We start from the raw sequence: 57,671 nt of genomic DNA, 5'->3' as shown, positions 1-57,671 counted from the left end.
TCTCACCTGGAACCAAGTTGGCATCGGGCCGCGGAACAATGTAAGCCACGCCCACTTCGCCCATCCGCTCGTCAGGCGCCCCAACCACGGCGACCATACCGACCCCCGGATGCGCAGCCAGGATCTTCTCCACTTCTGCCGGATAGACGTTGAATCCGCCGGAAATGAACATGTCCTTCTTGCGATCGGTAATCCGAACATAGCCATTGGCATCCATCGTCCCGACATCGCCAGTGTGCAACCAACCTTCGGCGTCGATCGCATCAGCTGTTGCAGCTGGATCATCAAGGTAACCCAGCATCACCCCGGTGCCGCGGACCAGGATCTCACCAGTCTGCCCCCGAGCGACCTCGCGCCCCGCTTCATCGGCGATAATCACTTCGTTGCCGGGGATTGCCGCGCCGCAAGTCTGCGCAATGAGATCAACAGGATCCCCAGGCCGACACGAGGTAATGTTAACACATTCGGTCATGCCATAGGCGGTAATGATATCTGCCATGCCCAGTTCGCTGCGGATCCGTTCGATCAGCACCGGGGGAACAGTGGCCGCCCCCGTAGTACCTCCACGCAGCGATGAGCAATCAAACGGTCGCTGCTCACGCTCCGCCAGCAGCATTTGGAAGATCGTTGGCGGACCGGGTAGAAAGGCAATGCGCTCCTGCTCAATCAGACGGATCGCCTCGGCCACGTCAAACTGGGGCATCGGCACCATCACGGCCCCGGCCAGCAGGCAGGCTACCCAGCCCACCTTCATCCCGAAGGAATGGAAGAACGGGTTGGCAATCAGATAGCGCTCGCCCTGACCTAACCCGGTGTTGCCGATCCACACACTAACCTGCGGCAGGATCCGACCGTGCGTCATCAGCACGCCTTTGGGCACACCGGTCGTACCGCTGGTGAACATGATATCGGATACGTGGTCAGGCGTTAGTCCAGCTAGCGCCTGATCCACCCGGGGATCGGTCGGCCCGCTGCCGCTTGAAACAAAGGCGGCGAAATCGCGATCGAGCATTACGGTTTCGGCCAAGGCCGGCAGGTCTTCAGCCTCCAGTAAGGCTGGATAATCAATACCCAGGAAGCCGGTCACAGTGAACAGCATCCTCGCACCGGTCCGGCGCAAGATATCGCCCGCCTCGCGCCCTTTGAGCCGGGTGTTGAGTGGCACGATCGCCGCACCGCAGGTCTGTGCCGCAATCGCCGCGATCACCCACTGCCGGCAATTCGGAGCCCAAATGGCAATCCGGTCACCATCACCAACCCCGCGCGCAATCAGCGCGGAAGCCACCGCGCGACAATCGTCCCACAGGGCAGCAAAGGTCCAGGTATCTGCACCTTCGATCAGGGCCACCGCAGCGGGCCAACGTCGCGCGGCGGCGGCAGCCACATGGGGGATCGTGAGGGGCAGCGCGTCAGCCATGCATGTTGCCAGGGCCGAAATAGGCCTGCATCAGCTTGACCTTGCCTGCCTCGTCGAATGCAAAGGTATCTATCACGTCGATGACCATATCCTTGCCATCCCAGTGCAGGTGGACCTGCATGGCAAAGGCGGCGTGAGCGGCAGCCAGCCGGACCGGGCCTTGCAGATGCAGCGTAGCCCCGGTTGCCATCGACTGGGTGTAGAATTCCAGGATCGCGGCATGGCCGATACGCGGGGCAGCGCCGATCGGATCTTCAACCACGGCATCCTCGGCAAAAATCGCCGCAGCCATCGCCGGGTCGCCTTTGGCAAAGGCCGCGACATAGGTGTGAACGGCAGCTTCCATCTGTTCAGGTGTGGGCACGGCATTCACTCCGGGAAATAACGGCTGATCGTATCGACCACACAGGCCGGCTTGTCGCTGCCTTCGATCTCTACCGTGACACGCACGACCGACTGGATCGCACCCTTGATCTCTTCAACCCCGACAATCTCACCCCGGCCGCGGATCCGGCTCCCAACCTTGACCGGAGCCAGGAACCGTAGCCGATCAGCGCCCACGTTCACCGCATGGGTAAATCCGCGCACCTCAATCAGATCGGGCAGGAAAAAGTTAACCAGACTCATCGTCAGATAGCCATGGGCGATGGTCCCGCCAAACGGCCCTGCCTGGGCCCGCTCCACATCGACATGGATCCACTGGTTATCGCCGGTAACCGCGGCAAAGCCGTTGACCCGATCCTGATCGATGGCCAGCCACCCGGTCGGACCCAGCGGTGCGCCTTCCTGACCGATCAGATCGCGGGGATTGGCATAAATCTTTGCCATGGTCAGGCCCGCTGGCTGGAGACCGAGAGTACTTCCCCGGTCATGTAAGAGGACAGATCAGAGGCCAGAAACATCATCACATTGGCCACTTCCCAGACTTCAGCCGGGCGCCCGAATGCTTCCTTAGCCGAAAGTTCAGCCAGCAGTTCATCGCTGGTCACCTTGGCCAGAAAGGCGTGCATTGCAATTGAGGGGGCAACAGCGTTGATCCGAACGTTGTGTTCGGCCGCTTCCACCGCCGCGCACCGGGTAAAGGCCATGACCCCGGCCTTGGCCGCGGCATAATGGGCCTGCCCGTGCTGCGCGCGCCAACCCAGCACCGAAGCATTGTTGACCACCACCCCGGCCTTGCGGGCATACATGGCCGGCAAGAAGGCCCGGCTCATCCGGAATACGCTGTTGAGCGTGACATCGAGCACGCGAAACCATTGGTCATCGGTCATATCAACAACCGCAACTTCGCCGCCCAGGCCGGCATTGTTGATCAGCACGTCCACCTGCCCCAGCTGTGCCAACGCGGCAGCGTGCAGGGCATCAACCTGTTCCTGGTTGGTCACATCGCAAACAAAGGTGGCGGGGCGCTGGCCGCATTCTGCTGCGATCCGATCCGCCGCTTCACCCAGCCGGCGCTCGTGAAAATCGCTCATCAAGACACTTGCGCCTTCTTCAACCGCGCGCTTGGCGGCGGAAAAGCCAATGCCAGTGCCCGCCGCTGCCGTAACCACCACGGTCTTTCCTGCCAACAGATTGCGGCCCTGCGGATAGGGGGGAATCGGCGGCGCCATCAGACGTCTCCCCGCGGTTCTCGCGGCATGCCCAGCCCTCGTTCGGCAATCAGGTTGCGCTGGATCTGGTTGGTCCCGCCGTAGATCGTATCGGCGCGCGAATAGAGGAACAGATTGGGCAACGTATCCCATTCATATTCGCTGCCATCCGCCACTTCGCCATTCTGGCCAAGGACGTCCATCGCCAATTCGCCAAGGCCGCGGCGCCAGGTGGCCCACTGGATCTTGTAAGTAAGCGCTGCCCCGTCAATCTTGGAATGATCGGTCTGCGACAGCATTCGCAGCGCCCCATAGCGCATCAGATTAAGGCCAATCTCCGCCTTGGCGATCCGCTGGCGGATCAACGGATCACGCGCCGCGCCGTTGACCTTTGCCGCAGCGATGATTTCGTCCAGCTCGTTGCGGAAGCCCATCTGCTGGCCCAAGGTGGAAACGCCGCGTTCAAAGGCCAGCAGACCCATGGCGATCTTCCACCCATCTCCCGGTGCGCCGATCAGGCTGTCAGCCGGGCAGCGCGCATCGGTAAAGAAGGTTTCGTTGAATTCGGCATCGCCGTTGATCTGCTTGATCCCGCGGATTTCGATCCCCGGCTGATCGATTTCCATCATCAGGAAGGTCAGCCCCTTGGGCCCCTTCGATCCTTCCTCTGACCGCGAAACGACAAAGATCCAGTCTGAGATATGGGCCAGGCTGGTCCAGATCTTCTGGCCGTTGACCACCCATTCGCCGCCGTCCAGCTTCGCCTTGGTCCGAACCGAAGCAAGGTCTGATCCCGCCCCCGGCTCAGAAAAGCCCTGACAAAAGATCGTTTTGCCCGCCGCAATATCGGGCAGGAACCGCTGCTTCTGCGCTTCGGTGCCAAAGGCGAGCAAGGTCGGCCCGGCCAACTCGACCCCGATATGGTTCACCCGGCCCGGCACCCCGGCACGAGCATATTCCTCGGCAAAGATCACCTGATGGGCCAGGCTGGCATTTCGGCCACCCCATTCCTCCGGCCAGCCAATGCACGACCATTTGTGGGCCGCGAGCTGCTGTTCCCATTCCTTGCGCCGCTCGGGGCTGGCGGTGAGCTTGGTGATGCCCTTGATGTCGCGAAATTCGCCAGCCATCTGGTCATTCAGCCAGTCGGCGCATTCCTGACGGAACAGTTCATCCGCCGGTGAGAAACCAAGCTTCATGCTGCTTCTCCTAGGATCATCGTGGCGATCTTTTCGCGGTGCCAGTTACCGCTGCCCAGCATGGACTGGATCGCCCGCGCGCGCTTGAAATAGAGATGCGCATCGTGCTCCCAGGTAAAGCCGATCCCGCCGTGCAGCTGGATCATGTTACCCGCGCACATGAAATAGGTGTCGGCGGCAAAACTTTTCGCGGAATGGACTGCAAGCTCGGCCTCGTCGGATCCTTCGTCGACCGCACAAGCCGCCCAATAGACAGCCGAACGGGCCTGTTCGATCTCGATCATCATGTCGGCCAACCGGTGCTTGTAGGCCTGGAACGAGCCGATTGGCCGCCCGAACTGCACCCGTTCCCGGGCGTAGGATACAGTCCGGTCAAGAGCAGCCTGCGCCCCGCCCAAGGCCTCGGCCGCAACGGTCACAAACCCCGCACGGAGTGCTGCCTGAATTGCAGCGGGGCCATTAGCCAACGGCTCGCCCTTGGCGCCAGCCAACGCGACCCGGGCATAGGGTCGCGTCTGGTCCATCGTCGTCTGGGCGGTGACGCAAACGCCGGCGCCATCGGCCGGGACGATCCAAGCCCCGGTGTTGCTGGTTACCACAAATAACCGGGCAGCAGCGCCATGGGCAACAAACCGATCCGAACCACTCAAGATATCTCCATCGGCGGTCAATTCGTTATCGTGGACATAGCCGGCGATCAGCTCACCCGACAGTAGGGCCGGCAACCATTCAGCCTGCTGAGCAGCGCTTCCGCCCGCGGCGATCGCCTGGGCTGCCAGAGCCAGCGAACCCAGCATTGGCAGCGCGGCAACCTGCGCGCCGGCCGCCTCGGCGATGATCGCCAGTTCAACCAGCCCCAGCCCGGCCCCGCCGGCGCTCTCGGCGATGCCAATTCCCGACAATCCCAGTTCCTGACAGAAGGCAGTCCACAGCCCCCAGTCGATCCCGTCGGCTGCCATGGCTGCGCGAGTCCGTTCGCTGGTGGCATTTTCGGTGAAGAAGGCACGGGCCGTCTCGCCAATCATTGCCTGTTCTTCGGTGAACACGAATTCCATTATGCGGTCCCCCAGACCTTGCGCGGCGGCACCCGGCCAGCCAGCAGCTTGTCAACTGCAGCACCGACTTCTGCCGGTTCCCACTTAGCGCCCTTGTCGACGGCAGGCCCTTCACGCCAACCGTCTTCCAGCATGATCTTGCCACCTTCGAGTTCGAACACGCAGCCGGTCACCTCGGCGCTATCACTGCTGCCAAGCCAAACCACGGTCGGGGCAATGTTCGCCGGGTCCATCACATCAAACGCCATGTCAGCGGTCGCCATCTTGTCGGCAAAAGCCTGTTCGGTCATCCGGGTGCGGGCGGAGGGGGCCAGAGCATTGGCGGTGATACCATAGCGCCCGAGTTCGGCCGCCTGCACCAGCGTCAGCGCTGCGATTCCGCCCTTGGCGGTTGAATAGGCCGCCTGGGCGATTGAGCCCTGCAGCCCGGCGCCAGACGAAGTGTTGATGATCCGCGCATCGGGATTGCCGCCAGCCTTCTGCTTGGCGCGCCAGTAATCCACAGCGTGGCGCGATAGGCAGAAATGCCCGCGCAGGTGGACGTGCATGGTCGCATCCCATTCCTCCAGCGTGGCAGAAACGAACATCCGGTCGCGCACGATCCCAGCGTTATTTACCACAACGTGCAGGTCGCCGAACGCAGCCACAGCAGCATCAACGATGCGCTTGGCGGCGTCCCAGTCGGTTATATCCTCATAGTTCGCAATGGCCTTTCCACCAGCGGCAATGATTTCAGCCACAACGCCGTCAGCGGCGCTGGTATCGCGCCCCTCGCCGTTCAGCGACGTTCCGATGTCGTTGACTACTACATTTGCACCTTCGCTGGCGAAGGCCAGCGCATAGGCCCGCCCCAACCCTCGTGCAGCACCAGTGATGATAACCGTGCGGCTTTCGCAGATTCCCATTATAGCCTCTCGATGATTGTAACGTTAGCCTGACCGCCGCCTTCGCACATGGTTTGCAAGCCATAGCGGCCGCCGGTTGCTTCAAGTGCGTTGAGCAAGGTGGTCATCAGCCGCGCGCCGGTGCCACCCAGCGGGTGCCCCAGAGCGATCGCCCCACCGCGTACATTCACCTTCTCATGTGGGATGCCGAGTTCTTTCATCCAGGCCATCGGCACCGATGCAAAAGCTTCGTTGCATTCAAATAGATCGATGTCGTTTACGCTCATCCCGGCTTTCTTCAGCGCGTGCTGGGTGGCCGGGATCGGCGCTGTCAGCATCCAGACCGGATCGTCGGCGCGGACCGAGATATGGTGAATGCGAGCGCGCGGTTTGAGACCGTGATCCTTGACTGCCTGCTCGCTCGCGATCAGCAGCGCGGCTGCCCCGTCGCAGTTCTGGCTGGCAACTCCTGCAGTGATCACGCCCCCCTCTTGCACCGTCTTTAGGCTTGCAAGCCCTTCCAACGTTGTACCGGCCCGGATCGTTTCGTCCGTCTCCAAACCGGCAATTGGCGCGATCTCTGGTTTAAACAGTCCACCTTCGCTTGCCAGATTGGCGCGTTGATGGCTGGTCAGGGCAAACTGCTCCATCTCTTCGCGACTGATTTGCCACTTCTGTGCGATCATTTCGGCTGAATTGATCTGGTTGAGAATTCCATCGCCAAACCGTTCAACCCAGCCCTTCGACGTATTGAATGGATTATCGAAGCCATAGGGCTGACCAGCAAACATAGCCGCAGAGATTGGGATAGCGTTCATGGCCTGGCTTCCGCCCGCCACCACCAGATCCTGCGTCCCGCTCATGACACCCTGGGCCGCAAAGTGAATCGCCTGCTGGCTTGATCCGCACTGCCGATCGATCGTCGTGCCCGGCACGTGCAGCGGCAGGCCGGCCACCAGCCAGACGGTCCGGCCGATATCCCCCGCCTGCGGCCCAATCGTATCGCAGCAGCCCCAGACTACATCGTCGACCGCATTAGCATCGATCCCGGTGCGCTGGACCAGCGCCTTAATGGGATGCGCACCCAGATCGGCCGGATGGAGGTGGGCCAGGCTGCCCTTCTTGCGTCCGATCGGCGTACGGACGGCATCAATGATATAGGCTTCAGCCATGGTGTTCCTCAGGCAAAGGTGTGTTCAGGGCCGATGGCGAGCCCGCCATCGAGAACGGCGGCATCGATCCGCTTAACGTGGAACGATCGGTCACCCCACGCGCCAGCCAGCGCCCAGGACCGTTTCATCCAGAAATGGAGATCGACTTCATAGGTATAGCCCATCGCCCCGTGGACCTGGATCGCGGTTTCGGCGGTCTGGATCGCTGCATCGGTCGCAGCCAGTTTAGCGTGGCTGACATGGACCGGTGCCGAAGCGAGGCCATCTTGCAAGGCTTGCGCCGCCCGCCACACCACCGGTTTGGCAAATTCAATTGCAACCGCACAAGAGGCAAGCTGATGTTTGAGCCCCTGAAAGGCACCGATCGGTTGGCCGAATTGGTTGCGGATTTTGGCATATTCGACCGCCTGAAGTAGCATCGCATCGGCAATACCCAGCAGCTGGGCCGCACTCATCAGTGCGCCAAGATCGAGCAGATAGGGATCGGAACTACCGGCAGCCGGGAACATCGCCAAGTTGCGCAGCGGATCGACGCTGTGCAGCGGCTGGCCTTGCCCGTCGGCAACCCAAGGATTGAGCACGTGCGGGAGTATCACCTTGTGGTCACCCGCGGCGATCGCGGCAAGATTGCCTTCCTCGCCATTACGGACCAGCCAGGGCACCGCAACAAGCGCGGTATCAACCAGTGGTTCAGCCACGCAAGCACGCCCGCATTCCGCGGCGATCAATACCGCTTCGACCAGTCCCAAACCCAAACCGCCGTGTGCTTCAGGCACAAGTAGACCAGTCAGACCCATCTCTGCCAACCCTTGCCAGATAGCAGGATCACGGTTGCCTTCGGCATCGAGCCGGCGCAGCACTTCGGCGCCGTGCGTCCCGGCCAGGTAAACGCGAACGCTTTCGGCCAAAGTCAGTTGGTCATCGGTGAAACGGAAATCCATCAGCCTGCTCCCACGCGCGGAAGGCCCAGAAGACGCTCGGCAATGATGTTGCGTTGCACTTCGTTCGAGCCGGCATAGATCGGCCCCGAAAGTGAGAAGATATAACCTTCAAGCCACTGGTTAATCTGTCCGTTGCCGAACCGCTTCAGTTCCGCATGGGCCCCCAAAATCTGCATCGCGGTGCGATGCATCATCCGGTCAAGCTCAGACCAAAAGACCTTGTTCAGACTCGCTTCGGCCCCGATTTTACCACCGGCCATTATCTTCGACGCCACGGCATAGGTATTATAGGCATAGGCTTGCGCTGCCCCCCAGGCCTGGATCACCGCCTCGCGCGCGGCGGGCGATGCTTCAGCTTCATGCACGCGGTACAGATCGACCAAACGCTTTGCAGTGGCCTGGAACCGGCCGGGTGAACGCAGCATCAATCCGCGTTCAAACCCAGCGGTTGCCATGGCCACATTCCAGCCCTCGCCCTCTCCGGCCAAACAATTCTCAACTGGCACGCGGACTTCATCAAAGAACAACTCGGCAAAGCCGGTATCACCGTGAAGCTGCCGGATCGGCCGACGGGTGATGCCCGGGCTGTTCAGATCAAACAGGATGAAGGTCAGCCCCTTGTGACGTTTGCTGTCAGGGTCGGTCCGAAACATCCCAAAGCCCCAATCGGCAAAGGCCGCGCGGCTGGACCAGGTCTTCTGCCCGGTAATCACATAGTGATCGCCATCGCGTACCGCCTTCGACTGAATCGCAGCCATATCGCTGCCGGCGCCAGGTTCCGACCAGGCTTGTGCCCAAATCACCTCACCACGTGCCATCGGCGGCAGGAATCGGGCCTTCTGCTCCGCAGTGCCGAATTCCATAATAGTGGGACCAAGCAGGAAAATACCGTTCTGGTTAGCCCGGTTTGGGCCGCCTGCACGGAAATACTCTTCCTCGAAGATCAGCCACTGGATCAAGTCCAAGCCGCGCCCACCAAACGCCTCGGGCCAAGTGACCATGCCCCAGTTCCCGCTGGCAAGGGTCCGTTCCCAAGCAACGTGCTGGTCATAGCCTTCTCGACATTCCAAAGTGACAAGCGGCTCTTTTGGCACGTGGGCTTCCATCCACGCCCGCACTTCGGCCCGGAACTCTTGTTGTTCGGAGGTATAGGACAGGTTCATCAGAATTTCGCCGCCTTGCCGGTTTCGACGAAGGCATCGCGGCTCTTTTGGCTGTCTTCGTGCATATACATTTCGAGCGTGAAGCCCTGTTCCCAGCGGTAGCCCCGATCGACATCGCGCGGTTCAAGACCGTTGAGGGCTTCTTTAGCGATCACCAGCGCTTTGCGGCTCTTGCCGGCAATAACCGCACAAAAAGCCCGCGCCTCGGCGACTAGGTCAGCGCGGGCCACCACCTTTTCGACCGCACCAAGGCGGTAGGCCTCTGCGACCGGGATATTGCCGCCCGTAAAGAAGGCGGCTCGTACCTTGTGCAGCGGTAGCATCCGCGAGAGGTGGCTCGCCCCGCCCATTGCCCCGCGATCGACCTCGGGTAAGCTGAAGAAGGCATCATCAGCGGCGATAATGGTATCGCTGGCACCGCAGATCCCGATCCCACCACCTATAACAAACTTGTGAACCGCAACCACCACTGGCACCTCGGCATCGCGGATTGCCTTGAAAGTCAGGTAATTTCCGCGATTGAGTATGGTGATCCGTTCCGGGTGGGCTTGCATTTCCTTGATATCAACCCCGCCGCAAAAGCCGCGCGCGTCCTCGGCGGCGCGGATCAGCACGCAGTTGACTTCGGGATTGCTTGCTGCGGCCGTGATGATCGCGGGAAGCGCCATCCAGGTCTCGCTGTCAAAGGCGTTGACCGGCGGCACGTCGAACACGATTTCGGCAATGCGATCCTGGATCGTGGTAGTGATCGGCATGGCGTTCAGTCCTTCGCGCAGAGCGCGGCAATACGGGCCCGCGCCTCGGTTTCGATCGATTGGAGCAAATCGGCACAGGTGGGCAGATCGTGCAGACGGCCGGCTACCGCGCCGGTGGCCATCAGCCCCTGATCGGCATCGCCACATACCACCGCGCGCTGGATCATGATCGGCGCAGCAGCCGCCATCATTGCAGCGCTGAGCGGCATTTCGCCGTGGCTGGTCATCCCCCGCGCCGCGCCGATAACTTCGCCCCAGTTCATGCCGGTTTGGCGTTTCATTTCCAATCCGGCCTCGATCGCGCGCAGCCACATGGCGATCCGGCCCGATCCTTCGATCCGGCGTAGCAGCGGATTCAGGATCATACGCTGCGGTATCCCGTCCACCTTGGTAGAGACGATGATGTCGCCGCTGGCAGCCTTGACATAGGCAGCCTTTGGCCCGGCCGGAACGGGGCTCTCAGCAGTCATCATAAAACGGGTCCCCATCGCGATCCCGCAGGCGCCATAGGCCAGAGCCGCGGCCAGCCCACGCCCATCGCCAAAACCGCCGGCTGCGACCACCGGCACGTCAACCGCATCGAGCACCTGAGGCAGCAGCACCGTGGTTGGCACCGATCCGGTGTGCCCACCGCCCTCGCCACCCTGCACCGTGATCATCTCGCAGCCCAGCTGGACCATCTTCACGGCATGCTTAACTGCGCCGACCGTGGGGATGCACAGGATCCCTGCATCGCGAAACCGACCGATCATTTTCGCGTCCGGTCCGCGGCCAAAACTGACCGCGCGAACCCGGTCCGCATTGGCCAGGATAATCTCAACGATCTCTGGCGCCCCGGCTTGGAACGAGTGGAAATTCACCCCGAAAGCATGGGGGGTCAGATCTCTCAGCCGAGCGATGGAATCGGCGAGCTCGGCCGGATTCATCACCGCCCCGGCCAGAAAGCCGAAGGCGCCGGAATTGCTGGTTGCGGCAACCAACTGCGGGGTCGCAATCCACCCCATCGCGGTCTGGATCACGGGAACGCGGCACCCAAGGCGCCGCGTTAAGGCCGTGGCAAGCGGATCAGGCAAGGTTTACTCCCCTTCGTCCCGCTGCTTGTTGCTGGCTGCGGCCGACTTGCCCGAAACGCCGGCAATCGAGTTGCCATAGACCAGGTCGTTCTGGGCGTGGGCAAAGTGATGCATGTGGAACACCGCATCCATCGCGCTGCGCTTGCCGCGCAATTCCTCAACGTGATTGACCGCTTGCTTGGTCAACCAGTTGCCAAGACGCGGTGCTGCAGCCAACTTGGCAGCCCAAGCCGCAGTGGCTTCGCGCAGTTCGGCGCGTGGGACCACCTTGTTGACCATACCGAACCGCTCGGCTCGCGCTGCTGACATGCGTTCGCCCAGAAGCAGAAATTCCTTCGCAACGCGCGGGGGCAGCTCATATGCATGAGCAAAGTATTCCACCCCCGGGATGCCCATCATCGGTACCACCGGATCCTGGAAGAACGCATCTTCGCTCGCGACGATCAAGTCACAGACCCAGGCAAGCATCAGGCCACCGGCAATGCAGGCCCCTTGAACCATGGCGATGGTCGGTTTGGGAATGTCGCGCCACCGCCGGCACATGCCCAGATACTGTTCCTGTTCGCGGGTGTAGAGCAGCTCGGCCGCCGGCTTATTGGTGTGCGGCGGCAGCATCAGCCGCTTATCGAATTCGTGATGCAGATCGCGCCCCGGCGTACCGATGTCATGCCCGGCCGAGAAATGCTTGCCCTCGCCGGCAAGTACGATGCAGCCCACCGCATCGTCCTGCACCGCCCGGTTAAAGCAATCGTCCAACGCGTAGGTCATCTGCCCGTTCTGGGCGTTGTTAAATCCGGGACGGTTCATGGTGATCCATGCCACCCCATCGACAACCTGATAGAGAACCGGCTCGGCGGTCTCGTAATCGGGGTTGACCTGCTGCGGTTCAACCAGCTCGCGGCCCTTGCTCATGCAGTCCTCCTGGCGGACGGATTGTCCTTGATCACGCTGGCGCGGATGTTGTGCGGATCGAGCCTGGCGATAATCTCCAGCGCGGCAGCATCAGGCAGCGGCGTTTCACCGGAGACGGCATCGATTAGACCAAAACCGGTGGATTCCTGCACTTCGGCAAAGGTTACACCCGGATGCAGCGAAACCACGCGGACTGCGTGATCAGGCCCGCCAAAATCCATCACACACAGGTTGGTGACGATGGTTCGTAGATCGACGGCAGAGTAATTGCCGCCCGGCACGCGTTTGGCCGGATTATAGCCGACGCCGGATACCATATCGACTTCGCCGGCCACGAAGACCCGTGCCGTGTGGCTGGGGAAGAAGAAGCTATTGGGGTGGTAGATCGTATTCCCCGGAAAGCCGCGCACGCCTAGCATCTGCGTCTTGGGCTGGCGGTGCGTTCCGCCCAACTGCGACAGGTTGATCTGCCCGAACTGGTCAATCTGGGTTGGTGTGACCATCGCATGGCGACGCCCGGTCCAGACCGCCGCATCGAAAAAACGGCTGAACGGGAGATACCCGGCAGGCTTGCGATCATCATAGCCGCGCGGACCCAAAGGCACCGGCTGCTCGACCAGATAGGCTTCTCCATCGGTCATCATCAATTCGGGGGTATGGGTCAACTTGGCCAGGCTTGCGGCAAGCCGCGGGACAGGACCAACTCCGGTGGCGATAATCTCGCCATTGTTCCGAAACGCTTCCGAACAGGCAAAGATGCAGAGTTCGGCCAGGGAGATGTCGGTCATCAGAATATTGGCAGCGGCAGCGCCGCCACTCCCTCTTTGCCGCCAAAGCCAGCGAGGTAGTCTTCCTCGCTCGCTCCAACGAAACGGTCACGCACCGCCGCCCAGTCACCCGGGTCTTTCGCGGCATCGGCATAGGCCTTGAAGGCCTTCATGTCCCAGCCATAGGCCGGGGGCATAGAACTGGGGTGCGCCCCGCCGGCTATCTCGGTCACGCCGCTGATGAAGGCGCGCTCAACGATATTGGCCTGGGCTTGATCCGGATAGTGATCCTCCATCCGGTCAACCAGTTCCTCGCACGAGACATAGGTCTTGGTCGCAGCCCGGGCGAACCATTCGTCATAATAGACATCCGGGCCAAAGGCCTGGATATTGCCGCGCCAATCGCTGCGGTTGACGTGAAGCAGCGCGGCATCAAGCTTCAGCGCCGGCATGGCGATCAGCGTCTCGCCATCAGCATAAGGCGATTGCACGGTCTTCAGGCCGCCCAGTGCGGCGAGGTCAGTTCCCAACCCGACGCGAGTAGGCAGGAACGGCAGGCCAAATGCCGCTGCCTTGAGCCCCCACTGGAACATCCCTTCGTCGAGTTCGAGTACCTCGATCTGACCTGCCTCGCGCGCTTTGCGGAACCAGGGTTCAAGTGGGATCGAATCCAGGCTGACGAAGGCAAAGACCAACTTTTTGATCTTACCCGCTGCGCACAGCATGCCGACATCGGCACCGCCATAGGCCACCACGGTCAGGTCCTTCAGGTCGGACCGCAAGATCTCGCGGATGAGCGCCATCGGCTTGCGCCGCGGTCCCCAGCCACCGATTCCAAGCGTCATTCCGTCGCTCAGCCTCCCGACGATCTCAGCCGGGGTCAACCGTTTATCCAACATGGTCATTCTGCGGCCGCCTGCTCTTCTTTCATCGCCTTCTGCCAGGCCCATTCGTGCCCCCAGATGCTGATGCCCTTGTGACGGGTCACTTCCCAGTTGGCCGGATCGATCACCAAACTGTCGCAGCCGATCTCAAGATCAAAGTCACCTGGCGTCTGGACATAGAATCCAACCGTTTCATCATTGTAATGCTGGCCAAGTGACGCACTCTCCGTATAGCCCAGTGCCTTCATCCGGTCATAGGCCTTGCCCACCTCGACGAGGCTGGGCAATTCAAGCATCAAATGGACGCAGCCTGAGGGTGAAACCGGCCCTTCACCCAGCGCAATTGAATGGTGACGGCCGTTGTCGGCATGCATGAAGGCAAAACCCATGCCCGGATCATCCGGCCCACCGCCACCGAAGAAGAAGCGCGGCATGTCCGTTTCGTGGAAGCCCACCACGTCACGATAAAACGCAACGCATTCATCAAAATTGGGCGCAGAAAACACCGCATGGCCCATCCCCATAGCCCCAGTAACAAAACCAGGCACGTCCAATGGCGAGGCAAACGGTTCTGCCGAAACACTATCGCCGCAATAGAATTCAAGCCCATTGCCGGCTGGGTCGCTGGTGGCAAAGAAGCGATCCACTCCGCGCAGCGCCGCACCCGCATCCGAGCCTGGCGTAACCGGACGGCCACTCTGCGCCACGGCAACAGCCAGCGCATCAAGTGCCGCTACGTTATCAACCTCATAGGCCGCCGCAACAAAGCGATCCTGCGGCCCAGTTTCGATCCGAAACCGGAACGGCCGCTGATCGATGCGATAGAGTTGCCCCCCATCGCTGGCATCGGGCGCGCGCATTACGCCCGCCATTTGCGTCAAAAAATGGTCCCACCGTTGTGGCTGTGTTGCCTGGATGACGACATAGCCAAGCGCCTTGATGCCCATGGCCATCAATGTCCTTTCACGAGATCGAGGAAATAGGGGCGCTCGCCCCCGCCATCGACGTTAATTCTTGCGCCACTGACCCAGCTGGCGAGCGAAGAGCAAAGCCACAGAACTGCCCCGGCGAGATCTTCGCCAGTACCCATCCTCTGCAACGGCATTGATCGGCCGACAGCGGCCTGCGCCGCAGCATCGCCGTAAGTGATTTCGGCGCTTTCGGTCTGCATAAGGCCGGCAATGATTGCGTTGACCCGGATACCTGCCGGCCCCCATTCTTGGGCCAGGCTCTGCGTCAAATTCAGAAGGCCCGCCTTGGCCGCCCCATAAACCGCCGTACCTGGCGACGGACGAATGCCCGAGACGCTTGCGATGTTAACAATCGAGCCACCGCCCGCCGCAACCATGTGCGGATGCGCAGCCTGCGCGAGGAAGAGCGGTGCCAGCAAGTTTAGCCGGGTAATCGCCTCAACGAACCGCGGACCAGCCTGTTCCGCCGCCACTGCTGGCGAACCACCAGCATTATTGACCAGGATATCGATTCGACCGTGCTTGGCAGCAATGTCATCGACGAGTGATTTTGCAGCCTCGGGATCGCGAATATCAGCGGCAGCAAACGTGACACCAGCAGGCAGACTTTGCGGCGCATTGCGAGCGCAAGCCACAACCGCACAACCAGCCGCCGCCAGCCGTCCAGATATAACCCACCCAAGCCCGCGGGTACCGCCGGTCACCAGGGCCACTTTCCCTGAAAGGTCAATCATGGCTCCCTGCGTCAAGCCGGTAAATCTCCCAAATGGTCCACTTCAATGAATCGCGGCACCAACCCTGTCTTCAAACCGCAATATCGGAAGTCAAACGCCTTTTCAATTGACGATTTGCGTATCAAACGTTACAAAATTTTACGAAGCCACTCGCTCGTGGCAGCTGAGTCGAAGCAAGCAAGAGGAAACTGGGAGATGGCCACCGCAGCCCTACAGACCGAGTATGCGAACTCGATCCCGACCAGCGATGAACTGGTCGACCGTGCACGGGCTATGATCCCTGCACTCAAGGCCCGCGCACGCCAATGCGTGCGTGACCGCAATGTTCCGCGCGAAACCATCGCCGAGATGCAGGCAGCCGGCTTCTTCAAGATCGTCCAGCCCAAGCGCTGGGGCGGGTACGAAATGCATCCCAATGTATTCTTCGAGGTGCAGAAGGCCTTGGCCGAGGGCTGCATGTCGACAGGCTGGATGTTTGGCGTTGTTGGCTGCCACCCTTATGAATTGGCCCTTTTTCACGACAAGGCGCAGGAAGAAGTTTGGGGTGACAACCCGGACATGCTGGTCTCCTCAACCTATCAGCCGGTTGGCAAGGTTACCCATGTAGAGGGTGGCTTCCGCCTGTCAGGCCGATGGGGCTTTTCGACGGGATCGGCGCACTCTGGCTGGGTGCTGCTTGGCGCGTTCTGCCCGCCCAAGGACGATGGCACGCCGGCCGAAATGCGCACCTTCCTGTTGCCGCGCAGCGACTATGCGATCGACGAGGACGCTTGGCACGTGTTTGGCCTGCAGGGCACTGGTAGCCACGACATTATCGTCGATGACGTGTTCGTGCCGGATTATCGCACCCACCGGTCGATCGACGGTTTCCTCTGCAAGAACCCGGGCCAGGAAGTGAACACCGGCCCGCTTTATCGCCTTCCCTGGGCGCAGGTCTTTGTCCGCTCGGTCTCCACCGCCGCATTTGGCGGAGCGCAGGCGGCGATCAACGCGGCGCTCGACATCATGCAGAGCCGGATTTCGACCAATACCGGTAAGGCTTCGAAGGACGATCCCATTCTCCACGCGGCCATAGCCCGCGCGATTGCCGAAAAGGGCGAAATGGAAACCACCCTGCGGCTTACCTTTGAAGACCTGATGGGCTATGCCGAGCGGGGTGAGGATATCCCGATGGAAAAGCGGGCCTTCTATACCTATCAATCCGCCACCGTGGTGCGCCGCCTCGCCAGCCTGGTCGACGATATTGTCCAACTGTTTGGTGGCCGCGCGATCTATACCAGCAGCGAGATCATCCAGCCTTGGCTCGATCTCCACGCTGGTCGTGCACACGTTGCCAACGATCCCGGCAACCGTACCAGCGATGCAATCAACGCCATGCTGGGCCAGGCCCCGCTGAACCCCTTCCTGTAAGGACCTCGGCATGACGGCCCTTTCGGAAGCGACTTACGACGTCGCTGGCGGTTATCAGGTTCACCTTAAGTCGGCTGGCCAAGGACCGGTTGTCGTGTTCATCCACGGCAGCGGTCCGGGCGCATCAGGGGCATCAAATTTTCGCCAGAACTGGCCCGCCTTCGTGGCCGCCGGATATCAGGTGATCCTGCCCGATCTCATCGGCTATGGTGCCTCATCGCAGCCAGAGGGTATCGATTACACACTGCAGCTGTTCACCGACACGCTCTACGAAGCACTGCGGCAACACGGGATTGAGCGCGCGACGCTGGTCGGCAATTCGCTTGGAGGCGGCGTGGCGATCCAGCTGACACTTGACCATCCCGAATTCACCGAGCGGCTGATCCTGATGGCGCCAGGCTGCATCGAAGAGCAAGCCGACTACTTCAAGATGCCCGGGATCACCAAGATGGTGTCGAATTTTGGCGGGCCGGACTTCAACCTGGCTGAACAGCGCCGCTTGATCTGCAATCTGGTTCACCCCGACTTTGCCGCCCACATTCCAGACGCCCTGGTTGAAGAGCGGTTCGCCGTGGCCCGCAACCAGCCCAAGGACGTGCTGATGCGGATGCGCACCCCCAATCTGGGGCCGCGGGTGGGCGAATTGCAGGTGCCGATCTTTGTGCTGTGGGGGCTGAACGACGAGTTTTGCCCCGAAAGCGGCGCCCGGCATTTTCTGGATCGCTGCGCCGATGCCCGTTGCATGACCTTCACCCGCACCGGTCATTGGGTTCAGGTTGAGCGGGCAGAAGAGTTCAATCGCTATAGCCTGGAATTCCTGCGTGGCTGATGGCTATCCGCTGATCCCCGAAGAACTGCCGCAACAGTTTCGCGCAGCCATGCGGCGTCTGGCCGCATCGGTGGCGATTGTGGCAGCCCGGGGCGAAGCAGGGCCGATTGGCATGGCAGCCACTTCGGTCACCTCGCTGACGGCGGACCCGCCCGCAGTGCTGGTTTGCGTTAATCGCGCGACGGCGCTGCACGGGTTGCTGGTGCCGACCGCGCCGCTTTCGGTGAACCTGCTGTCGCGTGATCAACAGGATGTCTCGGCCGCCTTTGGCGGAGGCGTTTCGCAGAATGAGCGGTTCCGGATCGGCGAATGGCGCGATGGCCCTGATGGCTTGCCGGAACTGGCCCGAGCCCAGGCCAATCTCGGCTGCGTGATCGACGCGATGCTGGCCTATGGTACGCATTCGATTGTCATCGCTCGGGTGCTGCGCGCCACGGTCAGCGATGGCATCGCCCCCTTGATCTATCAGGACGGAACCTATCTGTGAGCGAAGAACGCACCGCGAGTCTGGCGGGTGAACTCTATGCTGCCCTGCGCGAGTGCCGGGTGGTCGCCCCATTGATCGAACGTCACCCCGATCTGACCATCGACGATGCCTATGCCATTTCGCTTGGCTTCTTGGCCCGCCGCCGCGCCGATGGTGAACGCGTGGTTGGCAAGAAGATCGGCGTTACCAGCAAGGCCGTGCAGGACATGCTTGGTGTCCACCAGCCCGACTTCGGCTTCTTGACCGACTGGATGCAGACCGGCGACGTAATCGATGTCGATGCCAAGGCCCTGATCGCGCCGCGCGCCGAGGCCGAGATCGCCTTCGTGCTGAAAGACAGTCTGGCCGGACCCGGCGTAACCGCAGGGGACGTTATTGCCGCAACCGACTATATCGCCCCCTGTTTCGAGATCGTCGACAGCCGCATCCGCGACTGGAAAATCGGGATTGTTGATACGGTTGCGGACAATGCCTCATGTGGAGTCTTCGTTCTTGGCGAAGCCAGGGCCAATCCACGCGATCACAATTTACCCGCGCTGCACGTGACCGTCACCAAAAACGGCGCGGCGTTATCGGAAGGATATGGTCACGCCGTCCAGGGCGACCCAGCCCAGGCGGTTGCCTGGCTGGCCAACACGCTGGGCACCTATGGCGTCACGCTTGATGCAGGCGACGTGATCCTTTCAGGCAGCCTGGTCCCGCTTGAGCCGGCGGCAAAGGGCGATGTCTTTGCGATGACCCTGCACGGTGTTGGCACTTGCACGGCTCGTTTTGTCTAAGGAAACAGTAATGGCACGCGTGAAGGCCGCAATCATCGGTTCAGGCAATATCGGCACCGACCTGATGATGAAGATGATCAAGTATCCGCAGAACATGGAACTGGCGGCGGTTGTGGGGATCGACCCGGCTTCGGAAGGGCTGGCCATGGCCCGCGAGCATGGCATTGCCACGACCCACGAGGGGATCGAAGGGCTGAAGCAGCTAGCCTGCTATGCCGAAATCGGCATCGCGTTTGATGCAACCTCTGCATATGCCCACAAGGCGCACGACGAGGCCCTGCGGGCCGACGGTATCCAGGTGGTCGACCTGACCCCGGCCGCGATCGGGCCCTTCACGGTCCCACCAGTCAACATGAGCCAGCACCTTGATCAGCCGAACGTAAACATGGTGACCTGCGGCGGTCAGGCGACGATCCCGATGGTGGCCGCGGTCGCCCGGGTTTCGGACAAGGTCCATTACGCCGAAATCGTTGCCTCGGTTTCATCCCGTTCTGCCGGGCCAGGAACCCGCGCCAACATCGACGAATTTACCCGCACCACCGCGCGGGCGATTGAGGTGGTGGGCGGCGCAACCAAGGGCAAGGCGATCATCATCCTAAACCCCGCCGAACCGCCGATGATCATGCGCGATACGGTCTTCACCCTGTCCGAAGGCGGCAGTGAGGATGCGATCCGTCAATCCGTGGCAGAGATGGTGGCGGAAGTGCAGAAGTACGTTCCCGGCTATCGCCTCAAGCAAGAGGTGCAGTTTGAACGGTTCGGCGACAACAATCGCCTCAAGATCCCCGGCATGGGCGACTTCACTGGGATCAAGTCGATGATCATGCTCGAAGTCGAAGGGGCCGGGGATTATCTGCCCTCATATTCGGGCAACCTCGACATCATGACCGCCGCTGCCAAGGCCACCGGCGAGCTTCTGGCCGCGCGGAGGATGAGCGCATGAGCAAGTTCGATGTCACTGCAGGCGACAAGGTTTACATCCAGGATGTGACCCTGCGCGATGGTATGCACGCCATCCGTCACATGTACGGCATCGACCACGTCCGCGCGATCGCGCAAGCGATCGAGGCTTCCGGCGTGGATGCGATCGAAGTGGCGCATGGCGATGGTCTGTCGGGTGCCAGCTTTAACTATGGCTTTGGCGCTCATACCGACTGGGAATGGCTGGAAGCCGTGGCCGATGTGCTGGATAAATGCGTGTTGACCACCTTGATCTTGCCTGGCGTTGGCACGGTTGAGGAACTGCGCCGCGCTTATGATATCGGTGTGCGTTCGGTCCGGGTCGCCACGCACTGCACCGAAGCCGACGTATCAAAGCAGCACATCGGTATTGCCCGCGACCTAGGCATGGACGTTTCGGGCTTTCTGATGATGAGCCATATGATCGAGCCGGACCATCTGGCCAGCCAGGCGCTGTTGATGGAAAGCTATGGCGCGCAGTGCGTCTATGTGACCGACAGCGGTGGCGCTCTTGACATGGATGGCGTGCGCGCCCGGTTCGAAGCCTATGATCGCGTGCTTAAGCCTGAAACCCAGCGCGGGATGCACGCCCACCATAACCTCTCGCTTGGCGTGGCCAATTCGATCGTCGCCGCGCAGTGCGGCGCGGTGCGGATTGATGCCAGCCTGACGGGCATGGGTGCGGGCGCAGGCAATGCACCGCTTGAGGTCTTCGTGGCCGCCGCAGACCGTAAGGGTTGGAACCATGGCTGCGACGTCAGTCTGCTGATGGACGCGGCCGAAGATCTGGTTCGCCCCCTGCAGGACCGCCCGGTGCGGGTTGATCGCGAGACCCTTAGCCTTGGCTATGCCGGAGTCTATTCCAGCTTTCTTCGCCATGCCGAGAAGGCCAGCGAGACTTACGGAATCGACACCCGCGAAATCCTGCTCGAACTGGGCCGCCGCAAGATGGTCGGCGGGCAAGAGGACATGATTGTCGATGTGGCGCTCGACATGCTGAAGGCGCAGGAAGGTTAAACCCATGGCCGAAATTTCGCTGCACCGCCCCTACCCGGCCAGCGCGGTCGAGTCCTGGGATTTTGAAACTGACGTTGCCATCATCGGCTTTGGCGCGACCGGTGCCTGCGCCGCAATCGAAGCCGCCGATGCAGGCGCCAAGGTGATGCTGTTCGAACGCAATTCAGGCAGCGGCGGGGCTTCGGGTCTGTCGGGCGGCGAGATCTACATCGGCGGCAGCGGCGGTACTGATGCTCAACGCGCTGCGGGGTTCGAGGATACCACCGCAGATTTTACCGCCTATCTTAAATTGGCCGGCGGCCCCTGCGTCGACGAAGCCAAGTGCGAACTCTATGGTCGTGAAGCTGTGAACCACTATGCCTGGCTCAAGGCCCAGGGCGTGCCTTATCGCGGCAACTATCTGCCCGGTAAACACATCGAACCGACCGATGACTCAACCCTGATCTGGTCAGGCAGCGAGGCTGCGGCGCCATTTTGCGACCAGGCCAAGCCGGCCCCGCGTGGACACGTGATCCAGCACATGGGCTGGGGCGGCGGGCGGCCATTGGTCGACGTGCTGGAAGCCAGCGCCCGCGCCAAGGGCGTGGAAGTGATTACCGACGCCCGCGCCCTAGCGCTGATCCAGGATCGTGAGCAGATAGTGGGCCTGGTGGTGCGGATCGATAACCAGCCCCGCTTTGTGAAGGCGGCGAAGGGCGTGGTGTTGGCCACCGGCGGTTTCGTGTTCAACCAGGCTATGCGGCGCAAGCACTGCCCCGATACCTTCAAGCTCAACGATCCAATCGGCGACAAGGACGATGGTTCAGGCATCGAACTGGGCATAGGCGCGGGCGGCGAAGCAATCCACATGGACCAGTTCTTTACCACCTGTCCGTGGACCATGCCCGAAAGCCACGCCTATGGCGTGTTCGTTAACACCAAGGGGCAGCGCTTCATCAACGAGGACTGCTATCACGGCCGGGTCAGCCGCTGCGCGGTCGATCAGCCGGACGGCAAGGTCTATTTGCTTCTGGATAATGCCCACTTCGTCCAGCCTATGGACTTTGCGCGGATGCGGATTGCTGGCACAGGCGAGACCTGGGATGAGGTTGAGGCCGAGCTGGAAATGCCTGCCGGCACGCTCAGTGCCACCATGGCGGTTTACAACGAGCACGCCCGCGCAGGCCGCGACCCATTGTTCGACAAGCGACCGCCAATCTTGGTGGCACTCGACCAAGGCCCCTTCATCGCACTCGAGCTGGATTTCCATGACAGCTACTTCAGCTTCTTCACGCTCGGCGGGCTGAAGACTTCGACCGATGGCGAAGTGCTGGACCGGTCCGGGTCACCGATTGCTGGTCTCTTTGCTGCGGGACGCTGCACCTCTGGCCTGCCGGCTTGGGGGCATGGTTATTCGTCAGGCATGAGCCTGGCCGATTGCACCTTCTTTGGGCGGCAGGCAGGTCGTAAGGCGTCGAGCCAGTTTAGCTGACCAGCTGACCACCGTCGACCACCAGCACAGTACCGGTGGCCTTGCGCGCCTGATCAGAAGCAAGAAAGGCCACGGCTGCGGCAATATCCTCGGGATCGCAGCTCCCATCCTCCAATTTTGGCATGCCGCGCATGACCATCGACCAGTCTATTTCACCCGCTGGTGGCTGCTGCTTGGTCATTGGCGTGTTAACGTGGCCCGGGCAGACCGCGTTGATCCGCACACCCTTGGGCGCATATTCGGCCGCCAACGCCGTCGTCATGCCAACCACTGCGTGTTTCGATGCGCAATAAGCAGCGGTATAGATCATGCCGCGCAGGCCCGATGTCGAGCCAATGTTGACGATATTGCCCTTTGACCGGACCAGATGCGGCAGGGCGGCCTGGCTCAACACGAAAACGCTGGTCGTATTGATCCGCAAGATCCGCTCGAAATCCTCAACCGCATAGGCTTCGGTCGGCCCCCATTTCAGCATTCCAGCCACATTGCACAGAACGTCCAGACCGCCCTCTGCCGCTGTGGCGATCAATGTGCGACACGATGCATGATCTTCCGCATCATAGGGCACGGCCGTGGCTGCATCGCCGATCATGGCGGCAGTTTCTGCCAGCCCGGCAGCATTGATATCGGCCAGGGTCACCTGTGCTCCTTCGGCCGCGAACAGCTGCGCGGTTGCCCGACCGATCCCCGATGCGGCGCCTGTCACCAAAACTCGCTTGCCTGCAAACCGCACAGCTGTTCTCCTTAACCGAATGTTTCGGGCGCATCGCCCATGACGGTGACCACCGGCTGCCCGGCCGCATCAACGCTGTGAATTAAGCACGACAAGCGACGCGAGCGGGTTTCCGCAATCCACCAGCGGCCATCCTGCCGAACATAGAGGTCATCATATTCAACCCCCATTTGCGTCAGCGTGCGGCTGGTCAGATTGATGTTGTGGAACAGCAAGGACCATTGCCCGGTCGCTCGATCTTCGCCCACAAAACGGATTACGCCGTTGGCACCGTGGTGGATATCAAAGATGCCGGGCGCGCAGCCCAATTGGGCATAGACAGCGACAAAGGCCTCTCGATCGGCAAAGGCCGGAAAGCCATCGTAAGCAATCACGGCCCCCACCGGCAGCAGACAATCGCGCACGGCTTCGGGATCCTTGGCATCGCAGGCGCGCAGATAACGCGCCTTGAGATCACGGATCGCCCGATCATCCTCTAGCCGCTGCAGCCGCTGCTCCAGCGTCACGACCGCTTCGCCCATCGAGCCAACAGTACCGTTATGGACATCGGGAAAGCCCCCCAAACGCAAGAACCCGTCCGAACGGCCCACACAATTGCGTAACCCAATTTGAGCGCTATTACGCGATTCATAATTGCTGGGCAACGCTAAAGCCAATACCATATTAACAACCGCAATAAGATTACGCGTTTGGAGGGAAGATGCTGTCGCTTGTCATGGCACTTGCCACTGCCGGCCTGCCGGATGAAACCCAGTGCGCCGCGCTGGCCAGCGATCCAGTCGCCGCACTGGCCTTTGCCACGGGCTTACAGGGCTTCACCTATGGCTATCCGCTGGTTGACCTGCTTAAGCAGCAACACAATGAAACGCACCGGATCGCGCCCGACCAACCGGTGGCTGCCCCGGTCAATACGATTGCCGTCTATCCCCATCTGCTGACGCCAGAGACCCAGGGCCAGCTGCGCGCGGCCAATGCCGATACACTTTATCTGAACGCCTGGATCGACCTTTCACGCGGTCCTGTGCTCTTGGATGTGCCCGCGTTCGGATCGCGCTACTATACCCTCGCTTTCATGGATCTTTATGGGCGCCCCTATCACCTGGGTACGCGCACCAACCGCGGGGCGGAGCGGCGTTACGCCCTGGTCGGCCCGGCGGGCGGAACCGTGCCCACTGGCTATGAAGCCTTCCGACTGCCCACCGACACGGCCTGGATGCTGGGCCGGATTCTGGCGGCTGACCAGGCCGATCTGGCCGATGCCAAGGCGCTGGCAGCCAAAATCCGCATCCAAGGCACGCCAGGTGCGCCGGTTAGCGCCGCGGCCCCGCTGCAACCGTTCGCCAGCCTAGAGTACTTCGTGCTGCTGAACCGAGCACTGCGCCAGGTACCGGCCAAGCCAGGTGAGACCGCGCTGATGGCGCAGTTCGATCAGGCTGGGTTCGGCCCGCGCCAACAGTTTGATCCGGCCGCGCTTAAGCCGGCCGAAGCACTGGGCCTTGGCTGCGCGGTGCGACAGGGACCAAAGATCCTGGCCCAGCGCGGTTTCCGCCCCTCGCGCATTCAGAATGGTTGGATGTGGTCAGGCGCAATGGCCGATCCGGGTGATGATTTCCTGCTGCGGGCCGAAGTGGCCCGCGGGGGTTATGTCAACGCGCCGGAGGAATCGATCTATCCCGCGGCAATCACCGATCACCATGGCGAAAGGCTGGACGGCAGCCGGACCTATCGGATCCGTTTCGCCAAGGACGCACTGCCTCCGGTCGATGCCTTTTGGTCGCTGACCGCCTATGATCGCACCACGTCGCAGCTCGTGCCCAATCCGCTGCGGCGCTATACCATCGGCGATCGCACCAAAGGTTTGCGGCGGGATCGCGATGGCGGGCTGTCGCTCTATCTTTCGGCGCGCCAGCCCGCTGTTGGCCGGACGAACTGGTTGCCGGTGCCTTCCGGGCCATACCATGTGGTGATGCGGCTCTACCTGCCCCGCGCCGAAGCGCTTGACGGCCGATATGCCTTGCCCGCGATCGAAAGGATTGCCCAGTGACCCGCCCGACCAGCACGATCGATGCCTTTTCGCCCGAAGCCTATGCCGATGAGGCCGGCATTGCCGCACGGTTTGCCGCCATGCGCGCCCAGGGGGACGTGCTGTGGATCGAGCAGGAGCCCTATCGACCGTTCTGGGCCGTGCTGCGTCACAAGGACATCATGGAGATCGAGCGGAACAGCAAGGTCTGGCTCAACGCCCCGCGGCTGACCTTGCTGCCGGCCTGGTTCGAGGATCGCACGATTGCCCAGTTCGGCAGCCGGACAGGGCCGGTGCGGACCCTGCTCGATATGGACGAGCCCGACCATCGCAAGCACCGCCAGCTAACCCAGTCCTGGTTCAACTCCCGGTTCCTCGACACCTTGCGGGAACGGATGAAGCTGCTGGCCCGCGAATATGTCGACAAGATCGCGCGGCTAGCTCCGCTGGGGCCCTTCGACTTCGTCGAGGAGATCGCGGTTCCCTATCCATTGATCATGATAACCTCGATCCTTGGCCTGCCCGAGAGCGACGCACCGCTGGTGCTGCGACTGACCCAGGAACTGTTCGGGGCAAGCGACCCCGATCGCAACGCCAATGGTGATTTCGGTCTGGCGACTGCGATGGAGTTTTTCGGCTACCTAGGCGGCGTGGTACAGCAACGGCGGCAGGCGCCGCAGGACGATCTGATGTCGGTGATCGCCACCGCCACGATTGATGGCGCACCCGTATCGGACATGGACACCCTGTCCTATGGAATGCTGCTGGCAGCGGCGGGGCACGATACCACCAGTTCCAGCGTTGGCGTGGGCATGATGCAACTGGCCCGCAACCCGGATCAATTCGCCAAATTGCAAGCCGATCCAGCGCTGGTCGCGCCCGCCGCGCAAGAGATTTTTCGCTGGGCCACACCGGTGCGGCACTTCATGCGCACCGCCGCCGTGGACACCGAGATTGCGGGTCAGCCGATCGCGGCCGGGGAACAGGTTGCGATCCTCTATCTTTCGGGCAACCGCGACGAACGTGCCTTTGACGAGCCGGATGCATTCCGAATCGACCGCACCCCCAATCGCCATCTGGGCTTTGGCTATGGCGCGCACCATTGCCTGGGCCGGATCCTGGCGGAGATGGAGCTGGAAGCCCTGTTTGCCGAAATCGCGGCGCGCGTGGCAACGATCACGCTTGCCGGGGAACCCGAATGGGTCAAAACCAACCACACGGGCGGGCTAAAGCGCCTGCCGGTGCGCGTGACGATGAAATAACTCAACGAAAGCAATCGGAATGACCACTATCGAAGCCCGGATCGATCGCCTTGAATCGCTGGATGCGATCCGTCAGCTGCCCGCAAAATATGCCCTGGCGCTCGACATGCGCGATATGGATGCGATGGTTTCGTTGTTCCCCGCCGATGTCCGGGTGGGCAAGGATGCCAGCGGTCGCCAGGCGCTGCGTGCCTATATGGACCGCACCTTGCGTTCGCCCTTTACCGGCACATCGCACCATATTGGCGGTCACGTGATCGAATTTGACGATCCCGATCATGCCCACGGCGTGGTCTATTCCAAGAACGAGCACGAAACCGGCGATGAATGGGTCATCATGCAAATGATGTATGTCGACGATTACGTACGCCAGGATGGCTGCTGGCACTTCGCCCGGCGCCTACCGCTTTACTGGTATGCCACCGATCTCAACAAGCCGCCGATTGGCGAAAACAAGATGCGTTGGCCAGGCACCGCATGGGCCGAAGGGACCTTCCACAAGCTGTTTCCAAGTTATGCCGAATTCTGGTCGCGTGATGGTGACCACGGCGGTCCGGTCCCCGAACCAGCCCCGCTCGACAAGTTCCTGGAAACCATGCGGCGCGGGGCGGCCGCTCCCAAGGTCAAGGTGCGCGCTGATTGATCAGCCAGCGATCAATCCTGATTGCTTCCGGTAAGGTGGTTGGCGGCAATATAGCCAAAGGTCAGCGCGGGGCCGATTGTTACCCCGGCTCCTGGATAGGATTCGCCCATGGCTGAGGCTGCGCTGTTGCCGATGGCATAGAGCCCGCCAATCGGCTTGCCCTTCGCATCGAGCACTCGAGCGAGGTCATCAGTCTTTAGGCCGCCATTGGTGCCGATATCGCCGGGATAGATCGGCATGGCATAGAACGGCCCCTTGCTGAGCGGTCGAAGGCAGGGATTGGGGCTGACGCGCGGATCGCCATACATCTTGTCATAGGCTGCCTCGCCGCGGTGGAAATCGGGATCTTCACCCCGGGCGGCATTGACGTTGAACCGGCCAACAGTCGCTTCTAGCCGGGCCGGATCGACACCCATCTGGACGGCCAGTTCGGCAATGGTCCCACCCTTCTTCAGGATCGTCTTGACCATGCCGTTCTGCAGCCAGTCTGGTACCAGCGGATAGACCGGACCAACCGGATAGGAATGGCGATAAGTGTGATCGAACACGAACCAACTGGGGCTGGCATCGCCATGTTCACGCTGGCGGCGGGCCATCTGCTGGCCAACGATGTGGTATGATGCCGCCTCGTTCAAATAGCGTTCGCCCTGCTGGTTAACCATCATGCAGCCCGGCAGCGCCCGTTCGATGGTGCAAAGCCGCCCGCGATCCTCGCCCGGCACATGGAATACCGGCGCGGCCCAGGTCGATTGCAGGTTCATTGTCTCTGCACCCATTGCCTGACCGGCGCGGATCGCATCGCCGGTGTTGCCGCTGGTCCCACCCGAATAGAGCGCATTGGGATAAAGTGGCGCATGGGCATCGCGCATCGCCTGGTTCTTGTCGAACCCACCAGCGGCCAGGACCACGCCCTTGCGGGCCCGGATCCGGATCGCCCGGCCATCGCGGCGCACCACCGCGCCAATGACCTTACCCTTTTCGTTGATAAGTTCTTCCAGCCCGCTGTTCAGCCAAAGCGGCACCTTGGCCTCGTTCAGCGCCAGCCGCAGCCCGCCGGCCAGGGCATTGCCAAGAGTTAGGCGGCGATCCTTACGCGAAGTGAAGCGAAACGGCCAGTCCAGCCAATATCGCGCCAGGCTCTTGGCCAGATGCAGCCACCAGCCCTTGGCCCGGAACAGCAGGATATAGGTCTCATCGAAATGCCAGTTGAGATAACCAAACAACGAAGCTGCCGGCGAGGCGAAGCGCAGGGTCCGCACGTCCTTGCCGAGGCGGCGCCCATCAAGCGGCAGCGGCATATGGGTGCGATAGCCACTTGGCGATCCACCAGGATTTTCGGCGTGGTAATCAGGATAGGGGAAAGCGTGGTACTCAATCTCGGTATTGGCCCCCATCCAACGCAGCATCTTGGCCGCGTTGCCGACATAAGCCCGGATATTGGCATCAGGGACATTATCTGCCGAGAGCGCGCGGACATATTTGAAGGCATCGTCGACATTATCGTGAAAGCCGGCAGACGCGGCCTGATCGCTAGCCGGAATCCAGATCCCCGCGCCCGAGGTGGCAGACGTGCCGCCCCACAGCTTTTCCTTTTCGACAATCAGCACCTCGGCATGGTTCTTGGCCGCGACCAGGGCCGAAAGCATACCCCCCGCACCCGATCCCACCACCAGAATGTCGATCTCCTGATCCCAGTTTGCGCTCATTGCCTGCCTCCTTCCGCTCAGGACGGAATGTAGAGCTGTGCCGCCTTGCCGCCATCAACCGGCAGGGCAACACCCGTGATGTAGCTCGCCGCGTCCGACAGCATGAAGACAATCGCCTCGGCCAGCTCTTCGGGCTGGCCGCCCCGCCCCAGCGGGATCGCATCGGCGGTCTTGGCAGCCAGTTCGGGCGCTTTGGTCGCAAAATCAAGCGTCGCCGCCGTGTTAACCTGGCCGGGCACAATCGCATTCACCCGGATGCCCTGGCGCGCGCCTTCCATAGCAGCCACAGCGGTGAACTGGATCAGCGCTGCCTTAGACGCCGAATAGCTTGAATAATTGGCCATCGCCCGGACCGCTGTCGTCGATGAGATATTGACGATCGAGCCCTTGCCCTGAGCGGCCATCACTTTCATCGCCGCCTTGGTCCCGACAAAGACCGCATCGGCATTGACCGCAAAATCCTTGCGCCAATGTTCCAACTTCAGGCGGCTGATCGGTGCATAATGGGTCGACATGGCATTGTTGACAAGCATGTCTAGCCGGCCGTGGCGGGCTGCAACATCCTCAATCAGTGCCTCGAACGCCGGGAAATCAGTCACGTCGAGTTGGACCGCCTCGATCTTGCCGCCTTCACCCGCAATCTGGGCCCGGGCCGCGTCGAGCAGTTCCTGGCGTCGGCCGCAAATCACCACCTGGGCTCCGCGTCGCGTTAGCAGGGCGGCAGTGGCCAGGCCAATCCCGTCGCTGCCACCGGTTACAATGGCCACCTTACCGGTCAGATCTTGGCTCATGCCCTCTCCTGTACGCCTTATTGCACGCCTCAGCGGCGCGATGGAATCTTTAGAAACGCAATTGACGCAGCCACGCGGTTTCTGTCAACCTAATGCGTAATCAAACAAGCGATGATTTACGAATCTTTCGGATTAGGAACAAACATGACCAAACTCTCCGGCAAAGTGGCATTGGTGACGGGTGCCGGGCAAGGGGTTGGTCAGGGAATTGCCCTAGCGCTCGCCGCCGCAGGCGCAAAAGTTGCCGTTACCGGCCGGACCATTACGAAGCTGGAGGCAACCTGCGCCATGATCGCCGAACGCGGCGGGTCTGCCCTACCGATTGCCGGAAACGTGAAGGATCCCGCAAACCTGGAGGATATGGTTGCGCAAACCGTCGCCCGGTTTGATGGCCTGGATATCCTGGTCAACAATGCGCAAGAGGTTCCCAATGGCCAGTTGCTTGACGTCAGCGATGAAGCCTTCGTGGCCGGATTTGAATCTGGCCCCCTAGCCAGTTTTCGACTGATGAAGCTGGCTCACCCGCACATGGTGGCCCGTGGCGGCGGGGTGATCATCAATCTCGCTTCCTCGGCCGGAATCCGCTGGGACATGGCCGGCTATGGCGCCTATGGCGCGGTCAAGCAGGCCACCCGGGTGCTGACCCGCGCGGCCGCGGCGGAATGGGGGCGACAGGGCATCCGCGTGCTGACCATTGCCCCCCATGCCGAAAGCCCTGGTCTGAAATGGTGGATCGCCAACAACCCGGTTGAAGCTGAAGCCTTCTTCAGCACCATTCCGCTGGGCCGGATCGGCAAGCTGGAGGAAGACATCGGTCGCGCCGTCGCAGCGCTGTGCGGGCCCGAAATGGCCTATCTGACCGGTGCGACGATCCCGCTGGATGGCGGGCAGGCCAATTTTGACTGACCCGGTGATGGGCAAGGTCATCGCATTGCTATGGGCCCCTGCGGGCACAGCGACTGAAGCCTTCGCCGCCCAAATCAAGGCCACGCTACCTCCATTGCTCAAATTAGCCGGGGCCCAGCACATTCGCCTCAACCTTGAAGATGCCATTAGCGGCAGGGGCGCAAATTTGCGCCAATCGCGCGGTCCGCGTCAGCATGACGCCTTGGTCCAGTTCGAATATTCCGGACTGGGTGAAGCCTTACCCGAACCGATCTGTGCAGCGCTAGCCAGGGCTTCGGAACAATGGCACGCCTGGCAGGTGACGGCGTCACTCATCATCGCCAACACCCGCCATCCCGCCCAAGCCGGCGAACGGACCGTCGGCTGGGCGCAAATGGCCTTCCTCACCTTGCCGGAGCGCCTGACCCACACAGAATGGTGCGGCCTGTGGCAGAACCGGCATACGGCCGTGGCGATCGAGACCCAGGCCAATTTCGAATATGTGCAGAACCTGATCGAGCGCCCACTAAGCCCCGGCGCACCACCCTATGTCGCGATTGTCGAGGAGTGCTTCCCCGAAGCAGCCCTGACCGATCCCTTCGTGTTTTTCGATGCTGTCGGCGATCCCGAGAAGTTCAAGGCCAATCTTGATCGGATGATGGAAAGCTGCGACCGGTTTATCGACCGCGGTACGATCGACGTGATCCCGACCGGACAATACAACTTTTAAGGCTTTTTTTCACGCGAAATCCAGTTGATTTGCCGGAACCGTCGCAATTTGCGTAGCTAAATAATCTTTGAAATCCGCAAAACCACGCTATAGGCAATGGCAAACGCGGCACTGCGTCGAATCATGGGAGAAAGTGGGATGACGGCAAAGGTAGCACTCGTCACCGGGGCAAGCCGCGGCGCAGGGCGCGGGATCGCGCGGGGCTTTGGCGAGCTTGGCTATACCGTCTATGTCACTGGCCGGACTACGGCCCCCGGCGATGCGAAGGGATGGGACGGAACAGTGCTGCCCGGGACTGTGGCCGAGACCGCGGCCGAGGTTAGCGCCGCCGGCGGCCGGGGCATTGCCGTGATGTGCGATCATGCCGACGACGCCCAAGTTGCCGCGCTGTTCGCGCAAATTGAACGCGATCAAGGTCGGTTGGATGTGTTGGTCAACAATGCCACCTATATTCACCACCAACTGATCGAGAAGCTGCCCTTCTGGGAGAAAGAGCTGGATGCAGCAAAGATCCTCGATGTCGGCCTGCGCTCGGCCTATGTGGCCAGCTGGCACGCCGCGCGGATGATGGTGGAACAGGGTTCCGGTACGATTGCCTTCGGCTCATCGTTCGGCGGTTCGTGCTATATGCATGGCCCGGCCTATGGCGCACAAAAGGCCGGGATCGACAAATTTGCCCACGACATGGAGCATGACCTGCGCGGCACCGGCGTAATCGCAGTCTCAATCTGGATGGGCCCGCTGGTGACCGAACGCTCGCTGATCGCTCAGAAGACCAATCCCGAGCAGTACGAGGGCTTTATTGAGGCAGCCGAGAACCCGGAGTTCACCGCCCATATCATTGATGCCATCGCCCAGGCCCCCAACCGCGACGAGCTGTCGGGCCAGACCCTGATCGGGGCGGAGATTGCCAAGGAACTGGGTGTGTCCGATCGCGGTAAAGACAAGCCGTCCTACCGTGACATGTTGGGCAGCCCGCGGCCAAAGAACCCGGCTGCGGTTTACTGATATGGCGCGCCAGTTTCACCTGGCCGATCTGTTCGAAACCGTCGCACAGGCGGTCCCCGAGCGGCTGGCGGTCATCAGTCAGAGCCAGAACCTGACCTTTGCCGAATTGAATGCACGGTGCGATCGGCTGGCTGCCGGCCTGGCCGCCCATGGCGTTCAGCGCGGTGCCTCGGTCGGGCTCTATCTTTATAACGGTCCCGCCTACCTTGAGGCCTTCATTGCCGCCTGCAAGCTGGGAGCCGTGCCTTACAACGTCAATTACCGTTACCGCGCGGACGAGTTGCGTTACCTGTTCGTCAATGCTGATAGCGCAGCCATCATCCATGGCGCTGAGTTTTCCCCCATCATCCGCGAGGTGCGCGATGCCGTACCGACACTGAAGCTGACGGTTGCGGTCGAAGACGGATCAAACGCCGATATCGCCGGATCAGTCCCCTATAACGAGCTGCTGGCCCATGAGCCTGGCGGTCCTTGGGATCGCAGCGCCGAGGACTATCTCCTTTGCTATACCGGCGGAACCACCGGCATGCCCAAGGGCGTTATGTGGCCCCACCGGGCCTTTGTCTTCGCCTGTGCCGGCGGGGCAGGCTATTTCAATCCGCACGGACCGATCCAGCATCCGCGGGACATCGAAAGCCGGGCCCGCGACGGCTATCCGCTGAAGATGTTCCCGCTGGCGCCCTTGATGCACATGGCGGCCATGTGGACCGTGTGGAGCGCACTGCTGAACGGTGTCACCATCGTGCTAGACGAAGGGCGGATCTTTGATCCCGAACGGGTGTTCGATATCGCCGAGCGCGAAGGAGCGAACATGATCCAGTTCGTGGGCGATGCTATGGCCACGCCGCTACGCGATGCCCTGCGCGCCAATCCCGGGCGCTGGAACCTGCCCGCGCTGGTCAACCTCGGCTCTGGCGGAGCGGTGTTTTCGCAGCACCTTAAAGATGACCTCAAAGCGCTGGTGCCAAGCGCGAGCATCACCGATGGCATGGGCTCGTCCGAGACCGGCATGTCAGGCATGGCCGAAAAGTCGGCAGAAGGCGTCATGCGTCTGCCGGCCAATGCTTTGCAGCAGGTGGTGGTGGATGCACGAATTGCCGCCCCTGGCGAAACCGGCTTTGTCGCCCGCACTGGCAACACACCGATTGGCTATTACAATGATCCGGCGAAGACTGCCGAAACCTTCGTGACCATTGATGGCCAGCTGTGGGCCGTATCGGGCGATGCGGCGCGGTTGGATGAAGACGGCATGATCACGGTGTTCGGTCGAGGATCGACTTGCATCAACACCGGCGGCGAAAAGGTATTCCCGGAAGAGGTTGAAGAAGCACTGCGCGCGCATCCCGCAATTTTCGACGCAGTCGTTGCCGGCCAGCCCGATGAACGCTGGGGCCAGCGCGTGATCGGTGTGGTTTCCGGCCGCCCCGGCATTACGGAGCCCAGCTATGACGAGGTGAAAGCCTTTCTCGCTGAACGACTAGCAGGCTACAAAGTGCCCAAGGCGCTGATCTGGGTTGACGAGGTGAAACGCTCTCCCGCCGGCAAGCAGGACTATCGCTGGGCCGGAGAAATCGCGGCAGACGCACGATGAGCCAAGTCGATCCCGTCTTTGCCGCAGTTACCGCCCCGGGCACACCGTTTGAATTGACCGAACGCGACGGGCTGCTCCAATTTGCCAATGCTGCCCCGGACCTGGGGCTGATGATCGATCATGCACGCCGTCATGGCGACAAGACGTTCCTGGTAGACTTTTCGTCAGCCGGGGCCGAACGGCGCCTGACTTTCGAACAGGTTTTTGCCTGGCGCGACCAGCTGGTGCCACTGCTGCAGATCCGGCGCGGAGACCGGGTGGCGATCTGCATGCGCAATCGCGCCGAATGGATCGTGGCCTTTATGGCCGTGATCAAGGCCGGCGGGATTGCCGCGCTCCTCAATAGCCGCGGCTCGCCGGCCGAGCTGGTGGCGATGATCGATGATGTTACCCCAGCGCTGGTGCTCGCCGACAGCCGCCGGGCCGCGCTGATCCGCGAGGGCGGCTATGGCGGGCGCATGGTCGATCTCACCAGCCCGATTGACCTTCAGGACAACGCCCAGCGATCGCCCGATGCCCTGCCCGATCCCGGTCTGGCTCAGCCGCTCGATCCGGCGACGATCCTGTTCACCTCAGGCACTACCGGCCGGGTCAAGGGCGCAGTGCTGACCCACAGAAGTCTGATCACCGGGCTGATGCTGATGCAGCTCTCAGGCGTGATGGTGCTGCACAACATGGCCAAGGCCCACGGCATCGCACCCGAAACGCTGATGGCTAATTTGCCTCAACAATCGGTGCTGCTGGTCTATCCGCTGTTCCATATTTCAGGCCTTGGCGCAGCTTTCCTTTCGCCGCTGTTCGCCGGATCGAAAGTGGTGATCATGCGTCGATGGGATGCCCAGGAGGCAGTGCGACTGATCGGGACGGAACAGATCACGATGTTTTCGGCGGTACCTACGATGCTATGGGACCTCCTCAACCGGGCTCGGCTGGGCGATGCAGACCTCTCGTCCTTGCGCAACATTGCCTCGGGCGGACAAGCTCTCCCCGTCAACTTACTTGATGAAATCCGTGCCGTCTGTCCGCAGGCGGTCATGGGGACCGGTTATGGAATGACCGAGGCATCCGGCTCGTTGGCTCAGGCAGTGGGTGAGGATTTTATCCGCAATCGCTCGTCTGCCGGCCGGGTCTTGCCCATGGCCGAGGTGCGGATCGTTGCGCCGGACGGCACAGTCATGCCAGCCGGACAAAGCGGTGAAATCCAGCTCAAAGGCGCAATGGTCATGGCCGGATATTGGAACCGGCCCGAAGAAACTGCCGCCGCCTTCACTGCAGATGGTTGGCTGCGAACGGGTGATGTCGGTTACATCGATGCAGAAGGCTATATCTTCATCGTCGATCGCGTGAAGGACATGGTCATTTCCGGCGGTGAGAACATCTATTGCGCCGAGGTAGAGCGGGTGATGGGCGAAATGCCCGGCGTGGACGAATGCGCCGCTTTCGGCATTCCTGATGAGCGTCTGGGCGAACTGCTGGTCGCCGTGGTCAAGGGCGCTGCCCTGGACGAACGCGCCGTAAAGGAATGGGTTGGAGAACGCTTGGCCCGCTACAAGGCGCCGGGCCGCGTTGCCTTTGTTTCAGAGCCCCTGCCCCGCAACGATGTGGGCAAGATCAACAAGGTGGCGCTGCGCGCGACCTGGCCTGCTTTATCCGGAGAACAATGACATGGGCATGCCCAAGGACATCGGCATTATCGACTGCATGCTTGGCATTCCTGAAGCCGAAGATCGGTCTGACTGGTTCACTGCCTTTCGCCCGCTGATCAAGGATGCGCAGACTCTGCAACAGTTCTCCATGCCAGCGCAGTACATGTTTAAGGACGTGCCGCAGACCGGCCATGCCGACGACTATGTTAAATGGACCGTCGAGCAGATGGACCAGCACGGCATTGCCAAGGCACTGATCGGCTGGAACGAGAATGAAACCTCGCGTAGGGCCAAGGAGCTTTATAGCGATCGCTTCTTCTTCGACCTACCCTGCGATCCCAACAAGGGAATGGAGGAAGTTCGGCGGATCAAGCGAATCCATGCCGAAGTCGGCCTCTCGGCGATCAGCGTCTTTCCGGCCGGCACGCTTCCCCAGGTGGCGATCAACCACAAATACATGTTCCCGCTTTATGCCTGCGCGGTGGAACTGGACATTCCAATCTGCCTCAACGTCGGGATCCCTGGGCCGCGCATTCCGATGGAAACCCAGAAGGTTGAGCACCTTGACGAAGTCTGCTGGTTCTTCCCGGATCTGAAGATCGTGATGCGTCACGGCGCAGAGCCCTGGCAAGATCTGGCAGTTAAGCTGATGCTGAAGTGGCCAAATCTGTATTATTCGACCAGCGCCTTTGCCCCCAAGCACTACCCGAAGGCGATCATTGACTATGCCAACACCCGGGGCGCGGAAAAGATTATTTATGCCGGTTACTTCCCGATGGGACTGAGCCTGGAGCGGATTATGTCCGATATGGCCAATGTACCGTTGAAGGATGAAGTCTGGCCAAAGTTCCTGCGCGAGAACGCCGAACGCGTATTCAAGCTCTAACCCTGTTTAAACCCACCAGTCCGGCATCTCCGGGGAGAATGAAATGACCGACGCCACAACCGACGCCCGCACTGCCCCGGTGGCCGTGTGGCAGGTGCTGGAAAAGATGACCAAGGAAGAGCGTGAGGCTTGGCGCGTCGCACCGATTGCCAACCGCCCAACCGCGGCCCAGCGCAACCTGGACATCGGCTTCCCGTTTGGCTGGTACCCGTTCATGATGGGCAAGGACCTGGCCGTGGGCGAGGTCAAGCCGGCCCGCTACTTTGCGCGCGACCTTGCGGTCTGGCGCGGTGAAGATGGCCAGGTGCGGATGATCGATGCCTATTGCAAACACCTGGGCGCCCACCTGGGCCATGGCGGCAAGGTGGCCGGAAACCTGCTGGAATGCCCGTTTCACGCTTGGCGCTATGATGGTGAGGAAGGCGTGGTCAAAGAGATTCCCTATGCCAAGGCCATTCCTCCGCAGGTCAAGCGCAAGTGCACACGCACCTGGCACATCCGCGAAGCCAACCAGTGGCTGTGGGTTTGGTATCACCCAGAAGACGTAGCCCCGTTGTATGAGGTAGTACATCTTCCCGAAGCCAGCGACCCCGATTGGACGCCTTATGATGCCGTCGAATGGCGGGTGTTCGGATCGTTGCAGAACATGGCTGAAAACGGTGTCGATTTTGCCCATTTCAAATACATTCACGGCACGGCCGAACTGCCCAGTTCCGAATTGTCATGGGGCGAATGGGACCGCTGCGGGATCGTCCGTGCCAAGATGGGCACGCCCAAGGGGATCGTCGATGGCACGATCACGAGCAATTCGATGGGCCCCGGTCAGGCCTGGGTGCGATTTACCGGGATCTGCGAAACGCTGCTCGTGGCCTGCATCATTCCGGTTGAGCTGGACGAATTGCAGGTGATCTATTGCTATACCCAGCCCAAAGAACAGGCTGAAGGACCCATGGCCGGCCTGGCTCGTGCTATCATTAAGGACGTTAACAAGCAGCTGGATCAGGACAAGGTGGTTTGGGATCGGATGCGCTATGAGCCGAATCCGATCATCTGTGATGGCGATGGCCCGATTCCCCATTTCCGCAAATTCTATGCGCGCTTTTACGCGGCGGGCGATGGTGTCCCATCGGTCCAGCGGGCGGCTGGCTGAAGTGCCAACCCGGCGGCAGGTGATGGCAGGCGGGGCCGCGGCAATCGCGGTCAGTGCGGCTGAAGGAGCCAGGGCAATGAGTAGCGGCGGGATTGAAAGCTTGTTGTCCAGCCACGATGCATTGGGCCTGGCTGGGCTGGTGCGCCAGCGCGAGGTCAGCCCGACTGAACTGCTTGAGGCCGCAATTGCCCGCACAGAAGCGCTGAATCCGCGCTTCAACTTCATAGCCCAACGGCACTATGATCACGCCCATAAGGCGCTGGCTGCCGGACTACCGAGGGGGCCATTTACCGGCGTTCCCTGGCTACTGAAAGACCTGAACACTCATATCGCCGGCGAAGTCACCGAAGGCGGCAGCCGGTTCTACAAGGGCTTTCGCGCGCCGGTAACCTCAGAACTTGTCAACCGGATCGAACGGGCCGGCTTTGTGGTCTTTGGCAAGACCACCACCCCCGAACTAGGGCTAACCGGCACCACCGAAAACAAGCTGACTGGCGATACCCGCAATCCCTGGAACCCGGCGCGGATCGCCGGCGGCTCGTCGGGCGGAGCGGCTGCGGCCGTGGCCGCCGGCGTGTTGCCCGCCGCCCATGCCACCGATGGCGGTGGATCGATCCGCATCCCTGCGTCCTGCTGCGGCCTGTTCGGGCTTAAGCCGAGCCGCGGGCGCGTGCCCATGGGACCACTACGGACTGAAGGCTGGGGCGGGCTTTCCACCCACCATGCGGTGAGCTGGACCGTGCGTGACAGCGCAGCTATCCTGGATGCAACCCACGGCACGGAACCGGGTTCCCGCTATGGCGCGCCGGCCCCGGCTGAGGGGTTCCTGGCCCAAGTTGGCAAGCAACCCGGCAAGCTGCGGATTGCGCTGATGCTGGATGCGCCCTCCGGTAGCCCCGTCGATCCTGATTGCCGAGCCGCGGTCCAGTCTGCCGCCGCCCTATGTGAAAGTCTTGGCCACCAAGTCGAGATTGCCCAGCCAAAGTGGGATGTCGGCGTGATCGGCCTGGCAGCCTTTCAAGTGATGGCGGCCGCCATTGCCGCTGACCTGATCGATCGCGGCAAGGCCACCGGCATGGCCCCAGGGCCAGAGGTACTGGAACCGATCACGCTGGCGTTCATGGGATTTGGCCAAAGCGTGACCGGGATGGATTATGCTCGGGCCAACAACACTCTGCAAAGCTTGGCCGTGACCATTGGTCAATTCATGAAGCGGTTTGATGTGATCCTGGCCCCCACCCTGGCCAACCCGCCGCTGCCGCTGGGGCGAATAAATCTAACTCCCGATTGCGATTTCCAGCAATGGGGCCAACGAGTAGCGGCCTTCTCGCCGTTCGCACAGATGGCCAATCTGACTGGGCAACCCAGCATGTCGGTGCCGCTGGGCCAATCGCCCACGGGTCTGCCCATCGGGGTAATGTTCACCGGCCGATACGGCGAGGAAGCCCTGCTCTATCGCTTGGCCGGCCAGTTGGAACAGGCAGCACCCTGGTTCAACCGCAGGCCGAGCCTGTGATCGCGGTGGATCTGGCCGCTCTGGCCGCTCCGGCGGGGCTGCTCGGGCTGATCGGCCTGGCCGGTCTGGCGGGCCTGCGCCAGCCCTGCGATCCGCAGCGGCCCGGTCAGCCAATCCGCCTGCTCGGCCTGCTGGGGCTGGCCGGTTTGGCTGGCCTGTGGATTGACGGCGCCGGCGCATTGGGCGCTGCCGGTGCGCTGGGCCTGTGGAACCACCAAAACCTCCGACTGGCACGTTGGGGGCGGCTAGGCTGGCTGTTCGTACTGGGCTTACCGTTCCTGATCGCGCACCTCGCCTGACAGCGGAGCCCCACGCTGGCGCGCCACGCGCACCGGGCCGGCGACCCCAGGGATGAACACGTCCCCATCGGGCAATAGCTGCAACACCCCCCAGGCCCCGTTGAACTGCTGGCTGCGGCCCAGCACCATGCGGGTTTCGGTGGTGCCCTTGTCGAAATCAAGGCCCGAAACATTCCAGCCATCGCTATCCCAGCCCAGCACATAGGCCTGGCGGCTGATTGTGCTGAGCACCGGAATGATGGCGGCAGGCGTGCTGATATCGGGCCGGGCCCACAGGCTGTCCCAGCGGTTAGCGCGATGATCCCAACGAAACATCTCTATGCCGCGCGGCGGCGTCTTAAACGGCCCCTGGACCAGCAGGTTATCAAGGTCGGGCTTGATGTTCTCTGGAGCCATCCCGTTCAGCACGAAAGCGTAGGGCCCGGCGACGCCGATCGAAGCCTCGGTTTGGATAAAGGGCGCCACCACTCCACCCATTCGGACCGCCATTTGGCCAGCGACGCGTGGCGAAGCAGAGCCAGGCTGGCGCTTAGCATCATGCGGAATCTCATCGCGCCAGAAGGCTACAATATTCATCTTCGGCTGCCCATCGGCGATCACCACCAGTCGGTCCTCTCCCGGCCCGAAGCCCATCAAGGTCGCCGTCGTGCCTGAACCGGTGCCGCCGCCGCGCACCCCGGGCAATGGTGTTTCGGTCAATTCATAAGCGGCCGACCAAGCGCCATCCCGCGCGCGGTCGGACAATCGCCCATTTCGCCAAACGAGCTTATGCATACGCCGGTCGCCAACAGCATATATTCCACCATCCGGATCTACTGACAGCGAATTGGTGAACAACTCGCCGGGCATCGAGACCACCTGCGGTTGCGTGATAAACTCTCGATCAATCACAACAACGCTGCCACCGACCATCGAAAAAACGACATGCCCATCGTAGGTCATATTGATGCCCAGAGGCATGTCGCGCATCAGGCCGATCCCACGTCGCGCCTCGGCATTCTCGCCCTGCCCTGCCCGCACTAGTCGCTTCAACAGCAGTTCACGTGCTGCCGCATCGCGCTTCAAAGTCGCAGGTATCGCCCACTTGCGTAACAGCACGACAGCCGAATAGGGATCGCGATCATCAGCCTGGCCAAAAACCAGGATCGCACTGCGTGTCAGGACATAGAACTGACCACGCTCATCGGTCATTGAGTAGATCCCCGCCTCACGCGCCTGCGTCTCTGCATAAAAAGGCAAAGTCCGGGCAAGATAGTCCCGCAATTCGGCCTCACTTCGCGCCATATCGAAAGCCGCCAGGTGGGCGTTTACGTCGGAATCCCGCAACAGGGTCATGCCATCGATCGGCAAAGCGGCAAGCTCCTCCCACTTCCCCTGGTCGATCCGGATCTTGGTCACTCGGTTGTTATTAGTGTTCCAGGTGGCTTGGGTCCCATCCGGATAGCGCAGCAGACCGGCATAATTGATTGTTAGCAGCCCGGTTGGAATCCGCTGGATCCGGGATGCTGGCACCACACCTTGCTCGCGCGGACCTTCAATCGGCATGGCATCCGATGCACCGGAATCGTTGTGCGTGACTGCTGGCGCACCTTGTGAAAGAAAGGGATTTGGCGGTGGCAGTGTCATGGTGCTTGCAGCCGCAGCCAGACTAAAAAGGATCATATAACGACTCCAACGGTATTCCCGCCTAGGCAAGCGAACGATTCCGCAAAAGACAAGACTCAATTGGCGTTTGACAGTTATTTGCGTATAAAATAGCCGTGCCGGCGACGCAAAATGTGAGGGAGTGCGCGATGCGCGGTTTAAAGGACAAGGTAGGCGTGATTGCAGGCGGAGGCCGCGGGATCGGTGCGGCGACAGCGCGCCGCCTGGCCGAAGAAGGTGCCGCAGTCGTGATTGGCGACATTACCGAGGACTGGGCAAAGGAAACTGCCGCGACAATCTGCAGCGCCGGCGGACGCGCTATTGGCGTTCACCTTGATGGCACAAAGGCCAGCTCCCAGCAGGCGATCGTGCAGGCCGCACTCGCCGAGTTTGGCGCCCTCGATTTTTATCATTCCAACCTTGCGGGCGGAACTGACGGTGACATCGATGCGCTCAACTGTCCGGAAGAAGTGCTCGACAGGTCATTCGCAATCAACACCAAGAGCCACATGTTCGCGACCCAAGCTGCACTGCCAGTGATGATTGAGCGCGGTGGCGGAGCAATGATTTACACCTCGTCCGGGGCAGCGATCGGCGGCAATGCCTTTCAGGTCGCCTATCCTATGACCAAGAACGCGATCCATGCGCTGGTCCGTCACGTTGCGACGAAGTACGGCAAGAAGGGCATTCGCTCCAACGGGATCTGCCCTGGCGTAGTGCTGACCGAAGCTGTCAAGCAGCACCTGACCGATGATTATGTCGCAAGCGCACTTAAGACCGTGCCTCACACCCGCCTCGGCGAGCCCGAGGATATTGCTGCAGCCGTGGCCTTCCTAGCCTCGGACGACGGCGCCTGGGTCAATGGGCAGGTCTGGCATGTCAATGGTGGGCTGATCAAACGTGACTGATACAACCGGCCAACGCCTTTCCAACCCTTGGGTGGTGCTGGCCACCCTGTTGGTGATCTATATCTTCAACTTTGCCGACCGATATCTGCTGACTGGGTTAATTGGCCCGATCAAGGCCGAATTCGATATTGGCGACAACCTGATCGGCCTGCTGATGGGGCCGGCCTTTGTCGTGCTTTACGTGGTCATGGGCGTGCCATTTGCCCGCTTGGCCGATCGTGGCTCCCGGATTCGTGTGATCGCCGCGGGCTGCGTGATGTGGAGCCTAGCAACAGCAGCCACAGGCCTTGCCACCGGCCCGGTTTCGCTGGGGCTGGCCCGCATCGGGGTGGGAGTTGGCGAAGCGGCGTTTGTTGCGCCGGCCTATTCCCTGTTAACCGATTACTTCAAGCCTGAACGCCGCGGCCTGGCGTTCGCGATCCTTGGGTTCGCCACCTACATCGGCCAGATCGCCGGGCAGGCGGGCGGCCCCGCACTCGCGGCAGAACATGGCTGGCGGATGACCTTTTTGCTTGTCGGCTTGCCTGGTGGAGCTGTCGGCGCCCTGGCGCTTTTATTGGTTCGGGAACCTCCACGCAGTCTTCCAAACGACGGATCCGCTTTGGCAGTCGTTCCGATCGGACGGCTAATTGGCTTGCTGGTTCGTTGTCCCGGCTATGTACTCATGGCGCTCGGGTTTGGTTTCGGAACCTTGTCAGGGGTAACCTTCGGCTATTGGGGACCGGAGCTTTTTGCGCGCAGCTTTATCCTCGACCCCGTCACAATAAAGACGGCATTTGCGCTAAACTTCGGGCTTGCCGGACTTTGCGGAATGCTGGCCTTCGGCGCTTTGTCCGACAAGCTTTCTCAGCGCGGTCGCGTCTGGCCGGTGCAACTTTCCGGGTTGGCCCTGCTTTCTGCAACGACACTGATCCTGACTGCGGTTTGGGCTCCCAGCTTCGATCTCGCGATGCTGGCCGCCATTCCATGCGGGTTGCTGGGTGGTGGCTGGTCAGTTGGACTGTACGCCGGGCTCCAACATATGTTGCCAGCCAGCTACCGCGCCAGCGCAACGGCGCTGTTTATCGCCTTCATCACGCTGCTAGGTTATTTCGTCGGCCCTTGGGCAACTGGCGCGCTTAGCCAGGCCCTGGGTGACGATGCGCACTCACTGCGACTGGCAATTAGCATGGTAATCCCCACGGGCTTCCTCGCCGGCCTATTTGCATTGCTGGCCGCTGGACGGGTAGAGCAAGATCGCATGCAACTGGCCGAGGCAAGTTAACGGCCATGACCCAAACGCTTTTGCTTAATGGGCAGACCTTCGATGATCGCGACGTGGTGACGCTAGAATCACGCGGTACGCGCGAAGGCAACATCCGAGGCTATGGTCAGCAGCCTGTTCAGTACCCATGCCAAGCAGCCCGGTCGACAATGATTGCAGAGGTCAGCGCCAGCCTCGGCAGGACCATACACAACACCTTCAAACAAACTTTCGAAATTGCCCAAATGGAACTGTTTTTGACGTGACTACCGGGGTTGCCAGCCAAATTCTGAGAAGCGGAGGGGATGCTGCTGGGGACCCCTTACTCGATTTTGCCATACGCTATCACAACCGCTATGTATTATTGTAAGATGTCTGGACGTTCGACTAGCGGGCACTAGAAGTCTGTTGGATTAAAGGCCAATGGGTCAGGCGTTTCAGCCCAACTATATTGGGTCGGGAAATGCAGCGCTTCGCAGCGGTGGATTGATCGAACGCGGTTCAGTCCTGACAGTTGACCTGGATTGGAAATGGGGGTTGTGCCGGCACCATGAGTGATGATTTCTCAATCGACGATATGGACCGCGCAATTGTTGAGCAATTGCGCCTGAATGGCCGGGCGACAAACCAGCAGATTGCGAATGTCCTGGGATTGACGGCGGCAACTGTTTCGGCCCGGATCCGCCGTATGGAAGACGCCAACAAACTTCGGGTCGTCGCGGTGTCGGACTTTTCCGCGCATGGCTACAACGTTCTGATGGAAGTGGCGATCGAGGTTGATGGCCGTCCTGCTTCAGACGTTGCTGCAGAGCTGGCCGGCTACCCTGAAGTATTCGCCGCACATCTAGTTACCGGGCGGTATGATATCGACATGCTCGTGGTTTTGCGTGAATTTGATGATCTGCCTGGCCTCCTGCTCGAGAAGTTCTCCAAGGTGCGCGGCATCCGCTCGATGGTTCCAGCGATCGCTGTCGATGTGATCAAGTATAAGTTCGATGTAGCGCCAATTGAGGCGCGGGGGGACCTATGAGCGCGCCGCAGCTAGACGATCTCGACCGCCAGCTTATTGATGTGCTGGCGCACGATGCCCGCGTTTCCAACCGCAAGATCGCAGTCGATCTGGGTGTGACTGAAGGCACCGTACGCGGTCGCATTAAGCGGCTACAGCAGGACGGGCTGATTTCCTTCACTGCAATCACCAGCTTCGGCCTTGCCGATTCCGCGCGGATGGCCTTCATTGGCGTCCAAGCCGAGGTCAGCGATGTGCGAGAGGTCGCTCGCAAAATCGCTGACTTGTCGCAGGTCAATGCCGTCATGCTGACCATGGGGCGTTTTAATATCCTTGCGATTTGCCTGTTCAATTCGCTGGATCACTTGCACGAAGTTGCCTCTGACAGAATCCTCGCAATCCCCGGGGTCCATCACGTCGAAACCTCGATCGCAGTGAAGACCCTGAAGTACAACGCACGAGTAGTGCGCATCACCGAAGTCCAATCCGGGGGCGATGAGGACCAGTTCGCGTAATCCAGAAAGAGATACCTTACGCATATTGATTGCCACAGCCAAAAGTTGGCTTTGTTCACGCATCAAGCTTGCCAATTCCCTGCGCTTTGAGGTATTGACGACTCAAACCAGAGGGGAACGACAATGGCAACCACTGCAGATTACGGCCTCGGCGAATTCACTTACCCGCGTGGCTGGTTCATGGTCGCTCGCTCCGATGAAATCGGCACGACCCCAGTAGCGGTCCGCTATTTTGGCGAAGATATGGTGCTCTATCGCGGTGGCCAGAGTGGTAAGGTCTTCATGCTGGAGGCCTACTGCCCGCATATGGGCACGCACCTGGCACGCAATACCACCTCCTATGTGGTCAAAGATGGCGAGCATGTTGAAGGCGACAACATTCGCTGCCCCTATCACGGCTGGCGCTTTGGCCCGGACGGTCGGGTTAACCAGATCCCGTACTCGCCCTCACCCATCCCCAAGTCGGCCTGCGTCAAAAGCCGGAAGATCGTGGAACGGGCCGGCTGCCTATGGACCTGGTACGATCCCGAAGGGCAAGAACCCGATTACGAACTTCCGCCGTTTGAAGGCTATGATGCTCCGCACTGGGTGAACTGGGAAGTGCGCGAGCTCGGCGAGCTCAAGTGCCACCCCCAAGAAGTCGTGGACAATATGGCCGACAAAGCTCACCTCGAACCGGTCCACGGATCGATCGACATGGTGTCGTTTGAGAATGCCTTCGATGGCCATGTCTGTCGCCAAATTCTATCGGCCGGCCACAAGACGTTGGCATCTGATGGCGGCGAGCCGATGACTAATGATACCTGGTACACTGGTCCTGGCATCCTGCAGTCGGTCATGGTTGGTGCCAATCCGTCGCATATGCTGATCGCGCACACGCCCATCGACGATGGAGTGATCAAGGTCTGGTATGGCCTGCTGGTTAAGGTCGACAACCGCGAGCCTTCCACCGACGATGTGGCGTTAGCGCGAGCCTATGAGGAGGCCGGGGTCGATGCTTTTGCTCAGGACTTTGAAATCTGGTCGAACAAAAGGCCTTGCGTAAACCCCATGATGGTTCGCGGCGACGGGCCGTTTGACAAGGTGCGTATTTGGTACCGCCAGTTCTACAACCCGCGCGCGCAGGCTGAAGCCTTCCAAAAGCGCGTTAACGGTCGCTACACCACAAAGGGGACCAAGACCGCCCCGTGGGAAAGCGCTGCCTAAGTAAGCAGCTCTCCATTTAAAAGGCCCGCTTCGACAAGCCGAAGCGGGCCTTTTTTGATCCAGTTAATCCGCTTGCTCAGGCAGCGGTTGCCCCACCATCAACGACCAGTGGGTGCCCCGTCACAAAACTTGATTGATCTGAACAAAGCCACAGCACCGCTGCAGCAATCTCTTCGGCCTGCCCCATACGCCCCATCGGCGTCATGCCATCGAGCACCTTCTTCATATCGGGATTAGCGGTCAAAGGAGCGGTCATTGGCGTTTCGATAACGCCTGGACAGACGGCGTTGACACGGATGCCCGCTTTGGCCCAGCGCAACGCGCCATGCCGGGTTAAGCCAATGACCCCATGTTTAGTCGCAGTGTAACCCGGCTGCGCACCATTGCCGACCAGACCATTAATCGAGGACGTGTTTACGATGGCCCCTTTGCCTTGGGCCAGCATTACTTCCGCTTCCTCACGCATGCACACCATCACACCGGTCAGGTTAATGGCGATTGCCCGGTCCCACACGGCATCGTCGTATTCGTTGGCACCCAGATTGTTGATCCCGGCATTATTGTGCGCAAAGTCGAGCCGACCAAATTCACTGACGGCACGGGCAACGAGCGCCTTAACTTCGGCTGCTTCGGCAACATTACACCGCTGGTAGACTGCCTTCCCCCCCGTGGCTGTGATCAACGCGACGGTCTCCTCTCCCCCGGCATCGTTGACATCGGAGACGACGACGGATGCTCCCGACGCGGCGAACCCAAGCGCGGTTGCCCGACCAATCCCTCCGCTGGCACCTGTGATCAATGCCACCTTGCCATCAAACCCGTAATTCATCCCGCCTCTCCTTGATATGCGTAGCAAATTGCTTAGAGGATAACGCAAATAGCGGTCAATCGCCGAGTATCGGAGATAAACTCGAATGCCCAGCAGCCTCACTTCACCCGTAACCTTGGGGGACATCGCACTGGCGAACCGCGTCGTTATGGCGCCGATGACACGCGACCGCGCAGGCCCTGGCGATGCACCAACCGAGTTGATGGTAGAGTACTATGCCCAGCGAGCAAGTGCCGGCATGATCGTAACTGAAGGTGTCCAGCCGAGCTTGGTTGGCAAAGGCTACTGGCGGACCCCCGGGATCCACAGCGCTGATCAGATCGATGGCTGGAGCGCGGTTACCAATGCGGTACATGCGCGCGGCGGACGGATTGTCATGCAGCTAATGCATTGCGGGCGAGTAGTGGTGCCCGCCAATCGCGGTTACCTTGCCGATGTAATTGCCCCCTCACCGCTCCCCTGCCCGACCCCAGTTCCCGGACCGAACGGCACGCCGGTGGAATGCGCAATGCCTCGTGCAATCAAGAGCGAAGAGATACCAGCCCTCGTTGAGGAATTCGTCCAAGCCGCGCGCAATGCGATGAAAGCCGGATTGGACGGGGTCGAGCTGCATTGTGCCAGCGGCTATCTGATCAATCAGTTCCTGAACCCTGCCAGCAATCATCGCGACGATGCCTTTGGCGGCAGCGTGGAGAACCGGATCCGGTTCCCGATCATGGTGCTCAAGGCTATGGCTGAGGCGATCGGCCCCGGCCGGGTCGGCTTTCGCATTTCGCCCGGAAACCCATACAACGGGATGGACCCGGCTACCCCCGAAGCAACCTTTGGACCGTTCGTAAAGGCCGCAGATGCCATTGGGTTAGCCTACCTCCACGTGGTCGACATGGGCCTAAACGATCTCGATACACTTGACCTTCTGCGCGCAAACTTCAGTGGTCCGATCGTCGCCAACAACAACTTGAAGGCCGATAGCGCCGCCGCCTTGCTTGAAGCTGGGCGGGCTGAAGCAGTCAGCTTCGGCCGCGCCTTTATTGCCAATCCCGATCTGGTTGAACGTATTGCTATCGGCGCGCCGCTGGCCAAACCGGACTATGCCCTGCTCTACACCGGTGAGGATCGCGGTTACACCGACTATCCGGCCTGGGCCGACTAACCAGGAACGGGCTCCGCTGCCTTACCGGAGCCCCTCCCTGCCGCAGTCCAGAGAGAGTTCATCCGACTGCCCGAAGGCCGGGCTTATCTCCCAAGCTTTCCGGGTTGGCGTAATACCGGCTGTACCATTTCCGAAACTGGGGAATTGGCCCGTCGCCATCGCAGATGATCGGGTTAGGCTCATAGCGCATTCGATCCCAGATCACCTTGTCTTGGTCGAGTTGCTTGCAGATGTCGCGGATCAACGCTTTTGCCAAACCGGCCCCCGAACCATCCGCCTGACTTTTGGGTTGCATAAAGCCATAGCGTACCCGCAACACGTCTTCCTCAATGGGAACTAAGCTTGCGACCAGCAGGGTCTCCGAAATTCCACGAAAGCGCACCCAACTCTGCCCGGGCCCCATAGTGTCATAGCGGATCAAGCCATCAACAATGCCACTGGGTGTGCCCATCTGCGCCCTCACATCGGCACCGCGCCCCCACTCGCCCCAACGCAACTCTGCCTCCGGGACGTCGGCGGTGCCGTGGATGTACTTGAAATGGGCTACATCAACACCGTTCTCAGCCATGTTCTGGATTGAACCATAAACGATCCATTCGTGCATGTCGTAACCGGTCCATTCTGGATCGCCGAATTCTTCGTGGACGACAACATCCCACATTGGCGCAACGTTCTGTTCGGGATGATACCAAACCCAAATCCAGCCATTGGCCTCGGTTACCGGCCAGGTTCGCATGCACTTGCGCTTGACCTGCGGCGGGATCGCCTTGGCATAGGGAATGTCCTTAACCACACCCTCATCACCATCATAGCGCCAGGCGTGAAATGGGCATTCCAACAAATTGCCATGGACCTTGCCGCCATGACCGAGATGCGCGCCCAGATGCTTGCACCAGGCATCAGTCACCCGAGCCTGGCCGTCTTCGCCCCGCCAAATCGCAAGGTCTCGAGAGAAATAGCGCAATGGCTTGACCTGACCGACCGCAACAAAGTCCCCTTGTTCAATGGCATACCATCCAAACGGGAAGCCAATGTTCAATCCGCGCTCTGCCGAGCTCGGTCGATAGTCCAAAGGAGCCACCCGCCATTCAGTGAGTTCGGGTCCCCGCAATCTCTCAAGGATCTGCCAAACCGCCACTGGAGGCGTACGGGCATCCGCCGTGTCTAACGCATTGTTCATCATCATCGGTCCCTCCTCCTCCACCTTGGGCGCGAGTGATGCGAGCAAACATTGATCATGATCAACTTTTACCCAATTGCGTAAATATAGAAGCCATTAATGACGCAATTGGCACCTCAAGTGCCACAAATGCATCTCAATGCGAATTTATGGCTGCTTTCCAAGGGTGAAACACGTTGACCAAATTGCTGCCCTACGACAAGGCAGTGCCAAGGATCGAGGAGTTTAAAAGCATGGCAGGCACCGCCCACTTGCTGTCCGCAGGACGCATTGGCTCAATGGATCTGCGCAATCGCATCATCGTCACGGCCATGGGCGTCAGCTTGTCCGAAGCAGATGGACATGTTGGTGAGCGCCTATTGGCCTATCATGAGGCACAGGCCAAGGGCGGCGCCGGACTGATTATCACTGGGGTCGCCGGGGTTGCCTGGCCAGTCGGTGCAGTTCAGCCAAATCAAACCGCGATATCCGACGATCGTTTCCTACCCGGTCTCAAGACCCTAACCGACCGGATTCACAGCCATGGCGCAAAAGTGGCAGTGCAGTTGCACCATGGCGGACTGGTCGCAGGCTACTCATCAGACGCCTTTGACCAGGAACTGTGGGCCCCCTACTACCCCCCGCCCATGCAGGGGGATTTTATCGATTATTTCCTCCCGGAAGAGATGGCCGGCTTTTCAGGCAAAATGCCGCGACTGAAGCTGCTCGAACAGGCGGACCTCGATTTGGTCGTCAGTCAGTTCGGTTCTGCCGCAACCCGGGCCAAGGCCGCAGGCTTTGATGCGATCGAGATCCATGGCGGACATGGCTACCTCCTCTCATCGTTCATGTCGCCCAAAACGAACTCCCGCAGCGACAGTTATGGCGGCTCGCTAGAGAATCGCGCCAAACTACTTCTCCGGGTTATTGGCGCTGTTCGCGATGCAGTCGGCCCCGACTTCCCGGTCTGGGTTAAGCTGGATTCGGTCGAACACGGCAAAGATGGCGGCATCACATTGGAATTGGCAATCGAAGCCGCGCGACTGGTCGAGGCCGCGGGTGTCGATGCGATCACGGTGTCTGCCTATCATGACACTGGCAAAGGCAAACTCCACTCCGCTTCGAACATTCCGCACGAGCCGGAAACCAACATTCCTGCGGCCGCGGCGATAAAGGCCGCAGTCCGCGTGCCAGTGATCGCCTCAGGCCGAGTAGAGGTTGAGGCTGCCGATGCGCACATCGCCGCTGGCAAATACGATTTTCTGGCAATGGGTCGGAAACTTCTGGCCGACCCGGATCTGCCCGCAAAGCTGGCTGGCAATGCTCCGGAAATGATCCGCCCATGCATTTACTGCTACACCTGCGTATCCACGGCTTATGTACGCCAGCCGCTGCGCTGCGCGGTAAATCCGGAAACCGGGTTCGAATGCGAGCAGGTAGAGCCACAGCGTTCTGGCCAGCACTTTGTGGTAATCGGAGGTGGTCCAGGCGGCATGGAGGCGGCTTGCCGGCTCTCGGATGCAGGACATCGTGTAACCTTGCTTGAGAAAAGTGCGCGATTGGGTGGCACCTTACGCATTGCCTCACTCGCTTATCCCGCCAACGAACGACTGCTAGACTGGCTGGTTGAGCGCGTTGCCCGCTCAAACATTACTGTGCGACTTGAAACCGAGGCCAACGAGGAATTGTTGCGCAGCCTGGCACCTGACGCTGTGATCGTAGCCACCGGCGCAAGGCGCGATATGCCAGACCTGCCCGGCAACGACCTGCCCCATGTCTTCAGCGGTGAAGATATGCGACGGATGCTGCTGGGGGAGAATTCAAACGCACTGAAGCGAAAAACAGGACTACTGACACGTATTGCAACCAAAGTTGGTGCCGCGACGGGTCTAACGGCCAATCTTGATTTCGTTCGCAACGCGACCAAAGCTTGGATGCCGCTTGGCGAGCAGATCGTGATCATCGGCGGAGAGCTAGTTGGGATCGAGCTGGCCGAATTCCTGAGTGAGCGCGGGCGCAACGTAACCGTGATCGAGCCTGCATCTCGGCTCGGCAAAGGCCTGCTATTGGTTCGACGGATGCGGATCCTGTCAGAACTTAAGGAGCACGGCGTAGCGCTGCATGGAGGGGTCCAAGGCATGGCCATTCGAGCAGGTGCGGTAGAATTCACCGATAGTGCCGGAGAAGCCCATACCATTCGCGCAGACCATGTGATCGTCGCGATGGGTGCAGAGGCAGATACTGACCTGGCGGAGCGGCTCCGGAGCGCAGGATTCACGGTCGAAACCGTGGGAGACTGCAATGGTGTTGGTTACATCGAAGGTGCAATCCGCGGCGGCGCAGAAGTGGCCCGGCGCCTGACCGCCTGATACACCGCAAAAACTCTGGCCAAATAGCGCTCATCGCGCTGTGATTGCGCATGTTCAATTGCGCAACAGCCTGCGCCTTCCATTTAAGCAAACAAAAGCGGGGATGCCATCCGGTCTGCTTCGAACCGGCTGACACCCCCGCCTTGTTTACCCTTCAAGCGGGCTGGCTTCAGTCCATCAGAACTTCAGGCCCAAGGTCATGCCATAGGTGCGCGGATCAGCGAAGTATCCGCCCGCATAGCCAAGCGCACCGAAATCGATACCCCGCGCAAATTCGTGACGGTTGGTCAGGTTCTTGCCCCAAACCATGATCTGCGCTTCGCCGCCGGCAACCTGGATCCCATCGATCGAGATCTGGGCATCAACCTGCTTCTTCGGATCTGACTTCAGCTGTTCGTTGAACGGCGTCGAGATCGTGTTCGAGAAGCTATACTTCGGCGATTCATAGGTATAGCCGACCCGCGCATTCAGGGTCGTACCATTGTCGCTCATCGGTACGCGCAGATTGGCAGCCACGTTGCCCGTATAGCGCGAGGTATAAGCCTCACGCGCGATCGAGGCGATATCCACGATCGCCGCACCAGCGGCCCCTGAGGTCGGAACCTTGAACTCCTTGTAGTTCACGTCGACGTAGCCAAAAGTTCCATCGATCGAAAAGTAATCGTTGATCACTGCACGAGCTTCAACTTCCAAGCCGGTATAGTCGACCTTCCCGACATTCACGATCCGCGAACCGAACACGCCAGGCGTTGAAGTTACAACTGGAATGTTCGCGGCCAGGTTCTTGAACCGGTTGCGATATCCGGCCAAGTTAAGGCGCAGATGGCGATCAAGCAGCTCTGCCTTGATCCCGGCTTCATACGACACGATCGTTTCCGAATCGAACGGCACCATCGTGTTGGTGCCGGCCTGGCTGGTGTCCGGGGCGTTGAAACCGCCCGAACGATAGCCGCTGGCCGCCCGCAGATACATCGACACATCGTCGGTGAATTCATAGCGGGCCATAGCGTTCCAGGTCAGGCGGCTGAAGCTGCCCTTGCCCTGGTCAGGCACAGTCAAGGCCGTTGCACCGGTCTGCAGACGGATGATCGACTTGTTATCCCAAGTATAGCGCAGGCCGCCTGTCAGGCTCAGCTTGCCGTCACGGCCGCCGACGTAATATGTGCCCTGGCCGTACAGCGCAGTCGATTCCGCACTGGTGGTGTAACGAAGCACGCCATTCGTCACGACCATGCGGAAGCGAGCCGGGTTGGCGGCGACAAACGAGGGGCCAAGGCCGCCGAAATTGGCGGTGAAGACCGTGTTGGTATCGAGGATGAAGCCCGAGTTCTGGGGGTTGTTCTCACTACCCTTTTCCCAGAAATAGAAACCACCCACAACCCAGTCGAGCAGATCGCTGTCACCGGAGACTTCGAGCTCCTGGCTGAACTGTTGGTGCTTACGAACATTGTTCGTGTCAAAAAGCCCCTGCGTCGTCGTCGGCACCGGGGTGGCGGCGATGAACGGCGCGAAGGCCGACGGGATCGACGGAATGTAAGCCAACAGCGAAGCGGGCATGCCGTTGAACAGGCTCGCATTGCTGAATAGTGGACCACGGAACTGGCCCAGCCCATCAAGGTCAGAGCTCTTAGAGGTGCTGTCCCACTTGCGATAACCTGCGGTCACCTTGACTTGGAAACCACCGAAGTCATTCTTGAGCTGCAGATTGTGGCCCTGCACTTCATCGATAGCGTCCTGATCAGCGTCAAGGCAGATGGTTTCGCGATAGATGCGGGTCGGTGCAGACAGCGCTGCGCAAGCAGGGTTCAGGAAGGTCGCACCGGCGAGGTACTGCCGAACGGCCGCTTGTTGCGTCTGGGTAATCCCGGCTTGGCCATTAACCACCAGTGGCGGACGAGCTGTGCCATCTGCCACATTGGTCAACTGGAAGGCCACGTTGCGGCCGGTCGTCTTTGACCAGTCGAAAATGTAACGGATGCTACCCGTGCCGCCAATGTCGAGCTTGGCCGCCGCACGGACAGCATCTGTCTTGCGCGAGCCGGGATCCTTGGAGTTGTCAGGCTGCAGAATGTTGTCGACGGTTCCGTCACGCTGGCTGCGCGAATAGGTGAGACTGGTCTTGAGACCACCCAGAATTTCACCGGTGTCCAGCGTTACCTTGGCATTCCACGCGCCGTAATTGCCAGCACCACCACGAGCTGCGACCCGCAGTTCGTCTGAAGGATCCCGGCTGATGAAGGCAATCGCGCCGCCGGTCGAATTGCGGCCGAACAGCGTCCCCTGCGGGCCACGCAGAACTTCGACGCGCTCAATGTCCATCACATCGAGAGCGCTCGCGCCAGAGCGCGCAATATAGATGCCGTCGACATAGAGTGCGTTGGCCTGGTCGAGGCCGAACGACTCGCTGGCTGGCGAGGTAATACCGCGGATCGAGATGACAGCAGCCGAATTGCTAGTAGTGCCCTGCACGATCGTAACGTTGGGCGCCAAACCGCTGAGATCGCGGGTATCCCGAACGTTCATCCGCTCGAGCTTCTCGGCTCCAATTGCGCTGATTGCAATGGGCACATCCTGGAGGTTCTGTTCACGCTTCTGTGCGGTAACGACGATATCCTCAAGACCGCCTTCTTCAGCAGCATCTTGCGCAAAAACCGGGCTTGCAACGGCCAGCAAGCTGGCACCAAGCATCAAACGAACAGCAACACGCGGGCTATGGGCAACTTTCATGATTCCTCCCCCTCAACCTTCGATTTTCGGTTTGAGTTGCGCAATGACTGACAATTTGCGTAAAAATTGTCAATGACCATTGCGCAATACGGCATGGATTGCCGTAAATTGCGCGAGAATGTGTTGGAATCGCCGATCAGATCGCCTGAAACGGAGGTTCGTCAGCATTGCCATCAAGCGCAGCACAGGCACTGAGCGCAGCCTCCATCTCGCGAAGGTAGCGCAAGGTACTGGCCGTCAGATCGCGCAGTTCATCATTGGCTTGATCAGTTGCCGTCACAAACCGCAGTTCATCCCTCTGCACCCAGCCCCTGGCAATCAGCTGTTCGATCTTTCGCCGCACGGTTTCGCGCGGGATGCCGCTGTAATCGGCGATCGACTGGAGGTTGATCGCCAGCGGCTCGACCGATCCCACCGTTCCTTCGAGGAACTCGGTGTGCGTCATAGCTTCGGGCGCAAACTGCGGACTAAATGTCCGCTCGCCAATAATGGTCAGGACCAAAAACAGGTCCAGATCGCCATCACAGGCATGACGGCATTCAATCAGATGCCGCGTGAAGGCCGCTACATGCAAAGCATGAAGCTTACCAAAATTGCGCTCCAGGCGATCGCCTGCCACCGTCCGCTCCTGTCAGCCCGGCCTGGTCAAACAAACCAGAGCCGCTAACCGGTTTATGCGTTCAAGACCTTCCCGACAACTGTTGGCTGCCCACGTCTCACGGTTCGATGATATTGAAATCCAATCGGGGCTGTTCCAGCATTGGCAGAAGCTCTTGGATCGGAGCCGGATCACCCACCACGGTCACTTGCCCTGCAGCAGCCATCCTATCGAGCGGCACTTGCCGGAACAGGATACCCAAAAGCACCGGCTTAGGACCAGTCAGCGTAGGAGCTCCCGGCAGGCTCTGCCCCTTTTCACTAACCAGGACCGAGTTACCAAGCGTCACTGCGAAGCGATCACCGCTGATGCTATCAACCAAATTGAAGCCAAGTCGGGTCTCACCAGCCCGTTCAGGCACCAGGGTCGTCGCCAGCAAGTCCAAGAAGCTACCCAGCGGGGTCGCCATCATCAGATAGCTAGAGCCTCCCTCGGTAAATCCGTCTGGCCGCCCCTGCCGCAACTCACGGGCTCCCGTGAGGTAGATGTTGCGCCAAATCCCGCTTTCCGCCTGATAACCAAGCTGCTCATAGCTGTCGGCAAGGAGAGTTCGGGCTGCTCGGTCTTGCGGATCGGCGAAGACACCATAATTGGCTAGCTCGGCCGACCACCGATAATCTCCGGCGGCAAAGGCTGCCTCGGCTTGCTTATGCAATGCCGCAACTCCGCCGATTGCGCTTACCATGCGCTTAGCCTTCTCGACTGGCGGCAGCGGATTGAGATTGGCGGGCACCCCATCGTACCATCCCATGTATCGATCGTAGACCGCCTTCGCGTTGTGACTGACGGTTCCATAATACTCGCGAACCGACCAGTCGTTGCGGAGCGCTTTAGGGAGTTTGAGGCCCTCGGCGATTTCAGTCGGGGTCTGACCCAAATTCATCCGACGCACTGCCTGATCATGGATGAACTTATAGGCATCGCGCTGATGGGCGACATGTTGAACCACTGCCGCCGTGCCGAAGCGCGGCCAGTGATGCGACCCAAAGCTAAGTTCGGCCTGGCTACCCCACAAGCGCAGAGCCTCGGTCAGATAATCAGCCCAGGCTTTGGCATCGCGCACCTTGGCGCCTCGCAGGGTTTGCACGTTATGCAGCGTAGAAGTGGCTGTTTCAGCAAGGCACAGCGCTTTTAGCGAGGGAATCCAAAGGTTGAACTCGGTCGGCGCCTCAGCCCCGGGAGTCATCTGGAAAACCAATTCCACGCCATCAACGGTCACCGTTTGACCTGTGCGCTCAATTTCAACCGTGGGCGGAATGAAACCCTGTTTGCCGGCGGCGATTGCCGTGCCCATGCCCATCCCCGCATGCCCTTGCGGCCCGCGCGGAAGAAAGTATCCGAACTGGTAGAACGCCCTGCGGCCCATAGCTGTGCCAGCCAGCATCCATTCGCTAACCACCTCTTCCACAAATCCCTTGGGTGCGATCACTTGAACGCGGCCCGCCGCAACATCTCGCGGATCAATGATCCCAGTCGCGCCCGCAAAGTGATCGGTGTGGCCATGGGTATAGATGACAGCCAGTACCGGCTTATCAGCCACGTGCTTCTTCAACAGATCGAACGCGGCTTTGGCCACCTCCTCTACTGTCAGTGGATCGATCACAATCCAGCCTTTGGGCGTTTCGATAAAGGTCACGTTGCTGTTATCGAAGTTGCGCACCTGATAAAGTCCGGGAGCGAGGCGGAACAGCCCCTCAGCCCGCAGCACCCGGTTCTGACGCCAAAGCGCCGGATTGACAGTATCGGGCGCTGGTCCTTCGATAAAATCGTTACCAGATAGGTCAAACGAAGGCTTGCCATTAGCTTGCCGGATGATTTGCTCCGGCCAGGTCGCGATGAAGCCACGGCGCGAGAATTCGAAGTCGACCCCATTCTCCGCCGGCAGTGACTTGGCGGCCTCCGCCAATACCGCCCGCGTTGCCGCAGTTGCAGCGCGAGGCGCGGCGGGCGCAACCGGCTGTCCGGGTTCAGCTTGCAGGCTACCAGCTCCCAATGCCAACAGGCAAAGGCCAGCGGAAACGGCACGGCTCAAAATGGGCATCGAAGTCCTCTCTTCCAATCCTTCTTCGCTCTATAACAGGCAGCCAGACAACCCGGAATGCGCTCACCGCCCATTCCGGGCGTAACAACAACTGGCTGGGGGTAGCTTATGGTCAGTTTCGAAACTGATTTCGTGATTGTCGGAGCTGGATCGGCCGGGTGCGTCTTGGCCAACCGTCTTTCGGCCGATCCGGCAAACCGGGTTATCCTGATCGAAGCAGGTGGCAGCGGCACCAGCCCCTTCGTCACCATGCCTGCGGGCTATGGCAAGACTACGGCAGAGTTTGGGCATTCTTGGCACTACACCAGCGCCTCGGAACCGGGCATCAGCAATCGAAAGATGCTCTTGCCTCGTGGGCGCGGGCTTGGCGGATCCTCGAACATAAATGGCCTGCTCTATGTGCGCGGGCAAACGGCCGACTATGATAGCTGGGGCAACCTGGGCGCAATCGGGTGGAGTTGGGCGGATGTCGCCCCTTATTTCCGCGGTGGAGAAACCTACGCAGGTGGGGCCAATGAGTTTCGCGGTGATACCGGGCCGCTGCGCGTCGAAGATTTATTGCACCGCGATCCGACCAACGACGCCGTGTTGGCTGCCTTTTCCGAAATAGGTGTGCCACTTAACGAAGACTACAACAGCGCTGACCAGACCGGCGCATTTTATTATCAGGTGACAATGGCCAATGGGCGGCGCTGCTCTGCCGCCGACGCATTCCTTCGCCCGGTCATGGACCGCGCCAACCTGACCGTGCTGACAGATGCGCACTGCAACCGCGTGGTATTCGAGGGCAAGCGCGCAACTGGCGTCGAGATTGAATGCAACGGCGTCAGAAAGCTCATCCATGCCCGCCGCGAAGTTATCTTGTCAGC

55 protein-coding genes (2 of these 55 cut by a window edge) are annotated in these 57,671 nt (G+C 60.5%); 28 read left to right on the top strand and 27 right to left on the bottom strand.

Going from position 1 to position 57,671, the window contains the following annotated elements; genetic code table 11:
* The 17 genes in view from RQP55_RS01735 to RQP55_RS01655 are tightly spaced (at most 8 nt apart) and all read right to left on the bottom strand, a layout consistent with a single transcriptional unit that may run on beyond the window.
* Nucleotides 1-1,417 carry the 5' portion of a FadD3 family acyl-CoA ligase gene (locus RQP55_RS01735; protein ID WP_315608454.1) on the bottom strand. 119 nt of this gene lie to the left of the window's left edge, so 1,417 of the gene's 1,536 nt are visible here — the first part of the coding sequence; its start codon is at nt 1,415-1,417; its stop codon lies off the left edge, out of view.
* Entirely contained in the window at nt 1,410-1,781 is a 372-nt protein-coding gene (locus RQP55_RS01730; RefSeq protein WP_315608453.1) for a nuclear transport factor 2 family protein, read from the bottom strand. Before RQP55_RS01730 ends, RQP55_RS01735 begins: the two co-directional genes overlap by 8 nt.
* Before the next feature lie 5 nt (nt 1,782-1,786).
* Nucleotides 1,787-2,245, bottom strand: coding sequence for a MaoC family dehydratase (locus RQP55_RS01725; protein ID WP_315608452.1), 459 nt, complete (start codon nt 2,243-2,245; stop codon nt 1,787-1,789).
* A gap of 2 nt (nt 2,246-2,247) precedes the next feature.
* Complete coding sequence (locus RQP55_RS01720; RefSeq protein ID WP_315608451.1) at nt 2,248-3,030, bottom strand: SDR family oxidoreductase; 783 nt, start codon at nt 3,028-3,030, stop codon at nt 2,248-2,250.
* Nucleotides 3,030-4,208: an acyl-CoA dehydrogenase family protein gene (locus RQP55_RS01715; protein ID WP_315608450.1), complete on the bottom strand. Its 1,179-nt coding sequence runs from the start codon at nt 4,206-4,208 to the stop codon at nt 3,030-3,032. Before RQP55_RS01715 ends, RQP55_RS01720 begins: the two co-directional genes overlap by 1 nt.
* Complete coding sequence (locus RQP55_RS01710; RefSeq protein ID WP_315608449.1) at nt 4,205-5,263, bottom strand: acyl-CoA dehydrogenase family protein; 1,059 nt, start codon at nt 5,261-5,263, stop codon at nt 4,205-4,207. The genes RQP55_RS01715 and RQP55_RS01710 overlap by 4 nt, the downstream gene beginning before the upstream one ends.
* The gene (locus RQP55_RS01705; protein ID WP_315608448.1) at nt 5,263-6,168 is read right to left on the bottom strand and encodes an SDR family oxidoreductase; all 906 of its coding nucleotides are present in this window, start codon (nt 6,166-6,168) and stop codon (nt 5,263-5,265) included. The genes RQP55_RS01710 and RQP55_RS01705 overlap by 1 nt, the downstream gene beginning before the upstream one ends.
* A complete protein-coding gene (locus RQP55_RS01700; protein WP_315608447.1) occupies nt 6,168-7,319 on the bottom strand; it encodes an acetyl-CoA C-acetyltransferase in 1,152 nt (383 codons plus the stop codon). Before RQP55_RS01700 ends, RQP55_RS01705 begins: the two co-directional genes overlap by 1 nt.
* An 8-nt stretch (nt 7,320-7,327) precedes the next feature.
* Entirely contained in the window at nt 7,328-8,260 is a 933-nt protein-coding gene (locus RQP55_RS01695; protein WP_315608446.1) for an acyl-CoA dehydrogenase family protein, read from the bottom strand.
* Nucleotides 8,260-9,423 (bottom strand): acyl-CoA dehydrogenase family protein, encoded by a 1,164-nt coding sequence (locus tag RQP55_RS01690; protein WP_315608445.1) that lies wholly within the window; start codon nt 9,421-9,423, stop codon nt 8,260-8,262. The genes RQP55_RS01695 and RQP55_RS01690 overlap by 1 nt, the downstream gene beginning before the upstream one ends.
* Nucleotides 9,423-10,178: an enoyl-CoA hydratase family protein gene (locus tag RQP55_RS01685; protein WP_315608444.1), complete on the bottom strand. Its 756-nt coding sequence runs from the start codon at nt 10,176-10,178 to the stop codon at nt 9,423-9,425. The genes RQP55_RS01690 and RQP55_RS01685 overlap by 1 nt, the downstream gene beginning before the upstream one ends.
* Nucleotides 10,179-10,183: 5 nt before the next feature.
* A complete protein-coding gene (locus tag RQP55_RS01680) occupies nt 10,184-11,251 on the bottom strand; it encodes a nitronate monooxygenase (RefSeq protein ID WP_315608443.1) in 1,068 nt (355 codons plus the stop codon).
* A gap of 3 nt (nt 11,252-11,254) precedes the next feature.
* The gene (locus RQP55_RS01675; protein ID WP_315608442.1) at nt 11,255-12,163 is read right to left on the bottom strand and encodes an enoyl-CoA hydratase; all 909 of its coding nucleotides are present in this window, start codon (nt 12,161-12,163) and stop codon (nt 11,255-11,257) included.
* Nucleotides 12,160-12,951, bottom strand: coding sequence for a ketoacid CoA transferase (locus RQP55_RS01670; RefSeq protein ID WP_315608441.1), 792 nt, complete (start codon nt 12,949-12,951; stop codon nt 12,160-12,162). Before RQP55_RS01670 ends, RQP55_RS01675 begins: the two co-directional genes overlap by 4 nt.
* Nucleotides 12,951-13,835, bottom strand: a complete 885-nt coding sequence (locus RQP55_RS01665) for a CoA transferase subunit A (protein WP_315608440.1) — start codon at nt 13,833-13,835, stop codon at nt 12,951-12,953. Before RQP55_RS01665 ends, RQP55_RS01670 begins: the two co-directional genes overlap by 1 nt.
* Nucleotides 13,832-14,767, bottom strand: coding sequence for a VOC family protein (locus RQP55_RS01660; RefSeq protein WP_315608439.1), 936 nt, complete (start codon nt 14,765-14,767; stop codon nt 13,832-13,834). Before RQP55_RS01660 ends, RQP55_RS01665 begins: the two co-directional genes overlap by 4 nt.
* Entirely contained in the window at nt 14,767-15,519 is a 753-nt protein-coding gene (locus RQP55_RS01655; RefSeq protein WP_315608438.1) for an SDR family oxidoreductase, read from the bottom strand. Before RQP55_RS01655 ends, RQP55_RS01660 begins: the two co-directional genes overlap by 1 nt.
* Before the next feature lie 195 nt (nt 15,520-15,714).
* Here RQP55_RS01655 and RQP55_RS01650 point away from each other — a divergent pair, with 195 nt between their 5' ends.
* From RQP55_RS01650 to RQP55_RS01620, 7 genes are read left to right on the top strand one after another with little or no spacing between them, the layout of a single operon-like run.
* Complete coding sequence (locus RQP55_RS01650) at nt 15,715-16,929, top strand: acyl-CoA dehydrogenase family protein (protein ID WP_315608437.1); 1,215 nt, start codon at nt 15,715-15,717, stop codon at nt 16,927-16,929.
* A gap of 10 nt (nt 16,930-16,939) precedes the next feature.
* Complete coding sequence (locus RQP55_RS01645) at nt 16,940-17,758, top strand: alpha/beta hydrolase (protein WP_315608436.1); 819 nt, start codon at nt 16,940-16,942, stop codon at nt 17,756-17,758.
* Nucleotides 17,751-18,245 carry a flavin reductase family protein gene (locus RQP55_RS01640; RefSeq protein WP_315608435.1) on the top strand — a complete coding sequence of 165 codons (495 nt, stop codon included), beginning with the start codon at nt 17,751-17,753 and terminating at the stop codon, nt 18,243-18,245. Before RQP55_RS01645 ends, RQP55_RS01640 begins: the two co-directional genes overlap by 8 nt.
* Nucleotides 18,242-19,024, top strand: coding sequence for a fumarylacetoacetate hydrolase family protein (locus RQP55_RS01635; RefSeq protein ID WP_315608434.1), 783 nt, complete (start codon nt 18,242-18,244; stop codon nt 19,022-19,024). The genes RQP55_RS01640 and RQP55_RS01635 overlap by 4 nt, the downstream gene beginning before the upstream one ends.
* 10 nt (nt 19,025-19,034) lie before the next feature.
* Entirely contained in the window at nt 19,035-19,967 is a 933-nt protein-coding gene (locus RQP55_RS01630) for an acetaldehyde dehydrogenase (acetylating) (RefSeq protein ID WP_315608433.1), read from the top strand.
* Nucleotides 19,964-21,001 carry a 4-hydroxy-2-oxovalerate aldolase gene (dmpG, locus tag RQP55_RS01625; RefSeq protein ID WP_315608432.1) on the top strand — a complete coding sequence of 346 codons (1,038 nt, stop codon included), beginning with the start codon at nt 19,964-19,966 and terminating at the stop codon, nt 20,999-21,001. Before RQP55_RS01630 ends, dmpG begins: the two co-directional genes overlap by 4 nt.
* A gap of 4 nt (nt 21,002-21,005) precedes the next feature.
* A complete protein-coding gene (locus RQP55_RS01620) occupies nt 21,006-22,472 on the top strand; it encodes an FAD-dependent oxidoreductase (RefSeq protein WP_315608431.1) in 1,467 nt (488 codons plus the stop codon).
* Here the strand turns inward: RQP55_RS01620 and RQP55_RS01615 are convergent.
* Nucleotides 22,465-23,178, bottom strand: coding sequence for an SDR family oxidoreductase (locus RQP55_RS01615; protein WP_315608430.1), 714 nt, complete (start codon nt 23,176-23,178; stop codon nt 22,465-22,467). The two genes, RQP55_RS01620 and RQP55_RS01615, sit on opposite strands and share 8 nt — an antisense overlap.
* A gap of 38 nt (nt 23,179-23,216) precedes the next feature.
* Nucleotides 23,217-23,774, bottom strand: a complete 558-nt coding sequence (locus tag RQP55_RS01610; protein ID WP_315608429.1) for a nuclear transport factor 2 family protein — start codon at nt 23,772-23,774, stop codon at nt 23,217-23,219.
* Nucleotides 23,775-23,905: 131 nt separating this feature from the next.
* Here RQP55_RS01610 and RQP55_RS01605 point away from each other — a divergent pair, with 131 nt between their 5' ends.
* Genes RQP55_RS01605 through RQP55_RS01595 form a run of 3 tightly spaced genes read left to right on the top strand, consistent with a single transcriptional unit; the run spans nt 23,906 to nt 27,133 of the window.
* Nucleotides 23,906-25,249: a DUF1254 domain-containing protein gene (locus RQP55_RS01605; RefSeq protein ID WP_315608428.1), complete on the top strand. Its 1,344-nt coding sequence runs from the start codon at nt 23,906-23,908 to the stop codon at nt 25,247-25,249.
* Nucleotides 25,246-26,490 carry a cytochrome P450 gene (locus tag RQP55_RS01600; RefSeq protein ID WP_315608427.1) on the top strand — a complete coding sequence of 415 codons (1,245 nt, stop codon included), beginning with the start codon at nt 25,246-25,248 and terminating at the stop codon, nt 26,488-26,490. Before RQP55_RS01605 ends, RQP55_RS01600 begins: the two co-directional genes overlap by 4 nt.
* Before the next feature lie 19 nt (nt 26,491-26,509).
* Entirely contained in the window at nt 26,510-27,133 is a 624-nt protein-coding gene (locus RQP55_RS01595) for a nuclear transport factor 2 family protein (protein ID WP_315608426.1), read from the top strand.
* Nucleotides 27,134-27,144: 11 nt separating this feature from the next.
* On the opposite strand, the gene RQP55_RS01590 is transcribed toward RQP55_RS01595, so the two are convergent.
* On the bottom strand, nt 27,145-28,839 hold the full coding sequence (locus RQP55_RS01590; protein ID WP_315608425.1) for an FAD-dependent oxidoreductase: 1,695 nt from the start codon (nt 28,837-28,839) through the stop codon (nt 27,145-27,147).
* 17 nt (nt 28,840-28,856) lie between these two features.
* Nucleotides 28,857-29,630 carry an SDR family NAD(P)-dependent oxidoreductase gene (locus tag RQP55_RS01585; protein ID WP_315608424.1) on the bottom strand — a complete coding sequence of 258 codons (774 nt, stop codon included), beginning with the start codon at nt 29,628-29,630 and terminating at the stop codon, nt 28,857-28,859.
* Nucleotides 29,631-29,774: 144 nt separating this feature from the next.
* Here RQP55_RS01585 and RQP55_RS01580 point away from each other — a divergent pair, with 144 nt between their 5' ends.
* The 9 genes from RQP55_RS01580 (at nt 29,775) to RQP55_RS01540 (ending at nt 39,341) form a co-directional block, all read left to right on the top strand.
* Entirely contained in the window at nt 29,775-30,536 is a 762-nt protein-coding gene (locus tag RQP55_RS01580) for an SDR family NAD(P)-dependent oxidoreductase (protein WP_315608423.1), read from the top strand.
* A gap of 202 nt (nt 30,537-30,738) precedes the next feature.
* Entirely contained in the window at nt 30,739-31,245 is a 507-nt protein-coding gene (locus tag RQP55_RS01575; protein ID WP_315608422.1) for an EthD domain-containing protein, read from the top strand.
* Nucleotides 31,246-31,383: 138 nt separating this feature from the next.
* Complete coding sequence (locus tag RQP55_RS01570) at nt 31,384-32,253, top strand: SDR family NAD(P)-dependent oxidoreductase (RefSeq protein ID WP_315608421.1); 870 nt, start codon at nt 31,384-31,386, stop codon at nt 32,251-32,253.
* 1 nt (nt 32,254) lies between these two features.
* On the top strand, nt 32,255-33,844 hold the full coding sequence (locus RQP55_RS01565) for an AMP-binding protein (RefSeq protein ID WP_315608420.1): 1,590 nt from the start codon (nt 32,255-32,257) through the stop codon (nt 33,842-33,844).
* Nucleotides 33,841-35,508, top strand: a complete 1,668-nt coding sequence (locus tag RQP55_RS01560) for a class I adenylate-forming enzyme family protein (RefSeq protein ID WP_315608419.1) — start codon at nt 33,841-33,843, stop codon at nt 35,506-35,508. The genes RQP55_RS01565 and RQP55_RS01560 overlap by 4 nt, the downstream gene beginning before the upstream one ends.
* A 1-nt stretch (nt 35,509) precedes the next feature.
* Entirely contained in the window at nt 35,510-36,376 is an 867-nt protein-coding gene (locus RQP55_RS01555) for an amidohydrolase family protein (RefSeq protein WP_315608418.1), read from the top strand.
* Between the two features lie 43 nt (nt 36,377-36,419).
* A complete protein-coding gene (locus RQP55_RS01550; RefSeq protein ID WP_315608417.1) occupies nt 36,420-37,526 on the top strand; it encodes a Rieske 2Fe-2S domain-containing protein in 1,107 nt (368 codons plus the stop codon).
* On the top strand, nt 37,468-39,042 hold the full coding sequence (locus tag RQP55_RS01545) for an amidase (protein WP_315608416.1): 1,575 nt from the start codon (nt 37,468-37,470) through the stop codon (nt 39,040-39,042). The genes RQP55_RS01550 and RQP55_RS01545 overlap by 59 nt, the downstream gene beginning before the upstream one ends.
* Nucleotides 39,043-39,047: 5 nt before the next feature.
* Nucleotides 39,048-39,341, top strand: a complete 294-nt coding sequence (locus tag RQP55_RS01540; RefSeq protein ID WP_315608415.1) for a hypothetical protein — start codon at nt 39,048-39,050, stop codon at nt 39,339-39,341.
* Here RQP55_RS01540 and RQP55_RS01535 read toward each other — a convergent pair.
* Nucleotides 39,312-40,967, bottom strand: coding sequence for a hypothetical protein (locus tag RQP55_RS01535; RefSeq protein WP_315608414.1), 1,656 nt, complete (start codon nt 40,965-40,967; stop codon nt 39,312-39,314). The genes RQP55_RS01540 and RQP55_RS01535 overlap by 30 nt on opposite strands.
* A 167-nt stretch (nt 40,968-41,134) precedes the next feature.
* On the opposite strand from RQP55_RS01535, the gene RQP55_RS01530 reads away from it, so the two are divergent.
* The 6 genes from RQP55_RS01530 to RQP55_RS01505 all read left to right on the top strand — a co-directional run bounded on the left by RQP55_RS01530 (nt 41,135) and on the right by RQP55_RS01505 (nt 45,866).
* Nucleotides 41,135-41,893: an SDR family oxidoreductase gene (locus RQP55_RS01530; protein WP_315608413.1), complete on the top strand. Its 759-nt coding sequence runs from the start codon at nt 41,135-41,137 to the stop codon at nt 41,891-41,893.
* Nucleotides 41,886-43,157 (top strand): MFS transporter, encoded by a 1,272-nt coding sequence (locus tag RQP55_RS01525; protein ID WP_315608412.1) that lies wholly within the window; start codon nt 41,886-41,888, stop codon nt 43,155-43,157. Before RQP55_RS01530 ends, RQP55_RS01525 begins: the two co-directional genes overlap by 8 nt.
* A 5-nt stretch (nt 43,158-43,162) precedes the next feature.
* Complete coding sequence (locus tag RQP55_RS01520; RefSeq protein ID WP_315608411.1) at nt 43,163-43,402, top strand: hypothetical protein; 240 nt, start codon at nt 43,163-43,165, stop codon at nt 43,400-43,402.
* A gap of 284 nt (nt 43,403-43,686) precedes the next feature.
* Entirely contained in the window at nt 43,687-44,166 is a 480-nt protein-coding gene (locus tag RQP55_RS01515) for an Lrp/AsnC family transcriptional regulator (protein ID WP_315608410.1), read from the top strand.
* Nucleotides 44,163-44,660: an Lrp/AsnC family transcriptional regulator gene (locus RQP55_RS01510; RefSeq protein ID WP_315608409.1), complete on the top strand. Its 498-nt coding sequence runs from the start codon at nt 44,163-44,165 to the stop codon at nt 44,658-44,660. Before RQP55_RS01515 ends, RQP55_RS01510 begins: the two co-directional genes overlap by 4 nt.
* 123 nt (nt 44,661-44,783) lie before the next feature.
* On the top strand, nt 44,784-45,866 hold the full coding sequence (locus RQP55_RS01505) for a Rieske 2Fe-2S domain-containing protein (protein WP_315608408.1): 1,083 nt from the start codon (nt 44,784-44,786) through the stop codon (nt 45,864-45,866).
* Between the two features lie 76 nt (nt 45,867-45,942).
* On the opposite strand, the gene RQP55_RS01500 is transcribed toward RQP55_RS01505, so the two are convergent.
* Nucleotides 45,943-46,695 carry an SDR family NAD(P)-dependent oxidoreductase gene (locus RQP55_RS01500; RefSeq protein ID WP_315608407.1) on the bottom strand — a complete coding sequence of 251 codons (753 nt, stop codon included), beginning with the start codon at nt 46,693-46,695 and terminating at the stop codon, nt 45,943-45,945.
* Between the two features lie 85 nt (nt 46,696-46,780).
* Here RQP55_RS01500 and RQP55_RS01495 point away from each other — a divergent pair, with 85 nt between their 5' ends.
* A complete protein-coding gene (locus RQP55_RS01495; RefSeq protein ID WP_315608406.1) occupies nt 46,781-47,848 on the top strand; it encodes an alkene reductase in 1,068 nt (355 codons plus the stop codon).
* Between the two features lie 58 nt (nt 47,849-47,906).
* On the opposite strand, the gene RQP55_RS01490 is transcribed toward RQP55_RS01495, so the two are convergent.
* Nucleotides 47,907-48,929, bottom strand: a complete 1,023-nt coding sequence (locus RQP55_RS01490; RefSeq protein WP_315608620.1) for a Rieske 2Fe-2S domain-containing protein — start codon at nt 48,927-48,929, stop codon at nt 47,907-47,909.
* 332 nt (nt 48,930-49,261) lie between these two features.
* On the opposite strand from RQP55_RS01490, the gene RQP55_RS01485 reads away from it, so the two are divergent.
* A complete protein-coding gene (locus tag RQP55_RS01485) occupies nt 49,262-51,376 on the top strand; it encodes an FAD-dependent oxidoreductase (RefSeq protein WP_315608405.1) in 2,115 nt (704 codons plus the stop codon).
* Between the two features lie 177 nt (nt 51,377-51,553).
* Here the strand turns inward: RQP55_RS01485 and RQP55_RS01480 are convergent, their stop codons facing one another.
* From RQP55_RS01480 to RQP55_RS01470, 3 genes are all read right to left on the bottom strand, one after another.
* Nucleotides 51,554-54,103 carry a TonB-dependent receptor gene (locus tag RQP55_RS01480; RefSeq protein WP_315608404.1) on the bottom strand — a complete coding sequence of 850 codons (2,550 nt, stop codon included), beginning with the start codon at nt 54,101-54,103 and terminating at the stop codon, nt 51,554-51,556.
* Between the two features lie 136 nt (nt 54,104-54,239).
* Complete coding sequence (locus RQP55_RS01475; protein ID WP_315608403.1) at nt 54,240-54,722, bottom strand: helix-turn-helix domain-containing protein; 483 nt, start codon at nt 54,720-54,722, stop codon at nt 54,240-54,242.
* Nucleotides 54,723-54,819: 97 nt separating this feature from the next.
* Nucleotides 54,820-56,667 (bottom strand): alkyl/aryl-sulfatase, encoded by a 1,848-nt coding sequence (locus tag RQP55_RS01470; RefSeq protein ID WP_315608402.1) that lies wholly within the window; start codon nt 56,665-56,667, stop codon nt 54,820-54,822.
* 243 nt (nt 56,668-56,910) lie between these two features.
* Here RQP55_RS01470 and RQP55_RS01465 point away from each other — a divergent pair, with 243 nt between their 5' ends.
* A protein-coding gene (locus RQP55_RS01465) for a GMC family oxidoreductase (RefSeq protein ID WP_315608401.1) crosses the window boundary here: on the top strand, nt 56,911-57,671 show its start. 868 nt of this gene lie beyond the right edge of the window; only the first 761 of its 1,629 coding nucleotides appear in the window; its start codon is at nt 56,911-56,913; its stop codon lies beyond the right edge, outside the window.

Origin of the sequence: Novosphingobium sp. APW14, from assembly GCF_032337075.1 — a bacterium.
Classification (GTDB): domain Bacteria; phylum Pseudomonadota; class Alphaproteobacteria; order Sphingomonadales; family Sphingomonadaceae; genus Novosphingobium.
This window is presented reverse-complemented; position numbering and strand designations above follow the sequence as displayed.

What these genes read in the sequence shown, in the direction of transcription:
- RQP55_RS01590 (WP_315608425.1), bottom strand. Translation starts at nt 28,839, where the DNA reads ATGAGCGCAAACTGGGATCAGGAGATCGACATTCTGGTGGTGGGATCG.
- RQP55_RS01630 (WP_315608433.1), top strand. Translation starts at nt 19,035, where the DNA reads ATGGCACGCGTGAAGGCCGCAATCATCGGTTCAGGCAATATCGGCACC.
- RQP55_RS01655 (WP_315608438.1), bottom strand. Translation starts at nt 15,519, where the DNA reads ATGATTGACCTTTCAGGGAAAGTGGCCCTGGTGACCGGCGGTACCCGC.
- RQP55_RS01650 (WP_315608437.1), top strand. Translation starts at nt 15,715, where the DNA reads ATGGCCACCGCAGCCCTACAGACCGAGTATGCGAACTCGATCCCGACC.
- RQP55_RS01675 (WP_315608442.1), bottom strand. Translation starts at nt 12,163, where the DNA reads ATGAGCAAGGGCCGCGAGCTGGTTGAACCGCAGCAGGTCAACCCCGAT.
- RQP55_RS01570 (WP_315608421.1), top strand. Translation starts at nt 31,384, where the DNA reads ATGACGGCAAAGGTAGCACTCGTCACCGGGGCAAGCCGCGGCGCAGGG.
- RQP55_RS01505 (WP_315608408.1), top strand. Translation starts at nt 44,784, where the DNA reads ATGGCAACCACTGCAGATTACGGCCTCGGCGAATTCACTTACCCGCGT.
- RQP55_RS01685 (WP_315608444.1), bottom strand. Translation starts at nt 10,178, where the DNA reads ATGCCGATCACTACCACGATCCAGGATCGCATTGCCGAAATCGTGTTC.
- RQP55_RS01700 (WP_315608447.1), bottom strand. Translation starts at nt 7,319, where the DNA reads ATGGCTGAAGCCTATATCATTGATGCCGTCCGTACGCCGATCGGACGC.
- RQP55_RS01580 (WP_315608423.1), top strand. Translation starts at nt 29,775, where the DNA reads ATGACCAAACTCTCCGGCAAAGTGGCATTGGTGACGGGTGCCGGGCAA.
- RQP55_RS01710 (WP_315608449.1), bottom strand. Translation starts at nt 5,263, where the DNA reads ATGGAATTCGTGTTCACCGAAGAACAGGCAATGATTGGCGAGACGGCC.
- RQP55_RS01485 (WP_315608405.1), top strand. Translation starts at nt 49,262, where the DNA reads ATGGCAGGCACCGCCCACTTGCTGTCCGCAGGACGCATTGGCTCAATG.
- RQP55_RS01665 (WP_315608440.1), bottom strand. Translation starts at nt 13,835, where the DNA reads ATGACCATGTTGGATAAACGGTTGACCCCGGCTGAGATCGTCGGGAGG.
- RQP55_RS01565 (WP_315608420.1), top strand. Translation starts at nt 32,255, where the DNA reads ATGGCGCGCCAGTTTCACCTGGCCGATCTGTTCGAAACCGTCGCACAG.
- RQP55_RS01725 (WP_315608452.1), bottom strand. Translation starts at nt 2,245, where the DNA reads ATGGCAAAGATTTATGCCAATCCCCGCGATCTGATCGGTCAGGAAGGC.
- RQP55_RS01595 (WP_315608426.1), top strand. Translation starts at nt 26,510, where the DNA reads ATGACCACTATCGAAGCCCGGATCGATCGCCTTGAATCGCTGGATGCG.
- RQP55_RS01495 (WP_315608406.1), top strand. Translation starts at nt 46,781, where the DNA reads ATGCCCAGCAGCCTCACTTCACCCGTAACCTTGGGGGACATCGCACTG.
- RQP55_RS01620 (WP_315608431.1), top strand. Translation starts at nt 21,006, where the DNA reads ATGGCCGAAATTTCGCTGCACCGCCCCTACCCGGCCAGCGCGGTCGAG.
- RQP55_RS01670 (WP_315608441.1), bottom strand. Translation starts at nt 12,951, where the DNA reads ATGACCGACATCTCCCTGGCCGAACTCTGCATCTTTGCCTGTTCGGAA.
- RQP55_RS01550 (WP_315608417.1), top strand. Translation starts at nt 36,420, where the DNA reads ATGACCGACGCCACAACCGACGCCCGCACTGCCCCGGTGGCCGTGTGG.
- RQP55_RS01560 (WP_315608419.1), top strand. Translation starts at nt 33,841, where the DNA reads ATGAGCCAAGTCGATCCCGTCTTTGCCGCAGTTACCGCCCCGGGCACA.
- RQP55_RS01695 (WP_315608446.1), bottom strand. Translation starts at nt 8,260, where the DNA reads ATGGATTTCCGTTTCACCGATGACCAACTGACTTTGGCCGAAAGCGTT.
- RQP55_RS01555 (WP_315608418.1), top strand. Translation starts at nt 35,510, where the DNA reads ATGGGCATGCCCAAGGACATCGGCATTATCGACTGCATGCTTGGCATT.
- dmpG (WP_315608432.1), top strand. Translation starts at nt 19,964, where the DNA reads ATGAGCAAGTTCGATGTCACTGCAGGCGACAAGGTTTACATCCAGGAT.
- RQP55_RS01605 (WP_315608428.1), top strand. Translation starts at nt 23,906, where the DNA reads ATGCTGTCGCTTGTCATGGCACTTGCCACTGCCGGCCTGCCGGATGAA.
- RQP55_RS01510 (WP_315608409.1), top strand. Translation starts at nt 44,163, where the DNA reads ATGAGCGCGCCGCAGCTAGACGATCTCGACCGCCAGCTTATTGATGTG.
- RQP55_RS01705 (WP_315608448.1), bottom strand. Translation starts at nt 6,168, where the DNA reads ATGGGAATCTGCGAAAGCCGCACGGTTATCATCACTGGTGCTGCACGA.
- RQP55_RS01535 (WP_315608414.1), bottom strand. Translation starts at nt 40,967, where the DNA reads ATGACACTGCCACCGCCAAATCCCTTTCTTTCACAAGGTGCGCCAGCA.
- RQP55_RS01690 (WP_315608445.1), bottom strand. Translation starts at nt 9,423, where the DNA reads ATGAACCTGTCCTATACCTCCGAACAACAAGAGTTCCGGGCCGAAGTG.
- RQP55_RS01720 (WP_315608451.1), bottom strand. Translation starts at nt 3,030, where the DNA reads ATGGCGCCGCCGATTCCCCCCTATCCGCAGGGCCGCAATCTGTTGGCA.
- RQP55_RS01530 (WP_315608413.1), top strand. Translation starts at nt 41,135, where the DNA reads ATGCGCGGTTTAAAGGACAAGGTAGGCGTGATTGCAGGCGGAGGCCGC.
- RQP55_RS01480 (WP_315608404.1), bottom strand. Translation starts at nt 54,103, where the DNA reads ATGAAAGTTGCCCATAGCCCGCGTGTTGCTGTTCGTTTGATGCTTGGT.
- RQP55_RS01715 (WP_315608450.1), bottom strand. Translation starts at nt 4,208, where the DNA reads ATGAAGCTTGGTTTCTCACCGGCGGATGAACTGTTCCGTCAGGAATGC.
- RQP55_RS01660 (WP_315608439.1), bottom strand. Translation starts at nt 14,767, where the DNA reads ATGGCCATGGGCATCAAGGCGCTTGGCTATGTCGTCATCCAGGCAACA.
- RQP55_RS01520 (WP_315608411.1), top strand. Translation starts at nt 43,163, where the DNA reads ATGACCCAAACGCTTTTGCTTAATGGGCAGACCTTCGATGATCGCGAC.
- RQP55_RS01500 (WP_315608407.1), bottom strand. Translation starts at nt 46,695, where the DNA reads ATGAATTACGGGTTTGATGGCAAGGTGGCATTGATCACAGGTGCCAGC.
- RQP55_RS01545 (WP_315608416.1), top strand. Translation starts at nt 37,468, where the DNA reads ATGCGCGCTTTTACGCGGCGGGCGATGGTGTCCCATCGGTCCAGCGGG.
- RQP55_RS01585 (WP_315608424.1), bottom strand. Translation starts at nt 29,630, where the DNA reads ATGAGCCAAGATCTGACCGGTAAGGTGGCCATTGTAACCGGTGGCAGC.
- RQP55_RS01645 (WP_315608436.1), top strand. Translation starts at nt 16,940, where the DNA reads ATGACGGCCCTTTCGGAAGCGACTTACGACGTCGCTGGCGGTTATCAG.
- RQP55_RS01515 (WP_315608410.1), top strand. Translation starts at nt 43,687, where the DNA reads ATGAGTGATGATTTCTCAATCGACGATATGGACCGCGCAATTGTTGAG.